At 72.4% G+C, this 57671-nt stretch carries 52 protein-coding genes; 27 read left to right on the forward strand and 25 right to left on the reverse strand.

Translation table 11 applies throughout. The features are described from left to right. Window positions 1-866: 866 nt before the first annotated feature. From AWQ70_RS19430 to AWQ70_RS19460, 7 genes are all read left to right on the forward strand, one after another. Window positions 867-1457, forward strand: a complete 591-nt coding sequence (locus AWQ70_RS19430) for an RNA polymerase sigma factor (protein WP_306303410.1) — start codon at window positions 867-869, stop codon at window positions 1455-1457. 1 nt (window position 1458) lies between these two features. Continuing rightward, window positions 1459-2550: an LCP family protein gene (locus tag AWQ70_RS19435; protein ID WP_067178090.1), complete on the forward strand. Its 1092-nt coding sequence runs from the start codon at window positions 1459-1461 to the stop codon at window positions 2548-2550. 153 nt (window positions 2551-2703) lie between these two features. After that, on the forward strand, window positions 2704-4263 hold the full coding sequence (locus tag AWQ70_RS19440; RefSeq protein ID WP_067178091.1) for an ABC transporter substrate-binding protein: 1560 nt from the start codon (window positions 2704-2706) through the stop codon (window positions 4261-4263). Further along, the gene (locus tag AWQ70_RS19445; RefSeq protein ID WP_245647045.1) at window positions 4245-5243 is read left to right on the forward strand and encodes an ABC transporter permease; all 999 of its coding nucleotides are present in this window, start codon (window positions 4245-4247) and stop codon (window positions 5241-5243) included. Before AWQ70_RS19440 ends, AWQ70_RS19445 begins: the two co-directional genes overlap by 19 nt. Beyond that, window positions 5243-6133 carry an ABC transporter permease gene (locus AWQ70_RS19450; RefSeq protein ID WP_067178092.1) on the forward strand — a complete coding sequence of 297 codons (891 nt, stop codon included), beginning with the start codon at window positions 5243-5245 and terminating at the stop codon, window positions 6131-6133. The genes AWQ70_RS19445 and AWQ70_RS19450 overlap by 1 nt, the downstream gene beginning before the upstream one ends. Then, entirely contained in the window at window positions 6130-7254 is a 1125-nt protein-coding gene (locus tag AWQ70_RS19455; RefSeq protein ID WP_084517426.1) for an ABC transporter ATP-binding protein, read from the forward strand. Before AWQ70_RS19450 ends, AWQ70_RS19455 begins: the two co-directional genes overlap by 4 nt. Next, on the forward strand, window positions 7241-7888 hold the full coding sequence (locus AWQ70_RS19460) for an ABC transporter ATP-binding protein (RefSeq protein ID WP_067178093.1): 648 nt from the start codon (window positions 7241-7243) through the stop codon (window positions 7886-7888). The genes AWQ70_RS19455 and AWQ70_RS19460 overlap by 14 nt, the downstream gene beginning before the upstream one ends. A gap of 64 nt (window positions 7889-7952) precedes the next feature. On the opposite strand, the gene AWQ70_RS19465 is transcribed toward AWQ70_RS19460, so the two are convergent. Continuing rightward, complete coding sequence (locus AWQ70_RS19465; RefSeq protein WP_157530184.1) at window positions 7953-8444, reverse strand: hypothetical protein; 492 nt, start codon at window positions 8442-8444, stop codon at window positions 7953-7955. Between the two features lie 137 nt (window positions 8445-8581). Between AWQ70_RS19465 and AWQ70_RS19470 the strand changes: the two genes are divergently transcribed. From AWQ70_RS19470 to cydB, 3 genes are all read left to right on the forward strand, one after another. Beyond that, window positions 8582-10045: a CysS/YqeB C-terminal domain-containing protein gene (locus AWQ70_RS19470; RefSeq protein ID WP_067178097.1), complete on the forward strand. Its 1464-nt coding sequence runs from the start codon at window positions 8582-8584 to the stop codon at window positions 10043-10045. Between the two features lie 84 nt (window positions 10046-10129). Continuing rightward, the gene (locus tag AWQ70_RS19475; RefSeq protein WP_067178101.1) at window positions 10130-11521 is read left to right on the forward strand and encodes a cytochrome ubiquinol oxidase subunit I; all 1392 of its coding nucleotides are present in this window, start codon (window positions 10130-10132) and stop codon (window positions 11519-11521) included. A 31-nt stretch (window positions 11522-11552) separates the two neighbouring features. Then, the gene (gene cydB / locus AWQ70_RS19480; RefSeq protein ID WP_067178102.1) at window positions 11553-12548 is read left to right on the forward strand and encodes a cytochrome d ubiquinol oxidase subunit II; all 996 of its coding nucleotides are present in this window, start codon (window positions 11553-11555) and stop codon (window positions 12546-12548) included. 82 nt (window positions 12549-12630) lie between these two features. Here cydB and AWQ70_RS19485 read toward each other — a convergent pair whose 3' ends face one another. Next, on the reverse strand, window positions 12631-13113 hold the full coding sequence (locus tag AWQ70_RS19485; RefSeq protein WP_157530185.1) for an inorganic diphosphatase: 483 nt from the start codon (window positions 13111-13113) through the stop codon (window positions 12631-12633). A gap of 140 nt (window positions 13114-13253) precedes the next feature. Here AWQ70_RS19485 and AWQ70_RS19490 point away from each other — a divergent pair, with 140 nt between their 5' ends. Next, window positions 13254-14492, forward strand: a complete 1239-nt coding sequence (locus tag AWQ70_RS19490) for an MFS transporter (protein WP_067178637.1) — start codon at window positions 13254-13256, stop codon at window positions 14490-14492. A gap of 15 nt (window positions 14493-14507) precedes the next feature. Here the strand turns inward: AWQ70_RS19490 and AWQ70_RS19495 are convergent, their stop codons facing one another. Then, window positions 14508-15620 carry a cation diffusion facilitator family transporter gene (locus tag AWQ70_RS19495; RefSeq protein WP_067178103.1) on the reverse strand — a complete coding sequence of 371 codons (1113 nt, stop codon included), beginning with the start codon at window positions 15618-15620 and terminating at the stop codon, window positions 14508-14510. A gap of 82 nt (window positions 15621-15702) precedes the next feature. Between AWQ70_RS19495 and AWQ70_RS19500 the strand changes: the two genes are divergently transcribed. Then, window positions 15703-16026, forward strand: coding sequence for an ArsR/SmtB family transcription factor (locus tag AWQ70_RS19500; protein ID WP_245647046.1), 324 nt, complete (start codon window positions 15703-15705; stop codon window positions 16024-16026). 20 nt (window positions 16027-16046) lie between these two features. Here the strand turns inward: AWQ70_RS19500 and AWQ70_RS19505 are convergent, their stop codons facing one another. Further along, on the reverse strand, window positions 16047-17237 hold the full coding sequence (locus tag AWQ70_RS19505) for an MFS transporter (protein WP_067178638.1): 1191 nt from the start codon (window positions 17235-17237) through the stop codon (window positions 16047-16049). Between the two features lie 98 nt (window positions 17238-17335). Between AWQ70_RS19505 and AWQ70_RS19510 the strand changes: the two genes are divergently transcribed. Together AWQ70_RS19510 and AWQ70_RS19515 are read left to right on the forward strand one after the other, a co-directional pair. Then, window positions 17336-17722, forward strand: coding sequence for an ArsR/SmtB family transcription factor (locus AWQ70_RS19510; RefSeq protein WP_067178106.1), 387 nt, complete (start codon window positions 17336-17338; stop codon window positions 17720-17722). Window positions 17723-17753: 31 nt separating this feature from the next. Beyond that, the gene (locus AWQ70_RS19515; protein WP_067178107.1) at window positions 17754-18371 is read left to right on the forward strand and encodes a GNAT family N-acetyltransferase; all 618 of its coding nucleotides are present in this window, start codon (window positions 17754-17756) and stop codon (window positions 18369-18371) included. Between the two features lie 88 nt (window positions 18372-18459). Here AWQ70_RS19515 and AWQ70_RS19520 read toward each other — a convergent pair whose 3' ends face one another. The 9 genes from AWQ70_RS19520 to AWQ70_RS19560 all read right to left on the reverse strand — a co-directional run bounded on the left by AWQ70_RS19520 (window position 18460) and on the right by AWQ70_RS19560 (window position 27499). Then, window positions 18460-19728, reverse strand: a complete 1269-nt coding sequence (locus AWQ70_RS19520) for an MDR family MFS transporter (RefSeq protein WP_067178109.1) — start codon at window positions 19726-19728, stop codon at window positions 18460-18462. Continuing rightward, a complete protein-coding gene (locus AWQ70_RS19525; protein ID WP_281197064.1) occupies window positions 19725-20849 on the reverse strand; it encodes a PLP-dependent cysteine synthase family protein in 1125 nt (374 codons plus the stop codon). Before AWQ70_RS19525 ends, AWQ70_RS19520 begins: the two co-directional genes overlap by 4 nt. 102 nt (window positions 20850-20951) lie before the next feature. Further along, a complete protein-coding gene (locus AWQ70_RS19530; RefSeq protein WP_067178110.1) occupies window positions 20952-21335 on the reverse strand; it encodes a hypothetical protein in 384 nt (127 codons plus the stop codon). A 130-nt stretch (window positions 21336-21465) separates the two neighbouring features. Next, window positions 21466-22707, reverse strand: coding sequence for an aminotransferase class V-fold PLP-dependent enzyme (locus AWQ70_RS19535; protein ID WP_245647047.1), 1242 nt, complete (start codon window positions 22705-22707; stop codon window positions 21466-21468). 344 nt (window positions 22708-23051) lie between these two features. Next, window positions 23052-23423 (reverse strand): nuclear transport factor 2 family protein, encoded by a 372-nt coding sequence (locus AWQ70_RS19540; RefSeq protein ID WP_067178111.1) that lies wholly within the window; start codon window positions 23421-23423, stop codon window positions 23052-23054. Between the two features lie 136 nt (window positions 23424-23559). Next, a complete protein-coding gene (locus tag AWQ70_RS19545) occupies window positions 23560-25086 on the reverse strand; it encodes a cobyric acid synthase (protein ID WP_067178112.1) in 1527 nt (508 codons plus the stop codon). A gap of 384 nt (window positions 25087-25470) precedes the next feature. Continuing rightward, window positions 25471-26067, reverse strand: coding sequence for a hypothetical protein (locus AWQ70_RS19550; RefSeq protein ID WP_157530187.1), 597 nt, complete (start codon window positions 26065-26067; stop codon window positions 25471-25473). 188 nt (window positions 26068-26255) lie between these two features. Continuing rightward, window positions 26256-26843, reverse strand: a complete 588-nt coding sequence (locus AWQ70_RS19555; RefSeq protein WP_067178116.1) for a dihydrofolate reductase family protein — start codon at window positions 26841-26843, stop codon at window positions 26256-26258. Window positions 26844-26935: 92 nt separating this feature from the next. After that, on the reverse strand, window positions 26936-27499 hold the full coding sequence (locus tag AWQ70_RS19560) for an NADPH-dependent FMN reductase (RefSeq protein ID WP_306303407.1): 564 nt from the start codon (window positions 27497-27499) through the stop codon (window positions 26936-26938). Window positions 27500-27644: 145 nt separating this feature from the next. Here AWQ70_RS19560 and AWQ70_RS19565 point away from each other — a divergent pair, with 145 nt between their 5' ends. The 6 genes from AWQ70_RS19565 (at window position 27645) to AWQ70_RS19590 (ending at window position 36187) form a co-directional block, all read left to right on the forward strand. Then, window positions 27645-30932 (forward strand): AfsR/SARP family transcriptional regulator, encoded by a 3288-nt coding sequence (locus AWQ70_RS19565; RefSeq protein WP_067178120.1) that lies wholly within the window; start codon window positions 27645-27647, stop codon window positions 30930-30932. A gap of 85 nt (window positions 30933-31017) precedes the next feature. Further along, window positions 31018-31632, forward strand: coding sequence for a Pycsar system effector family protein (locus AWQ70_RS19570; RefSeq protein ID WP_157530188.1), 615 nt, complete (start codon window positions 31018-31020; stop codon window positions 31630-31632). 85 nt (window positions 31633-31717) lie between these two features. Next, the gene (locus AWQ70_RS19575; protein WP_245647068.1) at window positions 31718-32401 is read left to right on the forward strand and encodes a Crp/Fnr family transcriptional regulator; all 684 of its coding nucleotides are present in this window, start codon (window positions 31718-31720) and stop codon (window positions 32399-32401) included. A 153-nt stretch (window positions 32402-32554) separates the two neighbouring features. Then, a complete protein-coding gene (locus tag AWQ70_RS19580) occupies window positions 32555-33289 on the forward strand; it encodes a hypothetical protein (RefSeq protein WP_157530189.1) in 735 nt (244 codons plus the stop codon). Window positions 33290-33590: 301 nt separating this feature from the next. Next, on the forward strand, window positions 33591-35444 hold the full coding sequence (locus AWQ70_RS19585) for a hypothetical protein (RefSeq protein ID WP_157530190.1): 1854 nt from the start codon (window positions 33591-33593) through the stop codon (window positions 35442-35444). Continuing rightward, window positions 35396-36187, forward strand: coding sequence for a hypothetical protein (locus AWQ70_RS19590; RefSeq protein ID WP_067178126.1), 792 nt, complete (start codon window positions 35396-35398; stop codon window positions 36185-36187). The genes AWQ70_RS19585 and AWQ70_RS19590 overlap by 49 nt, the downstream gene beginning before the upstream one ends. 148 nt (window positions 36188-36335) lie before the next feature. Here the strand turns inward: AWQ70_RS19590 and AWQ70_RS19595 are convergent, their stop codons facing one another. Continuing rightward, window positions 36336-38567 carry a transglycosylase domain-containing protein gene (locus AWQ70_RS19595; protein WP_306303408.1) on the reverse strand — a complete coding sequence of 744 codons (2232 nt, stop codon included), beginning with the start codon at window positions 38565-38567 and terminating at the stop codon, window positions 36336-36338. Between the two features lie 328 nt (window positions 38568-38895). After that, on the reverse strand, window positions 38896-39789 hold the full coding sequence (locus AWQ70_RS19600; protein WP_067178644.1) for an oxidoreductase: 894 nt from the start codon (window positions 39787-39789) through the stop codon (window positions 38896-38898). An 85-nt stretch (window positions 39790-39874) separates the two neighbouring features. Between AWQ70_RS19600 and AWQ70_RS19605 the strand changes: the two genes are divergently transcribed. Next, window positions 39875-40540: a DNA-binding response regulator gene (locus AWQ70_RS19605; protein ID WP_157530191.1), complete on the forward strand. Its 666-nt coding sequence runs from the start codon at window positions 39875-39877 to the stop codon at window positions 40538-40540. Between the two features lie 107 nt (window positions 40541-40647). Here the strand turns inward: AWQ70_RS19605 and AWQ70_RS19610 are convergent, their stop codons facing one another. Then, entirely contained in the window at window positions 40648-41154 is a 507-nt protein-coding gene (locus AWQ70_RS19610; RefSeq protein ID WP_067178130.1) for a DinB family protein, read from the reverse strand. Between the two features lie 186 nt (window positions 41155-41340). Here AWQ70_RS19610 and AWQ70_RS19615 point away from each other — a divergent pair, with 186 nt between their 5' ends. Together AWQ70_RS19615 and AWQ70_RS19620 are read left to right on the forward strand one after the other, a co-directional pair. Then, a complete protein-coding gene (locus tag AWQ70_RS19615) occupies window positions 41341-43257 on the forward strand; it encodes an RNA ligase family protein (protein WP_067178646.1) in 1917 nt (638 codons plus the stop codon). 4 nt (window positions 43258-43261) lie between these two features. Continuing rightward, complete coding sequence (locus AWQ70_RS19620; RefSeq protein ID WP_067178131.1) at window positions 43262-46498, forward strand: poly(A) polymerase; 3237 nt, start codon at window positions 43262-43264, stop codon at window positions 46496-46498. 44 nt (window positions 46499-46542) lie between these two features. Here AWQ70_RS19620 and AWQ70_RS19625 read toward each other — a convergent pair whose 3' ends face one another. Beyond that, window positions 46543-47556, reverse strand: a complete 1014-nt coding sequence (locus AWQ70_RS19625; RefSeq protein WP_067178132.1) for a questin oxidase family protein — start codon at window positions 47554-47556, stop codon at window positions 46543-46545. Between the two features lie 60 nt (window positions 47557-47616). Here AWQ70_RS19625 and AWQ70_RS19630 point away from each other — a divergent pair, with 60 nt between their 5' ends. Beyond that, entirely contained in the window at window positions 47617-47904 is a 288-nt protein-coding gene (locus AWQ70_RS19630) for an ArsR/SmtB family transcription factor (RefSeq protein ID WP_245647048.1), read from the forward strand. A gap of 61 nt (window positions 47905-47965) precedes the next feature. Here the strand turns inward: AWQ70_RS19630 and AWQ70_RS19635 are convergent, their stop codons facing one another. Next, window positions 47966-48334 (reverse strand): MmcQ/YjbR family DNA-binding protein, encoded by a 369-nt coding sequence (locus AWQ70_RS19635; RefSeq protein ID WP_067178135.1) that lies wholly within the window; start codon window positions 48332-48334, stop codon window positions 47966-47968. A gap of 200 nt (window positions 48335-48534) precedes the next feature. After that, entirely contained in the window at window positions 48535-49044 is a 510-nt protein-coding gene (locus AWQ70_RS19640; RefSeq protein ID WP_218004599.1) for a MarR family winged helix-turn-helix transcriptional regulator, read from the reverse strand. A gap of 51 nt (window positions 49045-49095) precedes the next feature. Here AWQ70_RS19640 and pip point away from each other — a divergent pair, with 51 nt between their 5' ends. Further along, on the forward strand, window positions 49096-50058 hold the full coding sequence (gene pip, locus AWQ70_RS19645; protein WP_067178136.1) for a prolyl aminopeptidase: 963 nt from the start codon (window positions 49096-49098) through the stop codon (window positions 50056-50058). 170 nt (window positions 50059-50228) lie between these two features. On the opposite strand, the gene AWQ70_RS40585 is transcribed toward pip, so the two are convergent. From AWQ70_RS40585 to AWQ70_RS19660, 4 genes are read right to left on the reverse strand one after another with little or no spacing between them, the layout of a single operon-like run. Next, window positions 50229-50564, reverse strand: coding sequence for a hypothetical protein (locus tag AWQ70_RS40585; RefSeq protein WP_218004600.1), 336 nt, complete (start codon window positions 50562-50564; stop codon window positions 50229-50231). Further along, window positions 50486-51988, reverse strand: a complete 1503-nt coding sequence (locus AWQ70_RS19650; RefSeq protein ID WP_218004601.1) for a right-handed parallel beta-helix repeat-containing protein — start codon at window positions 51986-51988, stop codon at window positions 50486-50488. Before AWQ70_RS19650 ends, AWQ70_RS40585 begins: the two co-directional genes overlap by 79 nt. Beyond that, window positions 51979-52164, reverse strand: a complete 186-nt coding sequence (locus AWQ70_RS19655) for a YbdD/YjiX family protein (RefSeq protein WP_067178138.1) — start codon at window positions 52162-52164, stop codon at window positions 51979-51981. The genes AWQ70_RS19650 and AWQ70_RS19655 overlap by 10 nt, the downstream gene beginning before the upstream one ends. After that, window positions 52161-54446: a carbon starvation CstA family protein gene (locus tag AWQ70_RS19660; protein WP_084517433.1), complete on the reverse strand. Its 2286-nt coding sequence runs from the start codon at window positions 54444-54446 to the stop codon at window positions 52161-52163. The genes AWQ70_RS19655 and AWQ70_RS19660 overlap by 4 nt, the downstream gene beginning before the upstream one ends. A 428-nt stretch (window positions 54447-54874) precedes the next feature. Here AWQ70_RS19660 and AWQ70_RS19665 point away from each other — a divergent pair, with 428 nt between their 5' ends. Together AWQ70_RS19665 and AWQ70_RS19670 are read left to right on the forward strand one after the other, a co-directional pair. Next, window positions 54875-55381, forward strand: coding sequence for a sodium:solute symporter family transporter (locus AWQ70_RS19665; protein ID WP_157530193.1), 507 nt, complete (start codon window positions 54875-54877; stop codon window positions 55379-55381). An 18-nt stretch (window positions 55382-55399) separates the two neighbouring features. Next, a complete protein-coding gene (locus AWQ70_RS19670; protein WP_067178141.1) occupies window positions 55400-55657 on the forward strand; it encodes a hypothetical protein in 258 nt (85 codons plus the stop codon). Window positions 55658-55800: 143 nt separating this feature from the next. Here the strand turns inward: AWQ70_RS19670 and AWQ70_RS19675 are convergent, their stop codons facing one another. Then, window positions 55801-56226 carry a hypothetical protein gene (locus AWQ70_RS19675; protein ID WP_067178143.1) on the reverse strand — a complete coding sequence of 142 codons (426 nt, stop codon included), beginning with the start codon at window positions 56224-56226 and terminating at the stop codon, window positions 55801-55803. A 471-nt stretch (window positions 56227-56697) separates the two neighbouring features. After that, the gene (locus AWQ70_RS19680) at window positions 56698-57273 is read right to left on the reverse strand and encodes a CHAP domain-containing protein (RefSeq protein WP_157530194.1); all 576 of its coding nucleotides are present in this window, start codon (window positions 57271-57273) and stop codon (window positions 56698-56700) included. Between the last annotated feature and the right edge of the window lie 398 nt (window positions 57274-57671).

Raw genomic sequence — 57671 nt, forward strand, 5'->3', positions numbered from 1 at the left:
GGATCGGGTGGAGGTGATCGATCAGGGGGACGGGACGGTGTCGATGCGGTTCCACCGTTATTCGAAGCTGTCGTATCCCCGGCAACGGTCCCGGCCGTGGGTGGCCAGACGGTGATCAGTCACCGCCGGTCCGGGCCTACCTGCCTGTGTATGCGGTGGCGGGGTCTGGCAGTGTGCCCGGCCTCCACGGTCCCGGCGTACCTGCCCGTGCGGGGGCGGGGTTGGCCTGGGCGGTGCGTGGGCGCGGTGAGTATGGCAGTGTGCCCGGCCTTCACGGTCCGGGTCTACCTGCCTGTGCATGCGGCGGGGTTGGCCTGGGCGGTGCGTGGGCGGGGTGAGTATGGCAGTGTGTGCCCGGCCTCCACGGTCCGAACCCGCCTGTGTGTGCGGGGGTCGCCCAGGCAGTGCGCCGGACCTCCACGGACTGGCCCTCCACATGCCCACGCTCCGTGCGCCCGCACTTGACGCGTCGGATCTCCGCGCGACGGACCTTCGCGCACCGGGACTCCACGGTCGGACCTCCATGTGTCGGATCCCCATGTACTGGTAGGTCTGCCGGAATTCCACGCCCCGGACCTTCGCGAGTCGGCCCTCTTTGCGCTGGTGGGGCACGTGCCGGACCTCCAGGCGTTGGGACTCGGCGCGTCGGGGACCCGGGCCACGACCCCCGGCCTGCCGGATCTCCGTGCGTTGAACTTCCATGTACTGGTGGGCACGTGCCGGAGTTCCCGCTTCGGACCTCTATGCGCCGGTTCCCTACGGCGGTGGTGCGGGAGCGGTATCGGGTCGCGGCGTGAACTCATAGGCGGGCTCGTGGCGAGACAGGATGTTCCCTGTCCCCCACGAAAGGCCGTCCACGTGTCATGGTGCGCCCGTTGACCGCGATCCCCGCGGACCGGGTCCGCGACTCGGACCTCATCGGCGAATCCCGGACCGATCCAGAAGCGTTCGCCGCTCTTTTCGACCGCTATTCCAGCATGCTGTACAGATATGTCTCCCGACGGCTCGGCCCGGAGGTCGCCGAGGATCTGGTCGGCGAGACGTTCCTGATCGCCTTCGCCCGGCGGGACCGCTACGACGCGGCCTACGCGGACGCCCGGCCGTGGCTCTTCGGCATCGTCACCAAGCTCGTCTCGCGGCACCGGCGTGCCGAGTCCGCCCGATATCGCGCCCTGCTGCGCAGTCCGGCCGAGGAAATGGTCGACTTCCCCGACGATCGTGTGGCGTCGGGGGTCACCGCGAGGTCCGCCCGCCCGGCGCTCGCCCGCGCCCTGGCCGCGCTCCCCGCGCGCGACCGCGACGTGCTGCTGCTGATCGCGTGGGGCGACCTGTCGTACGAGGAGGTCGCGCGGGCCCTGGACATCCCGGTCGGCACCGTGCGCTCCCGTCTGAACCGGGCCAGGAAGAAGGTCCGCGCCGCGCTCGGCGACACAAACCCGATGCACGAGGAGGAGTGACATGGACGATCTGAAGCTGCTCCGCGACTTCGGGCGCGAGCTGGAGCACGAGCCCCCGGCCTCGCTCGCCCGTCAGCGCGGACGCCTGCTCGACCCCTCAGCCCGGAGCCGGACCGCGCGGGCCGGCGGGCCCCGCCGTACGCGCAACTGGGCGATGCTGGCGCTCGCGGCCGGGCTCACCGCGGCCGTCGTGACCGTGCCGACCGTGCTGCTCAGCGGGTCCTTCGACGTGGTGAAGATGCCGGACGGGGGCTCCCGGAGCGCGGGCGGCGGGACCGCGAGCGTGACCGCCGGGCCGCTCAACCTGCTGCTGATCGGCTCCGACACCCGGGAGGGGGCCAACGCGGAGTACGGCCCGCACATGACGACCGACGGCGGGCGGAGCGACAGCATGGTCCTGGTGCACCTGGCCGCCGACCGGAAGAGCGCCCAGGCGGTGAGCATCCCCAGGGACTCGATGGTCCCGATCCCCGAGTGCCGTGGAGCCGACCGCAAGGTGCTCCCCGCCCACACCGGAATGATCAATTCGGCGTACGCCGAGGGCGGGCTCGTCTGCGCCCGCAGGACGATCGAGACGCTGACCGGAGTCCCGGTCGATTACGCGATCGCGATCGACTTCTCCGGGTTCAAGGGCATGATCGACGCCCTCGGAGGCGTGGAGATCACCCTGCCCAAGGCGGTCGACGACCCCAAGGCGAAGCTGCGCCTGCCCGCCGGCCGCCAGATGCTCAACGGCGAGCAGGCCCTGGGATACGCCCGGCTCCGCTACGCGCTGGGCGATGGGTCCGACATCATGCGGATCAAGCGCCAGCAGGTGCTGATGCGCGCCATCATCAAGAAGGCCGCGGACCTGCCCACCACCCTTCGACTCCCGGACTTCCTGAAGGCCGCGCGCGCCTCGATCACGACCGAGCCCGGCCTGAACCTGGAGGAGATGCTCGCCCTCGCCCGCGGCCTGGCGGGGATGAAGCCGAGCGCCACCACGTTCATGACCGTCCCGGTCCGCCCGTACCCGCCCGACCGCAACCGCCTCTCCTGGAAGCAGCCGGAGGCCGGCGAGCTGTTCAAGCGGATCGCGAGCGACAGTAAGTAACCGGAGCGCCCCGCGGGCCGGACGGCCGACGCCACGAGGAGTTCTCCCAGGAGGAACCTCCCGGCCCGCGGGGCGTCACGCCGAGTTGTCGCAATCTCCTCGCAATTACTGTCAGCTTGCAATTACATGGGGCGGCGTTCTACCTTCGGCCCCATGAGAAGTGCCCTGACCCGGCTCGCGCTCGCCGCGACCGTCGGACTGTCCGCCGCCTGCTCGGCCGCCCCCGCCCAGGACCGCCCCGCGAGAACGGACACGTTCGTCGCCGGGCTCGGCTCGGAGCCCGACTCGCTGAACCCCGTCATGGGCTACGCCGCCGACGGCGGTTCGCTGATGTTCGACGGCCTGGTGACCAGGAACGCCGACCTGACCCTGCGCCCCGCCCTCGCCACCGGCGTGCCCGAGGTCAAGGGCAAGACCGTCACCTTCACGCTGCGCACCGGCGTGACCTTCCACGATGGAAATCCGCTGACCAGCGCGGACGTCGCCTACACCTACCGCTCGGTCCTCGACGAGAAGAACAACTCGGGCATCCGCGGCGACTACGCCGCGATCGAGTCCGTCGACGCCCCCGACCCGGCGACCGTGGTGTTCCACCTCAAGTACCCGTACGCGCCGATCCTGCAGCGGGCCACGCTCGGCATCGTGCCGGACGGCAGCCTGGAACGCTCCGGTTTCGAGGCGAAGCCGGTCGGCAGCGGACCGTACCGGTTCGTGTCCCGGACGCCGGGCGACAAGATCGTGATGGAGGCGAACCCGTCCTACTGGGGCGGCGCTCCGGCGATCAAGAAGCTGGTGCTGGCGTTCTCCTCCGACGACAACGTGCGGACCACCCGCATGGCGGCCGGGGAGTTCGACGCGGTCGAGCTGCCGCCCAAGGCAGCCGCGCGGTTCGAGAACACCGACGGCCTGACCGTCCACCGGGTGCCGAGCGCCGACTACCGGGGCGTGATGTTCCCGATGAACGAGCCGGTCACCGGCGACCTCGCCATCCGCAAGGCGGTCAACCTCGCCGTCGACCGGGCGGCCATGGTGAAGACGATCCTCGCCGGGGCCGGCCGTCCCGCGTTCGGGCCGATCCCTCCGGACACGACCTGGCACAACCCCGCCGTCGAGGGCTCCCCCGCCGCCGACCAGGCCCAGGCCGTACGGGTGCTGGAGGAAGCCGGATGGGTCGCGGGCGCCGACGGCGTGCGGGCGAAGAAGGGGACGGCCGCGCGGTTCACGCTGATGTACCCCGCCGGCGACTCGCTGCGCAAGGAGCTCGCCCTCGCGGTGGCCTCCGACGCGAAGAAGGTCGGCCTCGACATCAGGCCGACCGGCCTGGACTGGGACGCCATCGAGCCGCGGATGAGCAAGGACGCCCTGATGATGGGCATGGGCACGCCGTTCGACCCGGACTACACCAACTTCGAGACGTTCCATTCGAGCTTCGCCGGCCAGGGCTTCTTCAACCCGGGCCACTACAAGTCGCCCGAGGTGGACGAGCTCCTGGAGAAGGGCCGCGAGGAGACCGACCCGGCCGCGCGCAAGCAGGCGTACGACGCCGTGCAGCGGCGCATCCGCGAGGACGAGGCCTGGGCGTACCTGGTCTTCCTTGAGCACGTGTACGTCGTGCGCGGCGCGTGGACGGGCATCGCCCCCAGCGTCGAGGCACACGAGCACGCCGCCGGCGGCCTGTTCCGCAACCTCGCCGAGTGGAGGCCGGCGGCGTGATCCGCGCGCTCGCCCGGATGGCCGTATGGCGGCTGGTCTTCGCCGTCCCGTTGTTGCTCGCGGTGACGATGGGGATGTTCGCGCTGGCCAAGGCGTCGCCGTTCGACCCGGTACGGCAGTATCTCGGCGACCGGGCGTTGACGACGAGCCCCGAGGTCACGGAGCGGATCCGGGCCAACTGGGGCCTGGACCGCCCGCTCGCCGAGCAGTACCTCACCTGGCTGGGCAACCTGGTCCGCGGCGACCTCGGCGACTCCCGCAGCCTGCACCGGCCGGTCGCCGAGGTGATCGGCGACCGGCTCGGCTGGACGCTGCTCGCGGTCGGCTGCGCTCTCGTGCTGATGCTGGCCGGGAGCCTGGTCGCGGGCGTGCTCGCGGCCTGGCGGCGCGGATCGTGGCTGGACCGCGTCATCACCGGCACCGCGTACGCGAACGAGGCGGCCCCGGTCTTCTGGACCGGCCTGCTGGTGATCTGGGTGTTCGCGGTGAAGCTGCGCTGGTTGCCCTCGGGCGGGCTCACCGACCCCGCCGCGACCGGCGTCGAGCCGGGCGACCTGCTGCGGCACATGGTCCTGCCGGTGGTCGTGCTGGCGTTCTCCCAGTCCTCCTGGCTGGTGCTGTTCGTGCGCGAGTCGCTGATCGGCACCCTGCGTGAGGACTTCGTCGTCGGGGCGCGGGCGCGCGGGCTGCGCGAGAGCACGGTGATCCTGCGGCACGCGCTGCGCGCGGCGCTGCTGCCGTTCATCACGCTGCTCGGCGCGCGGGTGCCCGAGCTGGTGACCGGCGCGATCCTGGTCGAGTCCGTCTTCTCGTGGCCGGGGGTCGCCTCGACGTCCGTGCAGGCGGCGCTGTCCGCGGACTTCCCGCTGCTCGCTGCGCTCACGCTGCTCGCCACCCTCGCGGTGGTCGTCGGCAGCCTGCTCGCCGACACCGCGTACGTCTTCGCCGACCCGCGGGTGCGGGTCCTGGGGGTGAGCTGATGACCACCGGCACGCGGGCGCGCCCCTGGGCGCGCGGCCGGGACCGGGGACGACGGGACCGGCGACGGGACGGGGCCGGTTCGCGCCGCCTGGCGACGTTGACGCTGGCGGTGCTCGGGCTGGCCGTGCTGCTGGTGCCGCTGGTCGCCCGGCTCGACCAGAGCCAGGTGGACCTGCAGTCGGCTTCGCTCCCGCCGGGGCTCGCGCACCCGTTCGGCACCGACGAGATGGGCCGCGACGTGCTGCTCCGCGTGGTGTACGGCCTGCGCGTGTCGCTGCTGGTCGGCCTGGTGGCGGCGGCGGTGTCGGCGACGGTCGGCACGCTCGTGGGACTGGTCGCCGGAACGCTCGGCGGGATGGCCGACCGGGTCCTGATGCGGGTCGTGGACGGCTTCAACTCGGTGCCGCACCTGCTCTTCGGCATCTTCATCGTGGCGATGTTCTCGCCCGGGGCGACGGCGGTGGTCGTCTCCGTGGGGCTGACCCACTGGATGACCGCCGCGCGGATCGTCCGCTCCGAGGTGCTCACGCTGCGGTCCCGGCCGTTCGTGGACGCGGCGATCTCCGCGGGCTCCGGGCGGGCCAGGATCGTGGCGCGGCACTTCCTGCCCCACCTCGCGCCGCACGTGGCGCTGGCCGCGGTGCTCATGGTCCCGCACGCCGTCTGGCACGAGACCGCGCTGAGCTTCCTCGGGCTGGGCCTGCCGCCCCACCTCGCCTCGCTCGGCAACATGATCAACGACGGGGCGCGGTCGCTGCTCGCGGGCGACTGGTGGCCCTCGCTCTTCCCCGGCCTGTTCATCCTCCTGCCGACGCTGGCGATCTCCTCCCTCGCCCAGCGCTGGCGCGACAGGACCGATCCCCGGCGACGATCGGAGCTCCAGCTATGACCGCCACCTCCCGCCTGCGTGTGGACGGCCTCACGGTCCGCTTCCACCTCCCCGCCGCGACCGTGCACGCGGTCACCGACGCACGGTTCGAGGTGCGGCGGGGCGAGTGCCTGGCCCTGGTCGGCGAGTCCGGCTGCGGCAAGTCCGTGATGGCGCACGCCCTGCTCGGCCTGCTGCCCGGCAACGCCGAGGTCACCGGCTCCGCGTGGCTGGAGACCGGGGACGGCGATCCCGTGGATCTGGTCGCCGCCCCGGAGGAGGTCCTGGCCCGCACCGTGCGCGGACGCCGGATCGGGCTGGTCCCGCAGAGCCCCGCTACCCACCTCACCCCCGTACGGACCGCCAGGTCCCAGTTGGAGGAGGCCCTGCGGGAGCTCGGCAACCCGGCCAGCGCCGACGACCTGGCCGCGCGGGCCGGGCTGCGCCCCGCCGACCTGGACCGCTATCCGCACGAGTTGTCCGGCGGCATGGCGCAGCGGGTGGCCAACGCGCTCGCCCTGGCCGGCGACCCGTGGCTGATCCTCGCCGACGAGCCCACCAGCGGCCTGGACCGGCCGCTCGTGGACGCCACCATGGCCGAGCTGCGCCGCCTCGCGGACGACGGCCGGGCGGTGCTGCTCATCACGCACGACCTGCGCGCCGCCGAGCTGGTCGCCGACCGCGTCGCCGTCATGTACGCGAGCCGCGTCGTGTCGGTCGCCCCGGCCGCCCCGTTCTTCGCCGGGCCGCGCCATCCGTACGCGGCGGGCCTGCTGGACGCGCTGCCGTCCCGCCGGTTCGCGGCCATCCCGGGCCGGCCGCCCGAGCTGACCCGGCTGCCCGGCGGGTGCGCGTTCCTGCCGCGCTGCGACCGTGCCTCCGCCGCCTGCGAGAACGTTCCCGAGCCGGCCGTGCTCCCGGAGCCCCCGGCTGCCGGGGACGCTGCGGCCGGAAACCCTGGAGCCGGGGACCCCGCGGCCGGGGACCCTGCGGCCGGGGACCCTGCGGCCGGCCCGGGGGCCTCTCCCGCGGTTTCGGCGCCCGCCGGCCGATCGCCCGCCTCCCGCCACGACGGGCAGGAGGTGGCCTGCCACCATCCCCTGGACCATCCCCTGGAGCTGGACCGCCATGCTGCGCGCTGACGGCGTGACCGTCGCCTACGACCGCCACCGGGTGCTCGACCGGGTGGCGATAGCCGTACCTCCCGGGGAGGTGACGGGGCTCGCCGGGCCGAGCGGATGCGGCAAGTCGAGCCTGGCCCGGGTCCTCGCCCTGCTGCTGCGGCCCGCCGCCGGGACGGTCAGCGTGGACGGCGAGGAGGTCCGCCGCTGGCGGCACCGCGCCGCGCCCGCCCTGCGTACGAAGGTCGCGCTGGTCTTCCAGCAGCCCCGGCTCGCCGTCGATCCCCGTTTCACCCTGCTCGACATCGTCGCCGAGCCGTTGCGCGTGGCACGGCTGCCGCTCGACCGGGCCGAGCGGCTCGCCGAGGAGATGGGCCTCACCCCGGACCTGCTCACCCGGCGTCCGCACGAGGTGTCCGACGGGCAGCTCCAGCGGGCCTGCGTCGCCCGCGCGCTCGCGCTCAGGCCGCGCTACGTGATCTGCGACGAGATGACCACCATGCTCGACGCCTCGACCCAGGCCCATCTCGTCGCCCGGCTGGAGGAGTACCGCCGGGAGTCGGGCGCCGGGGTGCTCGCGATCAGCCATGACACCGATCTGCTCGACCGGTGGTGCGGGCCGGACGCCACGGTCCACCGGTTCGGGGACGCCTGACGAAGGCCGCCCGCCGCGAGCGCGCGCGGCGGGACGTGTTGTGCCGTACGGGGACCGGGGCGCCTCAGACGAGGTCGCCGGCCTCCCCGGCCAGCGACGGGGAGACCCCCGCGAGAGCCGTGACGATCTCCGGCGTGCGGGCGAGCGCCTCCCGCACGACCGGATCGGTGACGTTCAGGAACGCCAGGTGCCGTACGGCGTGGGCCGCGACCTGGCCGACGGCCGGCGCGGCGGGAGCGGGACGGGCCGGGGCCGCGCCCCGCGCCGGGCGCAGGTCCGCCAGCTCCTCCGCCGGGGCGTGCGGCTCGGGATCGGGGCACACCGCGTACGTCAGGACGACCTGGCCCTCCGGCAGGTAGCGCCAGCTCGTGGAGTGGACGACCGTGCCCGGGTCGTCGGCGTGGACGCCGCAGGCGCGCCGGGCGGCGGCGTCCGGGCTCTCGCCGTCGCGTGGGAGCGTGACGAGCCTGCGATACGACCAGGTCCCCCGGGCCGACGCGCGGAGCGTGAGGATCTCCACGCCCACCGGCGCGAGTGTGGCGGTCCGATCTCCCACGAGCCCTCCCGTCCGCCTCTACTGCGGCTGCTGGGCAAAAGCATCTCATTGGCACCAACGGCATTGCCGTGGTGGGTCTCTTGTGCGTGGCTGGGATCAGGCGGCCCGAGCGGGGCCAGCGCGCGAGGAGGTGGGCGATGCCGGTCCGTCCGGGGCTTCTGGTGCTCATGGGGTCGGGTGAGACAAGCCCGACCATGGTGGAGGTCCATCGGGCGGCGGCCCGCGGGCTCGGCCTGGACCCGTGGGCGGTGCTGCTGGACACCCCGTACGCGTTCCAGGAGAACGCGCCCGACGTGACCGCGCGGGCCCGGAGGTACTTCTCCCGGAGCGTCGGCCTGGAGGTCCAGGTGGAGAGCGCGGGCGTCCATCTCGCGGAGCCCGACTGGGTGTTCTGCGGCCCCGGCAGCCCCACGTACGCGCTGGACCGGTGGACGGCCTCGACGGCCGCCGCCGAGCTGCGCGCCCGGGTGCGGTCGCGGGCCGGCGTGACCGTGCTCGCCTCCGCCGCCGCCTGCACGGCGGGCCTGGCCACCGTTCCGGTGTACGAGATCTACAAGGTGGGCGCCGAGCCGCACTGGCGGGACGGCCTCGACCTGCTCGGGGAGCTGGGCCTGCGCGTGGCCGTCGTCCCGCATTACGACAACACGGAGGGCGGGACGCACGACACCCGCTTCTGCTATCTGGGCGAACGGCGGTTGTCCGGCATGGAGGCCGCGCTCCCGGCCGGGGCCGCGGTGCTCGGGATCGACGAGCACACCGCCGTCGTGTTCGACCTGGGCACGGGCGAGGTGCGGGTGTCGGGCCGGGGCGGGCTGACCGTGCGGCGGCGCGGAGCTCAGACGGTGCTGCCGTCCGGCTCGTCGCTCTCCCTGGACACCCTGCGCGGGCTGGCCGACGGCGTCCTCGGCCTCGCCGAGCCGGCGGCCCGCCCGGGGACCGGCGGCGCGGACGGAGCGGGCCGCGCCCGGGTGCGCCTCCCCGGTTCCGGCCGGGGCGACGGGCCAGAGCGTGTTCCGGGCTTCGGAACGGCCGACGAGCCGGGCTCCGGAACGGCCGACGTGCCGGGCTTCGGAACGGCCGATGTGCCGGCCACGCTCGCGGACGTCACCGGCGACTGCCTGCGGCGGTTCGAGTCGGCGCTCGGCGAAGGGGACGCGGGCCTGGCCGCCGGGGCCCTGCTGGCCCTGGAGGAGGAGATCGTGAAGTGGTCCGCCGACACCGAGGAGGACGAGGGCGGGGTGGACCAGGCGCGGGAGGTCCTGCGCCGCCTGATCACCCGGTTCGGCCGCGTCGCGGACGTGCGCGCGCCGCGCGACCGGCTCGCCCCGCTGGTCACGCCGCTGCTGGAGCTGCGTGCCCGGTTGCGCGAGCGGGGAGGCTACGAGACCGCCGACGCGCTGCGCGCCGCCCTGGCCTCCGGCGGCGTGGCCGTCCGGGACACCCCCGACGGCTCCGAATGGACGGCGGATACCCACCGACCGGACACCGGTCAGGGCGACGCCGGCCGGGCGGAGGCCGCGAGCGGACCCGGCCAGAGGGCGGACGCCGGTCAGGGGGACGCCGGTCAGGGGGACGGGGGCGGCACTTCGACCCGTACGTAGGACCTTCGGATGCGTGACGAAGGTCCCTGCCCGGCAAAGGGCCAGGCACGAGAACGTGTGGGGGGAAATTAGGAGGAAGCCCCCGTGAACGTGCTGGACCTGTCGCGATGGCAGTTCGGGATCACCACCGTCTACCACTTCATCTTCGTTCCCCTGACGATCGGCCTGGCGATCCTGGTCGCGTCCATGCAGACCGCGTGGCACCGCGGCGGCAACGAGACCTACCTGCGGATGACGAAGTTCTTCGGGAAGCTCTTCTTGATCAACTTCGCGATGGGTGTGGTCACCGGCATCGTGCAGGAGTTCCAGTTCGGAATGAACTGGAGTGACTACTCCCGCTTCGTGGGCGACGTGTTCGGTGCGCCGCTGGCGATGGAGGGCCTGCTGGCGTTCTTCCTGGAGTCGACCTTCCTCGGACTGTGGATCTTCGGCTGGAACCGGCTGTCGCCGCGGCTGCACCTCGCCACGATCTGGCTGGCCGCGATCGGCACGACGCTCTCGGCCTACTTCATCCTGGCCGCCAACTCGTGGATGCAGCATCCCGTCGGCTATCGCATCAACCCGGAGACCAACCGGGCCGAGCTGACCGACATCTGGGCCGTGCTCACCAACTCGACGACGCTGGTGACCTTCCCGCACGTGTTGTTCGGCGCGTTCATCACCGCCGCCGGGTTCCTGATCGGGGTCAGCGCCTGGCATCTCGCCCGCGGCCGCGAGGTCCCGCTGTTCCGCAAGGCGATGCGGATCGGGCTCGCCGTCTCGCTGGCGTCGGGCATCGGCGTCGCGGCCACCGGCGACATCCAGGGCCGCATCATGACCGAGCAGCAGCCGATGAAGATGGCCGCCGCCGAGGCCCTGTACAAGACGTCCTCCCCCGCGTCCTTCTCCCTGTTCACCCTCGGGACCCCGGACGGCACCGAGGAGCTGTGGAGCCTGCGCGTGCCGTACGTGTTGTCCTTCATGGCGACCGGCGACCCCAACGGCACCGTCGAGGGCATCGACGACCTGCAGAAGGAGTACGTCGCCAAGTACGGCCCCGGGGACTACCGGCCGTCGGTCCCGGTGACGTACTGGACCTTCCGGCTGATGATCGGGTTCGGCGCGCTGGCGAGCCTGCTCGCCCTGGTCGGCCTCTGGCTGACCAGGAAGGGGCGGACGCCGGGCAGCCGCTGGTTCTACCGCGCCGCGCTCGCCGCGATGGCGCTGCCGTTCCTCGCGAACGCCGCCGGATGGATCTTCACCGAGATGGGCCGCCAGCCCTGGACGGTGTACGGCGTGCTGCGCACGGCCGCGAGCGTCTCCCCCGGCGTGGACGTGACCACGGTCGCGCTGTCCCTGACCGCCTTCACCGTGGTCTACGCGGTGCTGGCCGTGATCACCGCGATGCTCATGGCGCGGCACGTCAAGGCGGGCCCGCCCGACCTGACGGCGGACAAGGAGCCGGCCGACCCCTCCGTCCCCGCCCTGACCTACTGAGCCAGTCGAGCGACCTACCAAGGGATCTGTCATGGAACTCACCACCGTCTGGTTCGTCCTCATCGCGGTGCTGTGGACCGGCTACTTCGTGCTGGAGGGCTTCGACTTCGGCGTTGGCGTCCTGCTGCCGGTGCTCGGCAAGGACGACACCGACCGCCGCATCATGATCAACTCGATCGGCCCGGTCTGGGACGGCAACGAGGTCTGGCTGCTGGTCGCCGGCGGCGCCACCTTCGCCGCCTTCCCCGAGTGGTACGCCACCCTGTTCAGCGGGTTCTACCTGCCGCTGCTGCTCATCCTGCTGGCGCTGATCGTGCGCGGCGTCGCGTTCGAGTTCCGCGCCAAGCACGACTCCGACCGGTGGCGGCGCGGCTGGGACCGGGCCATCTTCTGGGGGTCGCTCGTCCCCGCCTTCCTGTGGGGCGTCGCCTTCGGCAACATCGTCGCCGGGGTGCCGATCGACGAGCGCCACGTCTTCACCGGGAACCTGCTCACCCTGCTCAACCCGTACGCGCTGCTCGGCGGGCTGGTCACGCTCGGCCTGTTCCTGCTGCACGGCGCGGTCTTCCTGTCCCTGAAGACCGGCGGCGACGTGCGGGCCCGCGCCCGCGCCCTGGCCCTGCGGATGTCCCCCGTGGTCGTGGTGGTCGCCGCGGCGTTCCTGCTGATCACCCAGCTCGCGCACGGCAAGCCGCTCGCCTGGGTCACCACCGCGCTCGCCGCCGGGGCCCTGCTCGCCGGGGTCGTCGCGGCGGCCCGCGGCAGGGAGGGATGGGCGTTCACCGGGACGGCGGTCACCATCGTGCTCGCCACGGCCACGCTCTTCTTCGACCTGTGGCCCGATGTGATGCCGTCCAGCACCTCGCCGCTGTACAGCCTGACCGTGACGAACGCCGCCTCCTCGCCGTACACGCTGACGGTGATGACGTGGGTGGCGGCGATCTTCACGCCGGTGGTGCTCGGTTACCAGGCCTGGACGTACTGGGTCTTCCGCAAGCGCCTCACCCGTACTCCCATCGCCCGGTGACCGGGGCGGCCCGCGGAACGCGGGGCCGGGAGACACCGCCTCGGCGGCCCGTCTCCCGGCCCTCGCCGTACGCCGGCCCCGGTCAGGCTCTGACGCCCCGGGCCTGGGCGTCCACGACCACGGCCTCGGCCCGCTCCCGGGACTCCCAGCCCCAGGTGTCCACGCTCTTGCCCGGCTCCAGGTCCTTGTAGACGTCGAAGAAATGGGCGATCTCGTCCAGGATGTGCCCGGGAACGTCGTCCCTGTTCCGGACCCGCTCGTAACGGGAGTCGTCGGCCGGCACGCACAGCACCTTCGCGTCGGGCCCCAACTCGTCGTGCATCCAGAAGACGGCGACCGGGCGCACCCGGATCACGCAGCCGGGGAAGGTCGGCAGGTCCCCGAGGACGAGCGCGTCCAGCGGCTCGCCGTCCTCCGCGATCGTGCCGGGCAGGAAGCCGTAGTCGTAGGGGTAGGCCGTCGCGGTGAACAACATCCGGTCCAGGCGGATCCGCTGCCGGGCGATGTCCATCTCGTACTTGTTGCGTGACCCGCGCGGCGTCTCCACCATCATGTCGAAACGCACCTCATGCCCCCCTCCAGGGGACGGCCACTCTCCCAATCGTACGGCTGACCTGCGCGGACGGTTCGCCGCTCCCGGTCCACGGCCGGAGCCGGAGCGCCGGTTACCCTGAGGGTCGCGGAGACCGGCGGCAGGGGGTGCGCGTGGCGGATCCGATCGAGGGCCCCGGCGCGTCCCCGCCGGAGGAGCCGCCCGGGCCGTGGCTGACCAGGGGCGTGACGAGCGTCGGCGCGACCAGCTTCTTCTCCGACGCCGGACACGAGATCACCACGGCGACCCTCCCGACGTTCCTCACGTCGGTGCTGCACTCGTCGGCGGGCGCGCTGGGGATCATCGAAGGGATCAGCGACGCCCTGAGCGGCCTGATGTCCCTGGTCGGCGGCCCGCTCGCGAACGACGAGCGGACCCGGCGGCGGCTGGCGAGCGGCGGCTACCTGGGGACGGCGCTGGCGACCGGGGCGATCGGCGTGGCCGGGACGGTGTGGCAGGCGGGGGCCCTGCGCGCCGTCGCCTGGCTCTCGCGCGGCCTGCGCGGCCCGGCCAGGGACAGCCTGCTCGCGTCCCTGGCCCCGCCGCACGCGTACGGCCGCGCGTACGGCCTGGAGCGGGCGGGCGACAACCTCGGCGCCGTCGCCGGGCCGCTCCTGGCGGCGGCGCTGGTCACGTGGATCGGCGTCCGCCCCACGATGCTGGTGGCGGCGCTCCCCGGCCTGCTTGCCGCCGTCTGCATCGTGTTCGCGGCGCGCGAGGCGGTGAAGCTGCGCGCGCCCATCCGGCGCCGGGCGCGCTACGACCTCGCCGGCCTGCGCGCGGCGGGGCTGCTGCGGCCCCTGCTGCCGATCGCGCTGTTCGAGCTCGGGAACGTGACCACCACGCTGCTCATCCTGCGCTCCACCGACGCCCTGGTGTCCGGCGGACGCTCGGTGGCGGACGCGACGTCGCTCGCGATCCTCGTCTACGCCGCGCACAACGCGTTCGCGGCGATCGTGGCCGCCGCGGGAGGCCACTGGATCGACCGCGCGAGCCCCCGCGTGGTCTTCGCCACCGGGGCCGCCCTCTACGCCGTCGCGTACGCGGGTTTCGCCCTGCCGTGGCACACGTGGCCGCCGCTGCTGGTGGCGTTCGTCCTGGCCGGGAGCGGCATCGGGCTGGCGGAGACCGCGCAGGCCACGCTGGTCGCCCGTACGCTGCCCGAGCGGCTCAGGGGCAGCGGCTTCGGCCTGCTCGGCGGGGTCCGCCTGATCGGCGACTTCCTGTCGTCGTCCGTGGTGGGCGTCCTCTACTCCGCCGTCTCCCCCTCCGCCGGGTTCGCGTACGCGGCGAGCTGGATGGTCCTCTCGGTCGCCACCTCGCTCATCCTGGCGAGGCCCGCGCCGAGCTGATCCGAAGGACGTGCCTCAGCGGTGGGCGACCAGCACGGCGTGATGCTCTGCCCCGTCGGGGCCGTCCGGGTCGGCGTGGACGGTGGCGGCCCGCAACCGGGGCAGTCCGTGGATGAGCCGGTGCTCGGCCTCGACCGCGACCGCGTGCGCCTCCACCAGGGTCAGGCCGGGGTCGAGCACGATCTCGACCTCGGCGCGCAGCGCGTGACCGATCCAGCGCAGCCGCACCGCGCCCGCCCGCCGTACGCCGGGGACCTCGGCGAGTACACGCTCGGCGTCCTCGACCAGGGCCGGATCGACGGCGTCCATGAGTCGGTGCCAGATCTGCCGTGCCGCGTCCCGGAGCACGAAACAGATCGCGGCCGTGATGAGCAGGCCGACGACCGGGTCGGCGAGCGGCACGCCCATCGCGGCCCCGCCCGCCCCGGCCAGCACGGCCAGCGACGTGTAGCCGTCGGTCCTGGCGTGCAGCCCGTCCGCCACCAGCGCGGCCGAGCCGATCTCCCTGCCGACCCTGATGCGGTAGCGGGCCACCCACTCGTTCCCGGCGAACCCGACCAGCCCGGCGGCGGCCACCCATCCCACGGCCCGGATGTCCTGCGGGTCGGCCAGCCGCCGGATCGCCTCGTAGCCCGCGAGCGCCGCGGAGACGGCGATGACCAGCACGATCAGCACACCCGCCAGGTCCTCGGCCCGGCCGTAGCCGTACGTGAAGCGCCGGGTGGCCGCGCGCCGGCCCAGCCAGAAGGCGATCCCGAGCGGGAGCGCGGTCAGGGCGTCGGCGACGTTGTGCAGGGTGTCCCCCAGCAGCGCCACCGAGCCGGAGAACGCCACGATCACCGCCTGGACGGCGGCGGTGGCGGCCAGCACCGCGAACGAGACGGCCAGCGCCCGCATCCCGCGGCCGCTCGACTCCAGTGCCGCGTCGGTCTTGTCGGCGCTGTCGTGGCTGTGCGGCACGGCGGCCCCGCGGATCCGGGCCGCCCACGCCCCGAGCCCTCCGCCGCGCGCCGCGCCCGGCCCCCCGCGCCCCGGCCCGTGCCCGTGCCCGTGCCTCTGCCCGTGCCCATGACCGTGACCGTGCGGGTGATTGTGCGGGTGGTCCTGACCATGCTGCCGCTCGGACATGCGTGCCTCACTTGCGTGGGATGGCTCTCCCGGCGGAGTATATGTATTCATGTACGCACGCGACAACGAATCAGGTGCGACCATGTCGCAGGAGCAACCCGACCGCGCCCGGGTGGAGGCGGCGGTGAACGCGTTCCGCATGCTCAGCGACGCCACCCGGCTGCGCCTGATGTGGCTGCTCGCCTCCGGGGAGTACGACGTCTCGTCGTTGTCGCGGGCGCTCGCCGTGGCACGTCCCTCGGTCTCCCAGCATCTCGCCAAGCTGCGCATGGCCGGGCTGGTACGCACCCGCAGGGACGGCCGCCGTGTGCTCTACCGCGCGGTCGACGCGCACGTCCGCACGCTCATCGCCGAGGCGCTCTCGCACGCCGATCACGAGGTGTCCGGGACGCCGCGCCACGACTGAGCTGCCGTGGCGTCCGGGGGTCATCGACGCGCGCGCCCGCCGGCGAAGGTGAGGGCCGCGGCCGCCAGCGTCAGAGCGGCGGCCAGGTACGGCAGGCGAGCCGCGCCCCCTTCGAGCGCGAGGGCTCCCAGCCCGCCCGACAACGACACGGCCAGGTAGAGCGCCGACTGGTAGAGCGAGGTGACCATCCCGGCCCCCGGACCGGCGAGGGTGATGACCAGGTGCTGCTGGGGCGTGGTGACGGAGAAGGAGAGGAACCCGACGACCACGATGGTCGCGACGGCCGCGGGCAGCGTGTGGCGGCCCAGGGGGGTGAGGGCGAACGCGGCGGTCAGGACGAGCGTGACTGCCACGATGACGCGGCGGGGGCCGTACCGATCGGCGAGCTGGCCGGCCGTGAGGTTGCCCGCCGTGCCCGACAGGCCGTAGACCAGCAGGAGGACGGCCAGCGCCGAGCCGCCGGAGGCGGCGGGGGCGGCCGGGGCGAAGATCTCGCTGACGTAGGTGTAGGGCATGTAGATGCCGGTGAAGGCCACGACCGTGGTGGCCAGCAGGATGATGATCCGCCGGTCGCGCAGCGGGGCCAGGAACGCGCGCAGGTCGCCCGTCCCGTCACCGTCGCCGTTCGCCTGCGTGGCGGGCAGGCGCAGCGCGATGGCCGGAACGGCGAGGAGGCCGAGCCCGGTGACCAGCCACATCGTGGCGCGCCAGTCGAGCAGGCCGCCGATCACCGTGCCGAGCGGGGCGCCGAGCACCAGCGAGGACGTCACCCCGAGCATCACGATCGCGATGGCACGGCCGCGCTCGCGCTCGCCCGCCAGCGCGGCCGCCGTCGCGTTGGCCGTCGCCGTGAACAGGGCGGCCCCGGCGGCGGCGAGCGCGCGGGAGAGCAGGACCATGCCGTAGCCGGGCGCGAGCGCGGTGATCGCGTTTCCGGCCGCGAACACCGCGAGCGCCGTGACCAGCACCGCCCGCCGCGACCACGAGGCGGTCAGGGCCGCGAGCACAGGGGCGAGGACGGCGTACGCGATCGAGAACACGGTCACGAGCTGTCCTGCCGCCGCCACGCTGACGTGCAGCGACGCGGCGATGGAGGGCAGCAGTCCGGCGATCACGAAGCCGTCGGTGCCGACCGCGAACGCGCCGAAGGCGAGGACGGCGGCGTGCGGCCGCCAGCGGGTGAGAGGTTCCGCGCGCAGAGCTGTGGTCATGACACCTCTTCCGATGAGCATCGATTATTACGACGCTCATCGTAACTCTATTTACGACGAGTATCGTAAGAGGAGGGTCGTCGGAAGGACGGGTGGCGATGGAGACCTGGATGGCGCAGCCGGATCTTGACGAGATCGACGTGGCGACGGTGTTGCAGGCGCTGGCCGATCCGACACGGCTGCGGATCGTCCGGCTGCTCGACCAGGTGGAGGAGTCCACCTGCACGGCGCTCGACCTGCCGGTGAAGGTGTCGACGGTCTCACACCATGTCAACATCCTTCGCCACAGCGGGGTGGTCTCCACCCGGATCGACGGGACGGCCCGGCCGAGCCGCCTGCGCCGGGACGACCTGGAACACCGCTTCCCGGGGCTGTTGTCGTCGATCCTCGCCGCCACCCCGCCCTGCGCGCCCGAGCCCGCCGCCCCGCCTGATCGGGATGATCGAGGGGCCGGGCCCGCGCCGTCGGCTCGGAAAGTCGTTTGATGTGACGGCCCCTCGCCCCGACAATCGCCCGGTGAACAATCACTCACGAACCGACTTCTCCGCCAAGCCCACGCTTGTCGGTGAAAAAGTGACACTGCGCCCGTTCCTCCTGGAGGAGGACGCGCCCGCCCTCCGTGCGCTGCTCCAGGACCCGGAGGTGGGCCGGTTGACCGGCAGCGTTCACGGTCCGGCCGATCCCGAGCCGTGGGACGAGGCGGCAGAGAGACGGATGCGGGAGTGGTACGGCACCCGCCATGAGCAGTCGGACCGGCTGGACCTCGCCGTCGTCGACCGGGCGAGCGGCGCCTGCGTGGGTGAGGCGGTGCTCAACGAGTGGGACGCCGGCAACCACAGTTGCAATTTCCGCATCGCCCTCACCCCCGCCGGCCAGGACCGCGGGCTCGGCACCGAGGCGGTCAGGCTGATGGTCGGACACGGTTTCGAGCGGCTGGGCCTGCACCGGATCTCGCTGAGCGTGTTCGACTTCAATCCCCGCGCCCGCCGCGCCTACGAGAAGGTCGGCTTCGTCGCGGAGGGGGTCCACCGCGACGTCCTGTTCTATGACGGCGCCTGGGTGGACGACGTCGTGATGTCGATCCTCGCGCCGGAGTGGGAACATCACCGCGGCCACCCCGAAACCGTCATCTGATCGTGTGGTGATCCGCCGCCCGGCCACGGCGGCTCCCGGCCGACGGCTGCGGGGCCGCCCGTGGACGGCCCCGCGCCGACACCGTCCGCTACCCCACCGGTTCCTGGCTCAGGCGGTCGGGAGGCACCGCGGGCCGCAGCCGCCCGGCCCGGTCGAGCCCCCGTACGGCGAACGCCGAGGCGAGCCCCGCGGCAAGCAGGAGCAGCCACGGCAGGGCGGGGGCGCCGTGGGCGGCCCCCACGTCCATCGCCCACCCGCTGGCCAGGTTGCCGAGCAGGATGCCGACCCCGGAGAAGGCGTTGTAGAGCCCGTAGTAGGTGCCGGTCAGCTCCGCCCTCCCCAACGACGAGATCATCGCCATCTCGAACGGGAAGATCAGCATCCCGGCGGCGGTGAGCAGGATCGCGGTCGCGATCGCCGGCGCCGCCCCCAGCCCGTACGGCAGGCGTTCGGGCTGGGCGGCGAACTGGCTCGCGAGCAGCACGGGCACGAAGGCGGCGCCCATAACGGCGAGGCCGCGCGCGATGGCCTGCTCCGGCCGCCACCTGCGCGAGGCGAAGGCGGTCAGGCGGACCTGCCCGGCCACCGCGAGCAGCGCGGTGAACGTGTACATCACGGCGATCGCGGCCTGGCCCCCGCCCGCGCGCCCCAGCTCCAGCGGGAGCCCCAGATAGACCTGGTAGGAGAGCGCGTACGACACGAACATCGCGGCCGAGAAGGCCACGAACGGCCGGTTCGCGAGCACTTCCTTCCAGTCCGCCGGCACCGGGCGGCCCGTCCCCTGCGCCGTCCCCCGGCGTGCGGGGAGCCGGCGAGCCTGCAGCAGCGTCAGCACCGCGAAGACGACCGACGCCGCCAGGCAGGCGAGCCGGAAGTCGACCGCGACGAGCAGCACGCCGACCAGCGGCCCGGCCAGGATCCCCGCCTGGTAGAAGACGTTGAACAGGGCGAACGCCTCGACTTTCCGCTCCCCCGCCTCGACCGCGATGTACGCGCGGACCGCCGGGTTGAAGAGCGCCCCGGCGAGGCCGGTCAGCACCGAGGCCGCCACGAGCGCGGGCACGGACGTCGAGACCCCGAACAGCGCGAACCCCACGGTGCGCAGCCCGCACCCCGCCATGATCAGCGGCTTGTAGCCGTACCGGTCGCACAGGGTGCCGCCGATCGGGAACATGCCCTGCTGGCTCAGGTTGCGCAGGCCGAGCAGCAGCCCGGTCAGCCAGACGGCCAGCCCGAGCCGCCCCGACAGATGGTCGGCGAGGTACGGCACGAGCATGTAGAAGCCGAGGTTGATGCCGAACTGGTTCACCATGAGGAGCCGCACGGCGGGGCCGAACGACGTGAACCGCGCTCTCATACGGCGGCCCCGAGCGGGTCCACGACGGTCGCGCACCGCGTCCAGCGGGTGACCTCCCGCTCGGCCGGGTGGGAGATCTCGTCCGGGTGGTCGGCCGGGACGACGCCGAGCAGGCCGTTGGCGGCGCAGTACTCGTCGTCGAACACGGTGTTCCAGTACCGCCACGGCCCGTCGGGGAAGACCGCCACGATGGCGGTGCCCTTCGGGGAGGTCCTGGCCACCCAGTCGGCGACCAGGGCGACCGCGCCCGCGCTCCACCCTCCGGTCGCGTAGTGCCCGGCGGCGAGCGCGCGGCAGGTGTGCACCGCCTCCGCCGGGTTGACCCAGTGGACCTCCGAGAACGCCGCGTAGTCGACGTTCCGCGGATGGATGCTGCTGCCGAGCCCGCGCATCAGGCGCGACCGCGCCGGCTGCCCGAAGATCGTCGAGCCGACCGTGTCCACCCCGACCAGCGAGACGTCGGGGAAGGTACGGCGCAGCGCCCGGAGGATGCCCGCGCTGTGCCCTCCGGTGCCCACCGAGCAGACGAGGACGTCGATCAGCGGCAGCCGCTCCACCAGCTCGGCGGCCAGCGCGCTGTAAGCCCCCACGTTGTCGGGGTTGTCGTACTGGTTCGGGCAGTAGGCGTCGGGCAGCTCGTCCAGCAGCCGCCGTACCCGCTCCTTGCGCGCCTCCTGCCATCCGCCGGTCGGGTGCGGCTCGGTCACGATCTCCAGGCGGGCGCCGTACGCCCGGAGCAGCCGCGCCATGAGCGGCTCCAGGCCGGGGTCGGCGACGAGCGTGACCGGATGCCCGTGGACGATGCCGGCCAGCGCCAGACCGAGCCCGAGCGTGCCGCTGGTCGACTCGACGATCGTGCCGCCCGGGACCAGCTCGCCGCGCCGCCGGGCGCAGCGCACCATGTTGAGCGCCGGGCGGTCCTTGATGCCACCCGGATTGAAGCCTTCCAGCTTCGCCCAGAAGCCCCGTCCCGGAGCCCGCGCGGGGATCCAGACGACCGGGGTGTCGCCGACCCGGACGTGCGACTGCGCATACGGCTGCGCGTACGACTGCGTGTACGGATGCCGCGTCGGCACGCCGCCGTCGAACGCGGGCAGCGTGGAACTGACGAGAGATTTCACTGCTGACCAACCCACCAGAGGTCCGCGGCGCCCCCTCCCGGGGCGCCGGATGATTTCCGCCTGCGCTTCCCCGCGCGACACTCCTCGCGCGGAACGGTGGGCCTATATGCGCAGCACGCAGAGAGCGACCCGGTCGCCCCGGCACGGTACGCGGGGCGACGGCGGAGGCGCGGAGCGGGCCGTGGGGCGCGGGGCGTCCGGCATGACCGCCACCACGGGGGCCGTGGCCAGGAGCGGGTCGTGGCCGTCCGCGGCCCGGGTCCACAGCCCCGCCGTCTCGTCGCAGCACTCCGAGTGGTGCGACGTGTCACCGCACGTGCCGCCGTCCGGGCAGGCCGTACCGGCGGCGACGTGGTGGTGGTGAGTGTGATGCGCCTGGTCGAGGGTGCAGCAGGAGGCGGCGTACACCGAGAAGAGCCCGATCGCCGCCGCGACGACGACGAGCATCCGGCTCAGCCGCGCCCAGACGGGGTCGCGAGACGGCATGGCCGTGGCACCCCGGGAAGTCCTGTCACACATCGCGGGGAGATGTGCCCGGGCCTCTCGGCGCGCCACGCGGGCCGGAAACGGCGCAGCCCGAGAATTTACCCGCCCATCGCCGTCGCGACCGGGCCGCTCAGACAGAGAATCGCCGAGCCACGTCGCGTACGGCGCGGGCGAGGAGATCGACGTCGTCGCCCGAGGTGAACAGCGCCGGGGTGACCCGGACGCAGTCGCCCCTGGCGGGCCCGCCGCGCCGGACGGTGAAGACGCGGTACCGCTCGAACAGATAGTCCGTGATCGCCACGTTGTCGGCCTCCGAGAGCCGCCCGGTGATCCGGAACGCGGTGATCGTGCCGTACATGGGCGGCTCCTCCGGCGTGAGGATCTCCACGTTCGGGATGTCCCGCACCTGGTGGACCCAGCGGTCGCGCAGGTAGCGCAGCCGCGCCTGCTTGACCGGCGCGCCCAGCGCATGGTGGAAGTCCAGCGCGACGGGGATCGACAACACCGGGGCGACGTCCAGGGTGCCGGAGTGGACGCGGGAGCGGATGTCGTCGGCCGGATACGTCTCGTCGTGGAAGGCGAGGTCGACGTCGTCGAGGCGGCCCCGGCGGATGTAGAGGAACCCCGAACCCAGCGGCACGCCCATCCACTTGTGCAGCGAGAACGCGGCGAAGTCGGCTCCGAGGTCGTCGATGGTGAAGTCGAGGTGCCCCCACGAGTGGGCCGCGTCCACGATCACGTCCACACCCCTGTCCCGGGCCATCGCGACGATCTCGCGTACCGGCAGGACGAGGCCGGTCCGGTTGTTCATGTGGCTGAGCAGCAGCAGCCTGACATCCGGGTGGTCCCGCAGGGCCCGCTCGTAGGCGTCCAGCGTCGCCTGGCGGGTCGCCGGCTCCGGCACGATCATGCGCTCCACCTGTACGCCCCGCCGGTCCGGGAGCCAGTTCATCGCGTACTGGGCACTGTGGTAGTCGAGGTCGGCGTACATGACCGAGTCGCCGGGCCGGAGCCGCCGGTAGCCCGCGATCAGGTTCTGCAGCGCCTCGGTGCCGCCCCTCGTGAAGGCGATCTCGTCCCTGGCCGCGCCGAGCACGGCGGCCACGCGTCCCCTGATCTCGTCCGCCCGGGGTTTGTACTCGGTGCGGAGCAGGTGGGAGTTGCGTTCGTTCAGATAGTCCACGTTGCGGTGGTAGTCCCGGCGGACCGGGTCCGGCATGATCCCGTAGTAGCCGTTCTCCAGGTTGACGAAGTCCGTGCTGACGCGGAACTGGCGCGCGACGGTTCGCCAGAAGTCCTCGTCCTGCGCCAGGCGCTCGGGTGTGACGCCGGCCGGCGCCACCGGCCCGCCGGACGGCGGCGGCTCCGCCACCGGCGGCGCGGAGGACCACGCGAAAGGTGGCGTGACGGATCTCGGGTGGGATCGCGCGAGGGGTTGTGCGAGGGGTTGTGCGGAGGCTTCGGTGAGGGGCTGTGTGAGAGGCACGGCCAGCGCGCCGAGCCCGGCCATCATCTGGCGCCTGGACATGACCATCGGATTCCTCCCCCGCGCGGCGGCTGCGACGGAACGCAGAGATCGCGTCCCAGTCTGCGGCGGCCGCGGGCGGGAGCCCGGCATCCCCTTCGGACGAGGCGTGGCGCGCCCCTCACAGGGGTCCGGTCACAGGGATCCGGTCACAGGGATCCGGTCGCAGAGGTCCGGTCACGGGGATCCGGTCACAGGGGGCCGGCGAAGACCACGATCTCGTCGATGTCCCCGGCGGGGGTGACGTGGACGACGTCCGTGCCGGACAGGAGGACACGACCGTCCGCGTCCTCGTAGCACCAGCCGAACCGGGCCCACTCGCCCGGCGCGTCCACGCGCGTGGTCCGCACCATGCGGCAGGGCCCCGACGGGTGGCCCTGCACCACCTCGGTGATGAAGTCCGCCACGGCCTGGCGGCCGACCGCGCGACCCAGCGGCCCCCAGAAGACGACGTCGGCGGCGAGCGCACGGCTCAGCAGCGTGGTCCGCTGGTCGGGGTCGGGGGTCTCGGTCGCGGCGATGAACGCGTCGACGGCCCGGGTGTGAAGAGTGTCTTCCGTCACGCCGCGAGCATAGTTCGGCCCCGCGCCGCCCGGCCGGGAAGCCCCGGGGGTCACGCGCCGGGGGTCACCCGTCGGGGGTCACGCGTCGGGGGTCACGCGAAGGAGAGTCACGCGCCGGGGGTCATGCGCCGGAGAGTCACGCGCCGGGAGGCAGCGTCCGGAGGCCCTCGGGGGCGCCGTCCTCGATCAGCCGGGCCAGCGCCCCGGTGTCCATGTGCCGCTCGACCAGATCGCCGAGGGCGTCCAGCCGGGCCTCACGCAGTGCGGCGAACGACGTGTCCGGCGCGGGGATGAAATCGCGCCCCGCGACCGCCGCCACATCGGCCAGGAAGGCCCGCCGGAACCCGTCGTTCTCCAGCGCGCCGTGCCAGGTCGTCCCCCACACCGCGCCCACGCGGCAACCGTCGAGGAACGGCTCGGCCCGTCCCCCGTTCCCGGCGGACGCCGCCGAGGGCGGGTCCACGGTGACCCTGCCGTGGTGGATCTCGTACGCGGAGACGCGGCAGCCGTACGCCTCTCCCACCGGGCGCGCGAGGGTCTTGTCCGCCGCGAACTCGACGGCCGCGGGCAGCAGGCCGAGGCCCTCCACCAGTCCGGCGCCCGACTCGACGTCGTCACTGATCGTCCGGGCCAGCATCTGGTAGCCGCCGCAGACTCCGAGCACCGGCTTCCCCCTGGCCGCCCGTTCCCGTACGGCCTGCGCCAGCCCGGCGGAGCGCAGCCAGGCGAGGTCGGAGACCGTGGCGCGGGAGCCGGGCAGCACCACGAGGTCCGCGTCCTCCAGCTCGGCGGCCGAGGTCACGAAGCGGACGACCACCCCCGGCTCGCTCGCCAGCGCGTCCACGTCCGTGAAGTTGGAGATCCTGGGCAGCCTGACGACGGCCACGCGGAGGATGCCGCCGGACGTCCCGGAGACAGGCGCCACCGGCGACGGCCGGTTGTCCAGGGCGAGGGAGTCCTCGACGTCCATCCACAGACCGTTCAACCACGGGAGCACGCCGTAGACCTCGCGGCCGGTCAGGTCGCGCAGCGTGTCGAGACCGGGCTGGAGCAGCTCACGGGCTCCCCGGAACTTGTTGACGACGAACCCCGCGACGAGCGCCTGGTCGGCGGCGTCGAGCAGGGCGAGCGTGCCGTACATGGACGCGAAGACGCCGCCCCTGTCGATGTCCCCGACGACGATGACGGGCAGCCGGGCCGCCTGGGCCAGGCCCATGTTGGCGATGTCGCCCCGGCGCAGGTTGATCTCGGCCGGACTGCCCGCCCCCTCGCAGACCACCACGTCGTAGCGGGCGCGCAGCCGGTCGAGCGACTCGACCGCGACCGCGCGCAGCCGGTCCTTGAGCGCGCCGTACTCCATCGCGTCCACGTCGGCCATCGGGCGGCCGAGCACGACGACCTGGCTGCGCCGGTCGCTGCCCGGTTTGAGGAGGATCGGGTTCATGTCGGCGGTCGGCTCCAGGCCGCACGCCGCCGCCTGGACCGCCTGCGCCCGGCCGATCTCGGCGCCGTCCGCGGTGACGAACGAGTTGAGGGACATGTTCTGCGCCTTGAAGGGCGCCACCCGGACGCCCCGCCTGGCCAGCCACCGGCAGATCCCCGCGGTGACGACGCTCTTACCGGCGTCCGAGGTGGTGCCCGCGACCAGCAGAGCGCCCTTCAACCCGTCCTCCTCGTGATCGGAAGGTGCTCACGCTATCGCCCGGCGCGGCGAGCCCGGCGGCCACGGTGGCCGCTGCCGGCCGTCCGGGCGCCGGATGTCCGATGGTCGGCCCTGGCCGCGTGCCTCGCTGGGCGAACGCGCGCGCTGCTGCGATGCTGGTCCCCGGCATCGGCCGCGTCTTCCGGACGCACGCGGCCGTACGACAGGAAACGGGGGACACGATGAGGCGGGGCATTGGAATGGCCGTGGGGAACGTGGCCGGAGTCCAGTGGACCCGCGGCGCCCCTCGCCCCCGGTGAGCCGCCCGGCGGTGGGCGTTCGGGTGCGGGATGTGCGGTCGGGTGCGGGTCGGGAGTGCGGCCGGCACGCGCCGGGCGAGCGGTCTCAGCGCGACGGTGAGCTCCAGGTGGCGTTCTTCAGGACGGTGGACAGGCCCGGCGTGTTCCACTGGTCGACCACCAGGATCCGCTCCTTGGGCAGGTACCACTCACGCTGGCTGAACGTGGACTTCTGCTCCCCGTTGTCGTTACGGACGCAGCGGCCGGTCCAGACGCGGTAGTGGGCCCTGTGCCCCGCCCCGACGGCGCGGTGGCCGACCGCGGCCGCCTTGCCGAGGACCTGGCCGAGCGAGGGGTTGGTCGCGCACGGCGCGACGTCCACCGCCGGATAGAACGGCCCCTGGTTCGGGTTGTACGGCTGGAAGCCCTCGCCGCCGGTCTTGAGGGCCTGCGCCCCCATCACCCAGAAGCTGCGGCACCTGGGTTCGAAGTAGTGGCTCTTCGGCTTGGCGCAGGCGCCGGTCACCACGCGGATCTGGTCGCCGCCGCCGTAAACCCGCCAGGTGCCCGGCAGGGCCAGGGTGAGCCCGGCCCGCAGGCTCAACGTGTTGGCGGCGGTCGAGGAGGAAGGAGGAACGGCAGCGGACGCGGGTGCCTGGAACGCCAGCACGGCGACCCCGGCCACCGCGGCCGAAATGATCATTTTGCGCATCATGGCGGTGATCGTATCGATCCCGGCGAACCACAATGCACCACCGAATCCCGCCTCGGGGCCTCGGCCCTCGCCGGGCCATGAGGGGAATGAGGGGAGCCGTGCCGTTCTCACAGGCCACCGCCCCGCCGCGGTCGCGCCCATGGCGTGCCGGGCGGGGCGTGGCCCCCTCGGTCCGATCAGCCGGAGACAGGCGCCTCCGGGCCGGTGCCCCCGCCCGCGCTCGCCGGCCGGTAGGTGAGGACGGCGACGCCGGAGTCGAACGTCCTGGAGTCCACGAGTTCCAGGGTCGCCTCGGTGCCCTCGCGGAACAGGCGCTCCCCCGAGCCGCGGATGACGGGGTAGACCCAGATCCGGTACTCGTCCAGGAGGCCGTGCTCCATCAGCGCGTCCGTGAGCCGGCCGCACCCCCAGATCAGGATGTCCTTTCCGTCCTGCTCCTTGATTTTGGCGACCTGCGCGGCCAGGTCGTCTCCGGGGATGACGACGGTGGGGTCCCAGGCGCCGGTGTCGACCGGCTGGGAAGCCACCACGTACTTGGTCATGGCGTTGACGTGGTCGGCGTAGGGGTTGCCGCCCATGTTCGGCCAGGCCTGAGCCATGCCCTCGTAGGTGACGCGGCCCAGCATCAGCGCGTCGCACCCGGTGGCCAGGGCGAACGAATAGGCCATGACGTCTTCGTTGTTGTTGTACTGCAGGGCCCACAGGTGGGGGTTGTCGATGAAACCGTCGAGCGTGCTGTAGGTCGAGGCGATGATCTTCCTCATGGTGCTCTCCGTATCGTGGAATCGGGTCGTGAAATCGGGTCGTGGATCGGGTCGTGGATTTGGCTGTGCCCGAGGCGAGGTCCCTCGGGACCTCACGGGCTGTACGGGCGCCTGGCCCGCGCGTCCCGCAGCGCGCCGGCCCACCAGACCAGGCGGTCCAGCGCGGTCGTGGCCGCGGCGTTGCACTCCGCGGTGGCCTTGGGCCAGGTGCCGTCGGCGGCGAACAGGTCCCAGTAGCGAGGCAGTGTGATCACGTCGCGGATGGCCACGGCGTGCACCTCGGTGAAGACCTGGCGGAGCTGGTCGACGGCGTGCAGGCCACCGGAGTCCCTGCCGTACGCGACGAAGGTGACCGGCTTGGCCTGCCACTCCTCGTGGTACCAGTCGATCGCCGTCTTGAGCGGAGCGGGGAAGCTCCGGTTGTACTCGGGGGTGACCACCGCGAAGGCGTCGGCGGCCGTCAGCCGCGGCGACAGCGCCCGCACCCGCGCCGGGACGGGCTCCTCGTGATCGGTGAGGGTCTGCGGCAGGTCCGCCTGGGCCAGGTCGACCAGGTCGACGTCCAGGTCGCCGCGCCTGCGGGCCCTGGCGGCGAACCAGCCGGCCACGGTGGGTCCGAACCGGCCCCTGCGGGTGCTGCCGATGATGATCGCCACCCGTAGCCTCCGCTGGTCCATTCCGGTCCCCCTCTCGTCCGTTCTTCCGACGTGACCAACGATGCCGGAGGCCGTTTACGGCTTCTTTCGCATCGGTTTACGGAGATCCTCCGACGCGGGGAAATGGCGCGTTATCGTGGCGCCCATGCGTTTTGGGGTGCTGGGTCCATTGACGGTGTGGCGGGCCGACGGTGAGACCGTCACCGTTCCCGGGCTCAAGGTCCGCGCCCTGCTGGCCGACCTTCTGGCGCACGAGGGCCGGCCGGTGCCGGCCGACCGGCTGGTCGACGACCTGTGGGGCGACGACCCGCCGAGCAACCCCCTCGGCGCGCTGTCGGCCAAGGTGTCGCAGCTCCGCCGGGTTCTGGAGGACGCCGAGCCGGGCGGCCGCGAGCTGGTCCCCCTCCAGCCCGCGGGTTACCTGCTGAAGGCCGACGCCGATGCCGACGACTTCCGGTCCCTGCTCGCCGAGGCGGGCCGGGCCGACGACCCGAGGAGCAGGGCGGCGCTGCTGTCCGACGCGCTCGCGCTGTGGAGGGGCCCGGCGTTCGCCGACTTCGCGGACGAGCCGTTCGTCCGGGCCGCCGCCGCCCACCTGACGGAACTGCGGCTGACCGCGCACGAGGACCTCGCGGAGGTACGGCTGGCGCTGGGCGAGCACGCCCCGCTGGCCGGGGAGCTCGCTCACCTGGTGGCCGAGCATCCGCTGCGGGAGAGGCTGCGCGCCGTACACATGCGCGCCCTCTACCGTTCCGGACGGCAGAGCGAGGCGCTCGCCGGCTACGAGAGCCTGCGCACGCTGCTGGCCGACGAGCTGGGGCTGGATCCCGGCGCCGACCTGGTCGCGCTCCATCAGGCGATCCTGACGCAGGATCCGGCGCTGGCGGCGGCCGCACCGGGCTCTCCGGCGAGACGGCCGGTGACGAACCTCCCGGCGCCGGTCACCGGCCTGATCGGCAGGGAGGACGCGGTCGCCGAGATCCGCGCGCGGCTGGGCACGGACCGGCTGGTGACGCTCACCGGCCCCGGCGGGGTGGGCAAGACCCGGCTGGCCTTGGAGGCCGCCAGGTGTCTGTTCGAGCACGACACCGACACGTCCCCGGAGTCCCCCGCGCCGGACGCGTTCCCCGACGGCGTGTGGTGGGTCGAACTGGCCGCGCTGGACAGACCGGACGACCAGGACGCGCTGTCCCGGCTGGCCGAGACGATCATGGGGGTGCTGGACGTCCGGGACGGCGCGGCCTCCGAGCAGCCGGCCGAGCCGGTCACCGCGGTGGAGCGGCTGGCCGACGCGCTCCGTCCCCGCCGGTTGCTGCTGGTGCTCGACAACTGCGAGCATGTCGTCGAGCCGGCCTCGGCATTGGCGGAACGGCTGCTGCGCGCGGCTCCGGGGCTGCGGCTCCTCGCGACCGGACAGGAGCCGCTCGGGCTCGCCGGCGAGGTCGTCTGGAGTGTTCCGCCGCTGGAGGTGCCCGGCCACGCCGCCGACGACATCGCGGTGCTGGAGCGGGCCGGATCGGTGCGGTTGTTCGTGGCCCGCGCCTCCGCCTCGGCACGGGGATTCGCCCTGGACGCGTCCAACGCGTCGGCGGTCGCGATGTTGTGCCGTCGGCTGGACGGCATACCGCTGGCGCTGGAACTGGCCGCGACGAGGGTGCGCGCCCTGGGCGTTCACGGCCTGGTGGAGCGCCTGGACGACCGTTTCCGGCTGCTCGCCACCGGACATCGAGGTGCCCCGCCCCGCCAGCAGACCCTGGCCGCCATGATCGGGTGGAGCTGGGACCTGCTGACGGATCCCGAGCGGGTCGTGCTGCGCCGGCTGGCCGTACACGCCGACGGCTGCACCCTGGAAGCCGCCGAGGCCGTCTGCGCCGAGGACGGCCTGGACGTTCTCGACCTGCTCGCACGCCTGGTCGACCGGTCGCTGGTGATGATCGCGGACGGACCCGACGGCCCCCGTTACCGGCTGCTGGAGTCTGTGGCGGCGTACTGCGTCGAGCGGCTTCAGGAGGCGGAGGAGCTCGACCGGATCAGGCGGCGGCACCACCGCTTCCACATCGCTTTCGCCGAGCGGGCCGTACCGCACCTGCACGGACCCGACCAGCGGCGCTGGCTGCGCCGCCTCGACGCGGAGGCGGCCAACCTGCGGGCCGCGCTGAACGCCGCCGTCAGGGACGGGGACGCGGACGACGCGTTGCGCCTCGTCAACGCGATGGCCTGGTACTGGTTCCTGCGCGGCCGGCTGGCCGAGGCCCGGCGTTCCTTCGCGGCGGCGCTGGCCGTCGCCGCCGCGGACGGTGACGTGGCCTCGGCGCGGCAGGCCGAGGCGCTGGCCTGGAGCGTGGGCATCGGGCTGATCCAGGGGGAGGCCGCCGGCCGGGAGGACCGCCGCCGGGAGGCCCTGCTGCGGTACGAGAACGCGGGCGATCCTGGCGGGCTGGCCCGGGCCCGGTGGTTCCTCGCGTACACGGCGATCGACCTGGGCGATCTCGCCGTCGCCGGGGAGCTGCTGGACCTGGCCCTGCCCGTGTTCCGGTCACGCGGCGACCGGTGGGGGACGGCGGCCGCCCTCGCCACCCGGGCCAAGCTCGCGCACGTACGCGGCGACCTCGACGCGTTGCGCCGCGACGGCGAGCTGAGCCTGGCGCTGTTCGAGGAGCTCGGCGACCGCTGGGGCGGGCTGGAGGCCACCGGCTGGCTCGGCGCGCTGGCCGAGATGACCGGCGACCTCGACGGGGCCGAGCTGCTCCACCGGGACGGGCTTCGGCTGGCGGAGGAGCTGGAGCTGTGGACGGAGGTCGGCGGGCGGCTGGCCTGGCTCGGCTGGACCGCGTTGCGGCGCGGCGACTTCGCCGGGGCGGGCGACCTCTGCGCGCGTGCGCTGCGGCTGGCCGACGAGCACTGCCATCAGGCGGGCCAGATCTTCGCGAAGCTGGGGCTGGCGTGCGCCGCGCGTCAGGAGGGCCGGCTCCTCCTCGCCGAGACGCACCTGCGTGATCTGCTCGATCGTGCCCCGCGCAGGGACGCCGGGCAGGCCGTGCCTCCCTATCTGCCTCTCGTGCTGACCGAGCTGGGCTTCGTCGCCGAACAGCGCGCGGACGCGCGGACCGCCTTCGACCTGCACCTGGAGGCATTTCAGCTCGCGGCCGGCTTCGACACCTCGCGGGACCTGACCATCGCCGTCGACGGCATCGCCGGAGCGCTGTCCCTCGCCGGACACCACGAGCGCGCCGCCCGGGTTCTGGGCGCGGCGGCCGCGATCCGGGCCTGCGGCTCCCTGTCCCCCGCCCCCGCCGAGCACATGGACATCGAACGGATCACCCGGCGGGTCCGCGCGGCACTGGGTGAGGAGCGTTTCGCCGTCGAGGCCGGGCACGGCGCGGCGCTCGCCCCCGGCGGCGTGCGGTCCCTGCTGGCCCCACCCGACGCCTGAGCCCGACGAGACGGCTCCGAGATCCGGATAGGAGGTGGACAACAGCGGCGTGCGGCTTGGCGGGAACGGCGCGCGCGGGTAATGCTTGATCGTCGCGACCCCCGACGCGGAGGCCAGAATGCTGCGACGTTTGCTGGGCTCATTCGCTTTTCGGCCGACTCGCCTACCAGGCCGCGCTTCCGGGCCCGACGCCGAGTCGGACGCGGCCCGCGCACACGGAGAACGACTCCTGCAGGAGGCACGTGAGGAACTCGACCGGGCGGACGCCAAAGCGCAGGTGCTGCTCGCCACCGCCGGGATCGGGCTCGGCGCGGTAGGCGCCGGGCTGCTGGCGGGCACCTGGTCGCCCTTCACTCTGAACGACATGGTCGAGTGGTTGTGGTGGCTTGGAGTGGCCGCGACACTCGCCTCGGTTGCGGCGCTAGCGGGCGCTGTCTACCCCCGCCTCAGCCGACCGCGGCGGGACGGCTCCCTGGCGTACTTCGGCGACGTCGTCAAATACGGCACCGCCGCGGAGATCGCGGAGGCGCTCACGCGCTCACGCGAGCCGGGCCTGACGAAGACGGCCGAGCAGCTCCTCCTCGTCAGCGTCATCGTGGGCCGCAAGTACCGGCTCATCCGGTGGGGCTTCTGGCTCTTACTGGGCGGCGTCGCGCTGAGTATCGCCGCGACAATCGCGGACATTCTTCTCAGGATATGACGCGACAAATGATGATATGAAATGCCGCACATTCCTTACGACGCTTGCCGACCGGCCCTGACCGACATATTGATGAGGCGTGAACATGGAGGCAGGGGGGCTGCGCGCGCTGATCCCCCCGGAGGCATGGCGGGCGTTGCTCACGGCGGGCACGCCCAAGGTCTTCCACCCCGGTGAAGCGCTGTTACGGCAGGGCGAACCGGGCACCCACGTGATCGCCATCGTCAGGGGCCAGGTGAAGGTGACACGCGCCGACGCCGACGGCAGGGACGTACTTCTCGCCCTGCGCGGCTCCGGTGAGCTCGTCGGGGAGATCTCCGTATTCGACGACGGCGTACGATCCGCCACAGTGGTAGCGAGAGAAGAATGCGTCACTTATCGCATTCCGGCCGTCCGATTCCTCCGGATCGCGAACGAGTATCGAATACGCGACACCATTATCCGCCTCATTTTGACCCGCTATCGAAACGGCGAGGCCACTCGCGCGGAACTCGTCGGCCTTCCGGCGGGACAACGGGTCTGCCGTGCCCTCCTTTGGTTCGCGAGCATGACCGCCGATCGGGAAGAGAGGGAGTCCGGCCGAGATCTCAGACTGTCGCAGACGGAGCTGGCGCAGGCCATCGGCCTCTCGCGTGCGGCGGTCGCGGCGACGCTGTCCACTCTGCGCACGGAAGGCGTCCTCAGCACATCTCGGCAGCGCATCAGGATCCACGATCTTTCCAGGTTGCGCACGATTCAGGAGACCGCGCCCCCGAGTGGCGACATCTGATCTGCCGTTCTGTCCATTCGTGGACATTGCGCGACCGGACCGGCCTTCATGGTGCTGTCCATGGAAACAGACGCGGAACCAGTGCTCACCGACCACGCCGTCGCGGCTCGCGACCGAAGCACGCCTCTCCCCCCGTATCGGGGGATCTTCGCGGTGGACGCCGTCAGATTCACCGCCAATCCGAGCGCGCGCCTCCCCGGTCTCAGCGAACGGATTCCGGACCTGCTCTGCGAGGCCTTCCACCGAAGCGGCCTCGGGATGATCTGGACGGAGCGAAGATTCCCCCAGTCGACCGGCGACGGCTACGTCTTCGGCGTACGGCCCCAGCATGTTCCCTTCCTCATCCATCCGCTGCTCGACGAGATGCAGCGGGTGCTCGAAGAAGAGGACGGCCGGCTGCGGATTCTGGACCGGAGCCTACGGCTGCGTTTGCGGGCGGCCATCCACATCGGGCCGGTGCCCGATGCCGGGAATCCCGGCCAGGACCGGATAGGGACGCCGACGAACGACACGTTCCGGCTGCTGGACTCGGGATCGATCAAGAAGGTGATGGAGCGTAGCGAGCCGGACGTCACCCTGCTCGGGGCGATCGTGTCTCAGAGGGTCTTCGACGATGTCGTCGCCGCCGGATATACAGGGGTGCATCCGACCCGATTCACCGAGGTGGTCGCCGAAGTTCCCGGGAAGACGTTCCGGCAGCCGGCGTGGCTGTACGTTCCCCGGGACTCACGGGGAGAGGACGTCCGACCGAGTACTCCGTCGCCGCGTCCCCCCGCCGCGCCGCCGAGCGCAACCATGATCGTCCACGGGGACAACATCGGTGGATCCTCCTACAAGGCGGCGGACCACGGCACTGTGAACGTCTTCCCGGGGAGCCGGCATGGCTGAGCCGGAGCATCCGGACGCCACGCCTGGGACGAGTCCCGCCACGTCCGAGGAGCACCCGCAGCCGGAAGCCGAGGGGCGGCCGCAAGCCGGAAGGTCCATCGGCGAACTCCTGGCGGAAGACGCGGCGCAGGCGAAAGCGTCCGTCGACAACCTGGACGCGCTCTATGCGGGCTCGATCACCGGTCGTGACAGGGTCGGCCGGGACTCGCACAATGCGAGCCACGGCGGGACGGTCAACGTCGTCAGCGGTGACCAGTACATCCAGACCGGCCTCAGGAAGGCGGCCTTCCCTCTCGTCCCGGTGGACGCCGACCACGCCGACGAGCTGATGGCCTGCACTGTGAAGACAGCATCACTCGAACTGCTGCTCGACAGGCTCGGGGACGAGCCTGTTCTACTGCTCGGCGGACACCCGCATGGGGGACAGTTCACTACGGCGATCGCCGCCATGCTCCGGTATGTCGGCGATCCTGCCCAGATCTTCTGGTACGTGTCCGGCTCCGACCCCCTCGACCTGCGTCCCGGCGGCGAGCCCTCGGGTGCCGGTTATGTCGTGGATGCCCGGCACATCGAGGAGAACGTCGCTCTCGACCAGGTCATCGGCCATCTCCGTACATGGCGCGGGCAGTGCCGGATCATCGTCTTGGCACCTTCGGCATGGCCTTCACACGATCTCCTGATCGACCATGCCCCTCCACCGCTTGAGGAGGTCTTCGGCGCGCACATGGCGTACCGGCTCCGGCTCCGCGGCGTATCCCACTGCGACGAGCAGGTGGCCAAGGCGCGCGTCCACGAGCATGTCCAGGAAGAGCTTCAAGCGCACCCGCGCCCTCGCGCCGCCGTGTCGCTGGCACACCGGATGGCCACCGTCATCGCCGCGGGAAGGCCTCTCGAGGAGGCTCTCGCCGATATGCCGGAGCGACTCCGCAAGGAGGTGAGAGAGTCGCTGCGCGAGGCCGCCCCGCGTCGGGCTCGGTGCTTCCTGATCTCCTCGGCCGTGTTGCACGGGCTGCCCGCGGTCGTCGTCGTCAAGCGTGCCCTGCTGCTGGCCACGTGCATCGAGCAGGAGCTGGCCCGGCAGAATACGGCGGAGCGGCCGCGCGAAGCCCTCGTATGGGAGGAGTTCAGCACCTGGGCGCAGAAGGCGAAAGTAACAGCCGAACCCGGACGCGGCGGCGAGGGGCGGACCGTCAGACTGATGCGGCGCGGATACGCCGGCATCACGCTGCGGACCGTCTGGGAAGAGCAGCCCACCATTCACGAGCCGCTGCTCGATTGGCTGCGCGACCTCTCCGAAGACGAAGACTGGCGGATACGCATGAAAGCGGCGTACGCCATCGGACTCCTCGCGACATTCGACTTCGCCGTCGTGGACGAGCGCTTCCTGAAGAGATGGAGCGACAGCAAACGCCCCTCCCATCACGATCTCGCGGCATGGACGTTGAACACCGCCGCGGAGGATCCGGACATCACCCCACGCGTACACGAGCGACTGCGGCAATGGGCCAAAGGCAGTCGGGCCTGCCGCTCGATCGTCGCCCGCGCGTACGGCTCCTGGATCGGAGCGATCTGGATCGACGAGGCGCTCGACGCCATGGAGAAAGTCGCGGGCTCGGAGGATCGACAGCTTCAGATGGCCGTCGCGAGATCGATCTCACACATCTGTCAGCCGGAGAACGCCGTGAAGATCATGTCGCGGCTGGAGCGATGGGCGGCGGAGAGCGACGACCGCTCCCGTCGGCGCACCGCCGGCCTCGCGTTCATCTGGCTCGCCGCTCAGAAAGGGCGGCACCGCATCCACGACCTCACCTCCCGGAGCGACGCGCATGACTCCATCGTGGCGCTGTGGTTGCATGCCCTCGCCTTGGGGGTGGCCGACGACGCGCTATCCGACCGTGAGCCCGAGGCCTGGGCGCTGCTGGCCGACTGGGTCTCCGCCTGGGATGAGAATCCGGAGACGCGCCAGGTCCTCCAGCGCGTCTTCAGCGCGGCCGGCCCCGCCGTCTCCCACGTGCTCGCCTTCCACCTCCGGTACTGGAGGCGACTCGGCCTGATCTCCCCCGAACTTGAAGTTCACCTCACCGGCCGCCTGGAAAGGAGCCGAACGTGTCACTCCCCTGGCTCATCAAATACAGCGGGCGGAGCCCCGTCCTGAACGGCGGCACCGACGACCTTTCCCTCTCCTTCACCACGCCCGCCTGCGACGACGCCTACGACTTCGCGGTGAACGTACGACTGACCTGGTCTCCGGCAGGGCGGAGAAGGCAGGGCCGTCCCGAGCCTTCGGAGTGGGAATACGTCGCCGGCCTGGTCCGCGACCTCATCCGGACCGAGGCTCGCTCTCACTCCCCATTCGAGCCCGGGGCCGCCGAGACGGCGGTCAACAGTGCGCTCACCCGGCTCTTCGCGCGGATCGCTCATCAGGGACAGGTGAGGGCGATCTGGTCCGGCCGCGCGGAGTTCGACGCCGTCGAGGAGGTCCGCATGCTCCAGCAGGAACGGAGCAAAGCGCTTTACCAGCTCGAAACCGAGGCCGCCACGGCGCACCAACAGACCGCGTACACCCGGGAGGTGCGTCTGGCGTGGGAGAACTTCCTCGCTGAAGCGACCAAGAGCTGGTACGCGCGTTACGCCGCCCAACTCACCGAGCGCCCCGAGGCCGTCGCCGACGTGCTCGCCGCGATGCTCGACGACCGCGAGAAGACGGCGACGCACTTCCTCCGAAACCTGGACGCGATGGCCTCCGCGCACGAGCGGAGCAACGTCTTCGACATGGTCGTCCGCAGCGACCGGGCATTGAGGCACGTCATGCAGGTGCTGGGTCTGACCGTTCCTCCCCTCGATCCCGACCCTCTGCTCGAACCGCTGGTGGCATCGGCTGCCGGGAGCGAGGGCTGAGACATGCGAAGGGCGGGGAGGGCATCGCCCTCCCCGCCCTTCGCGTCGTCTCACCCGGACCGCGAGATCACGAGGCGCCGTTCACCGTGTCACCCGCTGACGGGGCCCGCGTGTACGGGGTGCCAGCCGGTGTCACTGGTCGGCGGGGTCACTGGTCGCCCGGTGTCACCGTGATGGGGTTGTCCCGGCCGGACCGGTCGCCGCGGTTGCCTCCGATGACCCCGTTGCCACCGCCGCCACCGCCGCCGCAGTACTTGCCACAGCCGCCGAACCGGGACGAGTTGATCGGCTCGAAGGGAGTCGCCTTCACGCCCTTCAACGCGCTCATCATGGTGTCCTTCCAGATCGGGCCCGGGATGGTGGCTCCGAAGACCGCTCCGTAGTACGTGCCGCCGATGGTCACGCCGTTCAGCTTGTGGGCCGTCGAGCCGCGCGGGTCGCCGATGCTCACCGCGCCGGCGAGGTCCGGCGTGAACCCGGCGAACCACGCGGTGGCCTGGTCGTCGGTGGTGCCGGTCTTGCCGGCGGCGGGCCGCCCGATGCCGCCCACTGAGCGCATGGTGCCCTTGGTGAACACCCCCGACAGGATGTCGGCCGTGGCGTCGGCGACCTCGGCGTCCAGCGCCTGGCGGCACTGGGGCTGGTAGTCGGTCACCTTGCCGTTCCGGTCGACGATCTGCGTGATGGCCATCGGCGCGCAGTACTTCCCGCGCGCCGCGATCGCGGCGTACGCGTTGGCGACCGTCACCGGGTCCATCTCGTTGATGCCGAGAGTGAAGGTCTCGTACTCCTGCAGCGGGTTGCCGTCGGAGCGCTTGATGCCCAGCGACTTGGCGGTCTGCACGGTGTCGCACAGGCCGACGCGCTGCTCCAGCGTCATGAAGAAGGTGTTGACCGACCCCCACGTGCCCGTCTGGAGGGTCTTGAAGCCGCCGCCGCCCTCGTCGTTGGTGACGGTGTGCGTCGGGTCGCCGATGTTCTCGCCCTTGCAGTTCTTGAAGGTGGCGTACCCGGGCGCGCGGTATCCGGAGCCGACGTTGAACCCGTCGGTGATCTTCATGCCCTTCTTGAGCGCGGTGATCAGGGTGAAGGTCTTGAAGGTGGAGCCCGCCTGGAAGCCGATGCCGCCGCCGTGCGCGGCGTCGGCCACGACGTTGTACGACATCTCGTGCCTGCGCTCGTTGTTGCCGTACTTGCGGCTCGCCGCCATCGCCTTGATCATGCCGGTGCCGGGCTGGATCAGCGCCTCGGACGCGACGGCGTTGTCCGACGCGTACACGCGCTTCCGGATCGCCCGCTCGGCCGCGGCCTGCATCTTCGGGTCGATCGTCGTCTTGATGGTCAGGCCGCCGCGGTTGAGGAACCGGGTGCGGGCCTTCTCCGTCTTGCCGAAGCGCGGATTGTTGAGGATCTCGTTCCGGACGTACATGCAGAAGTACGGATAGGGGCTGGCGCCGCATCCGCCGGGCAGGGGCGTCCCCTTGTAGCCCAGCTTCTTGGCCTTGGCCGCCTTCGCCTCCTCCGGCGTGATCTTCTTCAGCTCGGCCATCCGGTCGAGCACCACGTTGCGCCGCTGAAGGAGCCGCTGCTGGGACTTCCTGCCCGCCTCGGGGTCGGTGCTGTTCGGCAACTGCACCGCCCCCGCCAGGGTCGCCGCCTGGGCGAGGCTCAGCTCGGACGCGTTGACCCCGAAGAACCGCTTGGCCGCGGCCTGCACGCCGTTGGCGCCCGCGCCGAAGTAGGCGATGTTGAGGTACTTCTCCAGGATCTGGTCCTTGGTGTACTTCTGCTCGACCGCCATGGCGTAGCGCAGCTCGTTCAGCTTGCGGGCGTAGCTCGGGGCGAGCGCCGCGTTCTTGTCCTCCTTGGTGACCGCCGTGTTGAGGAGGACCTGCTTCACGTACTGCTGCGTGATGCTGGAGCCGCCCTGGCTCACCCCGCCGGAGGAGATGTTCTTCGCCAGGGCTCGCGCGGTGCCTTCGAGGTCGATCGCGCCGTGCTCGTAGAACCGGTAGTCCTCGATGGCGACGATCGCGGTCTTCATCACGTCGGCCACCTGGCTGAGCGGGATGACCTCGCGGTACTCCTCGTAGAACTGGGCGATCGGTTTGCCTCTGGCGTCGAGAACGGTGGTCTTCTCGGCCAGCGGAGGCTCCTTGAGGTCCTCCGCCTTGAGGTTCAGCCCGTCCGAGGCGGTGAGGATCGCCGCGCCCGTGCCGCCGACGGCCGGGAACGCGAGAGCGGCGGCCAGCAGCCCCGCGATCCCCGCCGCTCCGACCAGGCGCACGACGCTCGTCCCCACGGACTTGCGGGCCTTGGGCTCGTCCGCGCGCCGACCGCCCCACGCGTCGGCCTGACCGGGCTCGTCGAAGATGTTCACCGGCCCGCCCGGAGGCTAGCGGCGGTCGTACACATAATTCTCCCCCTATCAGAATTAGGACGAAGCCCTAAACCTATAGGCGAGATCGAATCTATGTGCAACTTCACCAAGTTCGTACGGATCGCAGGGGCAATGGCGCCATACGTCCGTTATGCACGACCGCCGGATCGCCGCTGGTCAGAGAGGTGACCGGGGCACATCTGACGCGGTCAGGCCGGGCGCGGGGCAGGATTCCGGGCGCGAGGAAGCGCCATATCCCGGCTTTATGTCGATCATGAAATGCTGTTCCCGCGCCCGTCCTCGTGTACGACCCCGCGCGGCCGGCCGCTCAGTCTCCGAGCACGGCCAGGTCGTCGGCCGTCAGCCGGATCCGTCCCGCCGCCATGTTCTCCTCCAGGTGGTCGAGGGAACCCGTGCCGGGGATGGCGAGCAGCGCGGGCGAGCTCGCCAGCAGCCAGGCGAGCGCGACCTGCGCGGTCGTGGCCCCGTGGCGGGCCGTGACCGTCGCCAACGCCGTCGCGTCGATCGGCCGGTGTCCGCCGCCGAGCGGGAAGAAGGGCACGAAGGCGATCCCGTCCTTCTCACACCGCGCCATGAGTTCGACGTCACCCCGGTCGTGTACGTGGAAGTTGTTCTGCACGGCCACCACAGGGGCGATCGCCCGCGCCTCGGCCAGCTGTGCGGCGTCGACGTTGCTGACGCCCAGATGCCGGATCAGCCCCTCCGCGCGCAGCTCGGCGAGGGCCGCGAACCGGTCGGCGACCGACGCGCCGCCCGGGGCGCCCATGCCGCCCACTCGCAGGTACACGAGGTCGAGCCGGTCGACGCCGAGAGTGCGCAGGTTGTCCTCCACCAGGCCACGCAACCGGGCCGGACCGGCCTCGCCGCTCGGAATGCCGTCGGAGCCGAGCAACGGCCCGACCTTCGTCGCGATCACCAGGTCGTCCGCGTACGGCGCGAGCGCCGCGCGGATCAGCTCGTTGGCCACCACCCCCTCCCGCCGGTAGAACCACGCCGTGTCGATGTGGTTCACACCGAGCTCGACGGCCCGGCGCAGCACCGCGATGCCCGTCTCCGGGTCGCGTACGGGCCCCTGGAAGGTGCCGGCGGGGAGCCGCATGGCGCCGAAACCGAGCCGCCGGACCGGCAGGTCTCCCCCGAGAAGGAACTCGCCGGCACGCGCGGCGGGGGTCACGGAGTCTGAGTTCGTGTCGCTCGTCATGCCGGTCAGCCTCGCGCGGACGAGGAGGCGGGCCAACGCGATGGCAGCAAGCTGCCACACCTCCACAGGCCGACATAATGAACGGGTGACAGCCGATCAGGTCATCACCGTCCGCGGCGACGCGGAACTCGTCGCCCGGGCCGGTCACCTGTTCTCCGGCGTCCGGCGCGAGTTCGTGTGCGCGGCTCGCGATCTCGACACGTGGTCCCAGCCCGAGGCGCGGCAGGCCGTCGGCGACCGGATCCGTGAGAACGGCACGGCGGCCTTCACGGTCCGCAAGCTTCTCACCCCGGCCGCCCTCGCCGACGAGGCCGGGCGGCTGCACCTTCACCAGGTCGCGGCACAGGGCGCCCAGGTGCGGATCAGCTCGGCGCCGCTTCCCCACGAGACGATCATCATCGACCGGCGGGTGATGATCCTCGCCGGGCGCGACGCTCCGGGCCCCCGCGAGTTCACGGTAACCACCTCGCCCGTCCTGGTCGACGGCGTGTACGCGCTGTTCCGGGCCGCCTGGGAGACCGCCACCGACCTTTCCGCCTATCTGCGCGGCGACGCGCCGCACCTCGACGCCGACAGCCGGGCCGTCCTCCGGGCTCTCGGCGCGGGGTACACCGACGAGACCGCGGCTCGGCGTCTCGGCCTCTCGTTGCGCACCTACCGGAGGCGGGTCGCCGAGCTCATGGCCATGCTGGAGGCCGATTCCCGGTTCCAGGCCGGACTGCGCGCGGGCGGCCTCGGCCTCACCGGATAGCGGCCGGCCGCTCAGGGGCCGGCCTTCATGTGGCCCCGTCCGTGCCCGGCTTCCCCTGTTCTCCGCTCCAGGTCAGGCCGTCGGCCCGGGCCCGCGAGGCGGTGCGGTCACTCGCCGGTCGCGCCGTCGATGCGCTCGCGCAGCAGGTCCGCGTGACCGTTGTGCCGGGCGTACTCCTCGATCATGTGGACGAGGATCCACCGATGCGAGCAGTCCTGGCCGTGACGCTGCCGCTTGCCCACCGCGTCGAGCGGCACCCGCGCCGACACCGCGCGGGCCCGCTCGATCTCGGCCTGCCACGTGGCGAACGCCTCCTCGGCCGACGCGCTTTCCAGGTCGTCGAAGTCGGCGTCCCGGTTGACGTCCTTGCCGTACAGCAAGGGGACGTCCTCACCCGCGAGAATCCGTCGGAACCAGACCCGCTCCACATGGGCCATGTGACGGACCAGGCCGAGCAGCGACATGCTCGACGGCGGCGTGGAGCGCTCCCGGAGCTGCTCCTCGGACAGGCCCGCGCACTTGACGGCGAGAGTGCCGCGATGCCAGTCGAGCCAGTTGTTCAGCATGGTCCGCTCGTCGCCGACGAAAGGCGGAGGAACGCGGTTATCGGTCATGCCCGGCACCGTATCCCGGGACCGCGCCACGACGTTTGTCGGCAGTGTCTGTTCGCCGCGCTCCGCTCGGCGGGTCGGGGCGTCGACGTCGGGCCACTCGCGGCCCGGATTATTCGATGGCTTGGGGTGTTCCCGCTCTCGTACAGTCACCGGGGATCACGGGGAGTCGGCGGCGGGAGCGAGATCATGCGAGTGCACTACCCTCGCACCCCGCACCTGCCCTGGTCGCCGGGCGCGACGGCGGACGACGTGCGGGCGGGCGGGCTTTCCGGCCTGGTGGGCCGGGAGGTCGTCGTCACCGAGAAGCTCGACGGCGAGAACACCACGATGTACGCCGACGGAGTGCACGCCCGGTCGCTGGACTCCGCGCACCACCCGTCACGCGCCTGGGTCAAGGCCCTGCACGGCCGGATCGCCCGTTCCATCCCTCCGGGGTGGCGGGTGTGCGGGGAGAACCTCTACGCCAGGCACTCGGTCGAGTACCCGGACCTGGAGAGCTGGTTCTACGCCTTCTCCGTCTGGGACGGCGACCACTGCCTGGCCTGGGACCCGACCGTGCGCTTCGCCCGGCGGCTGGGCGTCCCGGTCCCTCCCGTGTTGTGGCGCGGCGTCTTCGACGAGCGCGCGCTGCGGGCCCTGCGCCTCGACACCGCCCGGTGCGAGGGATACGTGGTGCGGACCGTCGAGGGGTTCCGGCGGCAGGAGTTCGCCCACCGCGTGGCCAAGTGGGTGCGTCCCGCACATGTGCGTACGGGCGAGCACTGGATGCTCGCGCCCGTCGTCGCCAACGGGCTGGGGCCCGCCGCCGCCCTGTGGGAGGTCCGTTCGGGGTCCGTCGCCGACGTGCCGTCGCTCCTCACGGCGCTGGGGATGACCGCCGCCGCCCTGCACGACCCGTTCACGCCGGGGCCCGCCCGGCAGGAGCCCGACGGCCCCGACTCCCCGGGTCCGGAGGCGTTTCCCCCCGCCGATCCGGGCCGCACCTCGCCGCCGGCGACCGCACCGCGATCCCCAGCCGTGTCCTTCGTGCGCTCGGCCGTGCGGGACGCGGCCGTCGTCGAACGCGCCGAGACGGCGGTCGCGGAGGTCACCGCCCGGCTCGACGTGCTCGGCCGTACGGGGGACGCCCGGCTCGCAGGGGTGCTGGCGGCGCTGTTCGGCCGTACGCGGCGCGCGTGGCTGGCGCCCCGGCTGGTGGCCCCGCTCGGCATGGGGCTCGCCCGGCGGGTCGCCGACCTCGTCGGCCTGCACGCCCGCCTGCGCGACCCCTTCCCGGACGAGCGGCGCCGACCCGGTCTGGTACGGCTCGCGGAGGCGGCGGATCTGGGCGTTCTGCACGCGGTCGCCGCCGCCCTCGCCGGGAGCCCGGACGACGGCCACGCCGAGGCGCGGGAGCAGATCGCCTGGTCGGAGCTCCACGCCGAGGACGCCGGACTGCTCGGGGAGGAGCCGTTGCGCCCGCTGGGCGAGGGCCTGCGGGCGGCGCTCGGCGGCTGTGACCCGGACGTGGCGGACCGCTGCTGGGCCGAGGCCCGGGACGCGTACGCGCGGGGCGGCATCGCCACCCCTGAGGAAGCCGTGGCGTCGAGCTGGCGGTGGCGGTCGGGACGGTTTCCCCGGCTGGTCGTCATGGTGGGGCCGTCCGGCAGCGGGAAGAGCACCCTCGCCGGGGAGATCGCGGACGCCGCCGACGCCGGTGCCGTCGTCTCCCTCGACGATCTGCGCGCGGCCCGTGGATCGCGGTCGGACCAGCGGGCGAATCCCGAGATCCTCACCGAGGGGTTGCGCCGGCTCGACACCCTCCTGTCCCATGGAGGCACGATTGTCTGGGACGCCACCTCCCTGAACCGGCGGCAGCGCGGTCTTGTGCACGCGGTCGCCCGCCGCCGCGACGCGCTGACGACGCACGCGGTCATGCTCGTCACCGGGGAGGAGCTCGCCCGGCGCAACGCCGTACGGGCGGACCGGGTGCCACCCGAGGTGCTGGCGGCGCAGACGCGGCGCTTCGATCCGCCCTTCCCGTGGGAGGCGCACCGCACCTGGTACGCCGGGCCGGACGGGCGCGTCCACGACACCGCCGGAACTCTCGGGAGTACGGACTGAGCCGATGCGAACGAGCGAGGAGATCTACCACCGGGTCCGCTGGGATCCGCGCTTCGATCCGGCGCGTTTCGTGCTGGGGATCAACGTGCGCGGCGCCGCGCCCAAGCGGCTGCCGCTGCCCGATTTCGTCCCCGGAGGCGACATCCCCTGGCATCGGATCATGTTCGTCGAGGCGGACGGCGAGACGGTCTGGGACCGCGCGTCGGGTGTGGACCGCCTGGACGAGACCCGGGCCGGCCGGGTGCGCGAGCCGCGCAGGCTGCGTGAGCCGTCCTTCACCGCGTGCGCGCCGTTCGCGTGGGACCCGCTGACCGGGTGGCGCCCGGCGCCCGCCCCGCCGGCCGGAGGAACCCCCCTGGCTGCCGGTCGCGGTACGGCGCTGCGCGTGCTGACGTGGAACACGCTGTGGGACCGCTACGACAGCGGGCGGATCGACACGGCTCGGCGCAGGCCGCTGCTGATTGAGGAGCTGGAACGGGCCGACGCCGACGTCATCGCGCTCCAGGAGGTCGAGGCCGGGCTGCTCGGCCTGCTGCTGCGGGCGCCGTGGGTGCGCTCCGCGTACACGCTGGGCTCGGATCCGAACGGCCGGGACATCGACGACTCCGGCCTGCTCCTGCTCAGCCGCCTGCCGGTGCGGGAGGCGGCCCGGCACGCGCTGGGCCCGCACAAGGCCGTCGCCGCCGTCACGGTGGAGTGCGGCGCGGGGCCGGTCGTCGTGGCGGCCACCCATCTCACCAGTGACCACGCGGAGGACGGCCCGGCCCGGCGCGAGACCGAGCTGGCCCGGCTCGCCGAGGCGCTGCGCGGCGTTGAGGGCGACGTCGTCCTGCTGGGCGACTTCAACGACGGCGGAAACACCCCCGCCGAGGTGCTCGGCCTGCGCGACGCCTGGTCGGAGGTACACGGGCGCGACGACCGGACGCCGACCTTCGATCCGCGCGCGAATCCGCTGGCGGCCGTCTCCTCGCTGTCCGGCCGCGCGTCCCGGCTCGATCGTGTACTGCTGGGCGGCCACGGGCCGCACGCCGTCACGGCCGAGCTGCGGGGCGACTCCCCCGCGACGCCGGACGGCCTGTTCGTGTCCGACCATTACGGCGTCGCCGTGGAACTCCTCGTCGGCGAGGACGGGACCGGACGGCCGGGCACACTCGACGCCGCGCCCACAACGCGTACGGCGGTGGCGTGGATCCCGCCGGAGGATCTCCGGCCCGCGATCCAGGAGATCCGGCGCGAGCACGATCCCAAGGCCGGCAGGTGGCCGCCGCATGTCACGCTGATGTTCGGGTTCGTACCCGAGTCCTCCTTCGAGGAGGCGGCCCCTCTGCTGTCGGCCGCGGCCGCCGCAAGCGCCCCGTTCACCGCGCTGCTCCAGGGGGTGCGTGCGTTCGCCCATCGTGACGGGTCCACGGTGTGGCTGGATCCGGCGGCCGCCGGGCGGGAGCCGTGGGCGGAGTTGCGCGGCGCGCTGGAGCGCGCGTTCCCCCGCTGTCGTGGCCGTGCCCGGGACTTCACGCCGCATCTCACCCTCGGACGGGCGCGAGATCCGGAAGCGCTCGTCACCGGCTGGGAGGCGCGGCTGGGCGCGCGCCGGGCCCGCGTCGGCGAGCTGGTCCTGCTGTCCCGCCGGGGTGACGAGCCCATGCGGCCCCGGGCGACAGTCGCGCTGGGGAGCGGCGAGGTCCGCTGGCTCGGCGAGGAGTCGTACGGGATCGAGGGGCCTGCCGCGCCGGACGACGCGGCGGCGGGACGCGTCCTTGAGCGGCTGCGCGAGGCACTGGCCGGTGGAGTCCCCGACGACCAGGGTGTGCGACGCGTCGTGGAGCGGCTGCGCGAGGCACTGGCCGACGGGGTGGTCCACGTCACCGGGTCGCGGCGGCTGGAGTGCGCGCTGCCCGGCGCGGACCTCGACCTCGTCGCGGCGCTGCCGGGCGCGGTCGATCTCGCGGACGTCCGGGCCCGCGTGGCGGCGGCCCTGCCGGAGACGACGGGGATACGGCGGGTCGTCGGCGCCCGGGTCCCCGGGCTGCGGCTGCGGACCGCCGGCCTGGACGTGGATCTGGTCATCGTCGCCACCGGAGAGCGGGATCCCGCCGAGGCGGTGTCCCGTCGCGCCGAGCTGGGCGAGGCGGCGGCCGTCGCGCTCAGCGCGATCAGCGACGCGGACGCCGTGCTCGCGGCGGTCCGCGGCGACGCCGCGCGCTTTGCCCGGTTCGTCCGGCTGGCCCGTCAGGTGAAGGCGTGGGCGGCGGCGCGCGGGCTCGACTCGGCGCCGTTCGGAGGGCTTCCCGGCCTGGCCTGGGCCGTACTGGCCGCCCGGACGGTGCGGGAGGCGCGGGACGTGCCCGACGACCGGTTGCTCGGCCACTTCTTCGGGACGTGGGCGGCCTGGGACTGGCGGCGGCCGATCCACCTCGGGCCGGAAAGCCACTCCTCCGATTCCGCCTCCGCCGCGAGCCCGTACGGGACCGCGGCCCGGCATCCGGGCGAGGCGCGGGACGAGCCTCCGGGCGGGACGCCGCACCTCCCGGTCGCCGAGACGGCAGACGACCTCCCGAACGAGTCGCCACGGCCCCCGGCCGACACATCGGCGGACGTACTCCCGGGCGAAGCGCCGCAGCTCGCGGCCGACACATCGGCGGACGTACTCCCGGGCGAAGCGCCGCGGCTCGCGGCCGACACATCGCCGGACGTACTCCCGGGCGATACGCCGCAGCTCGCGGCTGAGGCGTCGGCGGACGAGAACGTGGACGCAGCGGTACGGATCATGACGCCGACGGCGCCGGTCCGGCTGTGCAGCGGGCAGGTCGGCCCGGGATGGCGCGACCTGCTGACCCGGGAGCTGTACGACGCCTGGGAGGTCACGGAGGCGGCGGTGGACGCCGGTCGCGACCCCCTGCCGGACCTGCTGTCGCCCCCGCCGCTCCATCGGCGGCACGCCGCGTGGGCGGTCGTGACCGTACGAGCGGTGCGCGGGGAGGATTTCGGCGTGACGCTGGGGCGGGTCCGGGGCCGGATGCGCGCACTGCTCACCGCCCTGGAACGGGCAGGAGTGGGCGACGTCCACGCCTGGCCCCGGCCGTTCGAGCCGGGAGCGGGGCGGGTGTGCTTCGCCATCGGGCTGGGCCGTACGCCGCCGGACGCGGGCGCGCTCGCGAAGGTCGCGGATCCGTGGGCGGCCGGGCTACCCGGGACCGGTGTGCGATGGGCCGAGTGCGGCGCGGTCCCGACGCTGCGCTGAGCGAGCCCGCGCGCGACGAGCGGGGACGACGGATCGGGCGGCCCTCACCGGCTGAGGAGCTCCACCGACCGGGCGGCGGCGTGGAGGAAGACCGGGTCGCCGGTGTGCGCGTGCTGGCGCAGCGCCGCCTCGGTCAGCTTGATGGCGTGGGCGTCGCCGGTCTCGGCGGCCCGCCCGGCCAGTTCGCCCGGCGCGGAGGGGGCGTCGTCCGGCAGCGGCTCGACCGTCCCCCGGTAGGCGAACCCGCTGTACAGGGCGGCGGCCACCTGCCAGAGCGCGTCGTAGGTGGGACGCCACAACTCGACCGGCAGGTGGTGCAGCACCGACGACACGGCCACCGGCGCGGTCACCGCGTGGATGAAGTCGATCGGCGCGTGTCTGCCGTGGGTCAGGAACACCCGGGCGAACACCCGGGTCAGCTCGGTCAGGTCGGCGGCGACGTCCCCGGGCGGCCGCAGCGAGGACACGACTCCGGCGAACTCCGGCAGGTCCCGCAGGTGCGCGAGGTGCGCGACGATGAGGCCGGTCGGCGCCAGCTCCAGGATGGGCAGGACGGCGACGGCCTGTTCGAGCGTCCGCACGCCGCCGGTGAGGGGCCGGCCCGGCAGCTCGACGTATCCGGCCGACCAGTACGCCAGGGCCCGGGCCAGCTCGGCGAGCCTGGGCGGGGTCTCCCGCTCGGCCAGCGCCCTGACGGCCTGCGCGGTGCGGATCACGCCGTGCGTGGCCCCGGCGGCCATGCCGGGGGTGAGCCGAGGCCACCACTCGGCCAGGACCTCGCGCCAGGGAGCCTCGGCCAGGCGCTCGGTGAAGTAGTCGGTCCAGTCGCCGATCCGGTGCCACCGTCCGAGCGCCGCCCGCCAGTCGGCGATGCGCTCGCCGCCGCGGGGACCGTCTTCGAGCCGGGGCAGATAGCCGGAGACCCAGCCGGGGATCGCGTCCGCCGCGCCCAGCCGTACCAGGGCCTCGGCCACCATCGGGCCGTGGTTGGACAGGCCGCCGCGGAACTCGGGGCCGGTGGGCGCGAGCCGTGTGAACGCCTCGTCGAGCTGATCCATATCGCTCCCCCTCTATATAGACTAAAGACTATATAGCTCGGAGACGATATCCTGTCCACCGTGGACATCGAGGTGCTCCGGGCGCTGGCCCATCCGGTTCGGCTCGGGATCGTGCGCAGGCTCGCGATCGAGCCCGACACGTGCGCGTGCGACTTCACCGACGAGTTCGCGGTGAGCCAGCCGACGATCTCCGCGCACCTCAAGGTGCTGCGCGAGGCCGGGCTGGTGCGTACGCGACGCGAGGGCACCACCATCTGCTATTCACTGGTGCCGGAAACCCTGGCCGGGCTCGCGACCGAGCTGCTGCGGCTGGCCGAACCGCAGGTCCCTGCGGTCACGGCCCCCTGACCGCCTCTCCGCGCCGAGATCAGGCGGGGCGGGACCCGCCCGCCGAGCGGCGCCGACCGTCTCATGGCGAGACGCGCGACCGTACGGCGAGACCGTCGAGGTGGGCGGCGGCCACCCTCTTGGGCACGACCATGCGCCACGCGTCGACGACGATCTCCCGCATCTCGTCCTCGTCGATCGCGGCCGTCGTCAGCTCGACCCAGTTGTACCGCTGGTCGGACGGGCGCGGCAGGTGGAACTTCTCCGGCTCGGCCGCGATCAGCGCGGCGCGCTCCTCCTTGGGAAAGGCGAACCCCATCGTCGTCTCGTCCCGCGAGAACGCCAGGTAGACGATCGGGCCCACCCGGAACTTGATCCGGTCCCTGATCAGGTGCTCGGTGGTACGCGGCAGCGTCAGCGCCACCCGGCGCACGTCCTCGACAGTGATCATCGGTGAACCGCCCTTCCTCTGGCCCGCGCTCCCCCATCATCGACGACCGACCGCGGGACCGCCCCGCCGTCGACCGACCCCGTACGGATCAGATGGGGGCCGTGAAGCGACCGTGATCGCGACCGCCGGCTCCCCCGCCAAGCTCGACTTCGTCCGCGCGCCCGCCGCGCCGACGCCGCCCGGCCGTACGGCGACCCGCCCTAAGGGGACGGCGGGCCGGGGCCGATCTCCGGACGCGGGTCCAGGCCGGACTCGGCGATGCGCTCGCGGAACGGCTTGCGCCGCAGCGCCCGTACGGTCTCGGCCAGTAGGTCGGCGAGGGGCATCGGCAGCTCGGCGTCCAGCCCCCGGGTGGCGGCCGTGCTCGCGGCCCACTCCGCCTCGATGACCGGCAGCGTCTCGCGGGCCCGGTCGGTGAGGCGGACGATCCGCCGGCGGGCGTCGGCGCCGGGTGCGAGCGTGACCAGGCCGGAGCGCGCCATCTGCGCCACGGTCTGGCTGGCCGCCGAGTGGGTCACCCCGACCTTCCCGGCCAGCTCGCGGATCGACGCCGGGCCGTCCGCCACCAGCGCCCGGACGTACGGCGAGAAGCGGGGCCGGTAGTCGGGCAGGCCCAGTTCGTCGTACAGCTTGGCCACATCGCCGTCGAGCAGTTCGAGCACGTGGCGCAGCAGCGTCCCGAGGGCGACGCGTTCCGGCATGATCTCCACACGGGATAACGTAACAGCGCTGTCATAATTTTCCCGAGGAAAGGGTGTCGAATGGGCCTCTATCCCGAGATCGAGCCGTACGAGAGCGGCATGCTGGACGTGGGCGACGGCCACCTCGTCCACTGGGAGACCTGCGGCACCCCCGAGGGGAAGCCCGCCGTCGTGCTGCACGGCGGGCCCGGGTCCGGCTGCACCCCGGGGTGGCGGCGCTACTTCGATCCGGAGGCGTACCGGATCGTGCTGTTCGACCAGCGCGGCTGCGGGCGCAGCACACCGCGCGCCGACGCCCCGGACGCCGACCTGTCCACCAACACGACCGCGCATCTTCTGGCCGACATCGAACGGCTGCGCGCGCACCTGACGATCGACCGCTGGCTGGTCTTCGGCGGATCGTGGGGCTCGACGCTCGGGCTGGCGTACGCCGAGGCGCACCCCGAACGCGTCTCGGAGCTGGTCCTGTTCAGCGTCGTGACGACCTCGCGCCGGGAGGTCGAGTGGGTGACCCGTGCCATGGGCCGGGTCTTCCCCGAGGAGTGGGAGAGCTTCCGGGACGGCGTCCCCGAGGCCGACCGCGACGGCGACCTCGCCGCGGCGTACAGCAGGCTGCTGCACGACCCCGACCCCGCCGTACGCGACAAGGCGGCCAGGGACTGGTGCGCCTGGGAGGACACCCACGTCGCCACCGCGAGGGACCACCGGCCCGACCCGCGCTACGAGGACCCGGCGTTCCGGATGCTCTTCGCCCGCCTGGTCACGCACTACTGGTCGAACGCCGCGTGGCTGGAGGAGGGCGCCCTCCTCCGGGACGCGGACCGCCTGGCCGGCATCCCGGGGGTCCTGGTCCACGGCCGGCTCGACATCAGCGGACCGCCCGACATCGCCTGGCGGCTCGCCCGCGCCTGGCCGGACGCGACGCTCGTCCTCGTGGACGACGCGGCGCACGGCGCCCGCCACTCCGGGGTCGCGGACGCCCTCGTCGCCGCGACCGACCGCTTCGCCGCGCCCGCGCCGTGACCGGGGACGACCGCCCGGGCGGTGCTCCCGGCGGGCGGTCTCGGGCCGGACACCCCCGTGGTGACCGGAGACGCGACCGCCCGGCCCGGGCTCGCGACGGGCGGTCGTCGCCGGACATTCCGTACCGGCCCGTCACACGGTGGTCATCGGCTTCCCGTGACGAAGCCGGGTCACGCGCCGCCGGAACGCGACCCGGGCCGCGGGCGGAGGAGCCCGGCCCGGGAGCGGATGGCGGCGGTGGCGGCGTTCAGCTCCCGTTCGTCGCCGATGGTCACGTTGCCCTCGTACGTCACCCCGGCGGGCGGGTCGTCGTGCCCCACCGGGTCGGCGTCCCAGAAGTTCCCCCGGTAGACCACGTTCTCCAGCGGCGGCGCCACCGTCAGGACGCCCGTGTTGTCCGCCCGCGCCACGACGTTGCCCTCCAGGATCACCCACGAGGCGCCGTAGTCGGTGTAGAGCCCGAAGTTGTACGCCGTGCGCGTGTCCTCGATGACGTTGCCCCGCACCAGAGCACCGTCGTCCGCCGAGGTCCCCTGGGCTCCGGCCAGGTAGATCCCGCCCCCGTCGGCGAGCACTCCATGGTGTCCACGGTGAGGTTGCCCAGGACCCGCGCCCCCTCTCCCGTCCCGAGCACGATGCCGCAGTGGGGCACGTCCACGATCTCGTTCCGCGCGATCGTGCACCTCCGCGTGCCCATCACCGAGATGCCCGGGGACCCGCTGTAGTCGAGCCCGACATGACGCACCCAGGTGTCCTCGATCGCGACGTCCCGGCCGCCCGACACGGAGACGCCGCCGCCCGACAGGGTGTCGAGGTCGCAGCCCCTGACCGCGACCCCGGCGCCGCGGGACACGCCGAGCCCGGACGCCCCGAGCCGGGTGAACCTGCAGTTCTCGACCTCCACCCCTGCCACGTCCTCCAACGTCACGCACGCCGGGATCGACGCCGACGCGGTCGGGTACGTCACCGAGGCCCCCTCCCCGATGACGGCCGTCTCGACGCCGCCGCCCTCGTAGTAGCCGCTGCCGTGATAGTGCAGGAAGCCCTCGGGACGGCCGGGCCGCAACCAGGTGGCGTCGGCGAAGACCAGCCCCCGGAACGACATGTTCCGCGTCCCCACGGCTCTGACGAGCGTCTCCAGAACCGGCGCGACCACCTCGGCGCGTTCGGGATCCTCGCCCGGGAGGGGCAGGTAGCGCAGGACGTGCCGCCCGGGACGCGAGCGGTCCAGCACGAACGTGCCCGGTTCCCGGAGGAAGGAGGCGTCGTTCTCGATCCGCGTGGGCAGCCCGAGCCCGCTGTGCGTCTGCCCGTCCCACGTGGAGTTGTACAGCTCGGCGGCCCAGGTGAACGCCGGCTGCGCCATGGTGATGACCGTGCTGTCGCCGTCGGCCGAGACGCCGGCCACCCCGCAGCGGGCCTCGGTCCACGGGTAGACGCCCCGGTAGACGAACTCGACGTCACCCGGGCTCCACCACCCGCGCGGGTCCACGCTGTCCGTGACGTAACCCGTGACGGTTCTGGTCGCGTCGCCGGGCAGGCCCGGGACGCCGGCGCGGAGTGCCCGGCGGCCGTCCACGTAGAGCTGGCGGAAGTCGAGGTCGCCGACGTCGGCGGTCCACACGCCGTCCCGCACGCGCCAGTCCCCGACCCGGCGGCCGCCACTCACCACGGCCTCCTCCTGATCGGAGGTGCCGTAGCCGTACACCTGGTAGACCACCCCGGAGTCGGCCTCGGTGAGCTCCAGCGGCGCGGACAACACGTGGGTGCCCGCCCTGAGATGCACGACGACGTCCCCGGACGCCTCGCGGGCCGCGGACCGGGCGCGTTCGAGCGTGGCGAAGGGACGCTCGGCCGAGCCCGGCCAGGCGTCGTCGCCGGACGGGCCTACCGCAGGCGCCGGCCGGGCTGACGGTCCGCTCAGCAGCACCTCGCGCCGGGAGCCGCGTTCCGCCGGTCGGTGCGCAGCCGTTCGTACTCACGACGGGAGAGCAGCGGCATGTGAGGGTGGGCCCGATGCCGGTCGAGGTACCGCTCGTACTCGCTCGCGCCGGTGATCTCGCGGACGTACCACCGGACGAAGCGCAGCAGGGATCGCGGCGTCACGGCGCCTCCGCCGTGCCGGTCCCCGCCCTGCCGGTCTCCGCCTCGCCACCGTCGAGGTCCCCCGCGCGCGGCCCCTCGGCCGTGCCCGCAGAACCCGACCCGCTCCCGTCCCTGCCCGCCGGGGCCGAGGCCGGGACCGCTCCCGCGTACGCCGGCTCGCGGCGCTCGGCGGCGGAGGCGAACAGCCCGGACGGCACGACGATGGCGGACTCGACGTACGGCGCCTCCGCTGTCGGCAGCGGCTCCCGGGAGCGTACGGCCCGCAGGCACACGACCACGGCGTTGCCGATGACCAGGAGGACGAGCGCCGCGAACATCGCCGCGAGCACGCCGTCCACGGTGGAGTTCACGACGACGGTGTGCATCTGGTCGAGGTTCTTCGCCGGGGCGAGCACCTTGCCCGCCGCGAGCGCGTCCGCGTACCGGTCCCGCTGCGCGAAGAAGCCGATCTTGGGGTCGTCGTCGAAGACCTTCTGCCAGCTCGCGGTCAGCGTCACCGCCGCGTCCCACGCCAGCGGGATGCCGGTGACCCACGCCCACCGGAGCCTGCCCGACTTGATCAGGATCGTGGTGCAGAGGGTCAGCGCGATGGCGGCGAGCAACTGGTTCGCGATGCCGAACAGCGGGAAGAGCTGGTTGATGCCGCCCAGCGGGTCGCTGACGCCGGTGTAGAGGAAGTAGCCCCAGGCGAACACGACCAGCGCGCTGGTGCCCCACAGTCCGGGCTTCCAGCTCACCCGCCCGATCGGCTTCCAGATGTTGCCGAGCGTGTCCTGCAGCATGAACCGGCCGACGCGGGTGCCCGCGTCCACGGTGGTCAGGATGAACAGCGCCTCGAACATGATCGCGAAGTGGTACCAGAACGCCTTGAACCCCGACCCGCCGAAGATCCCCGACAGGATCTCCGAGATCCCGACGGCGAGTGTGGGCGCGCCGCCGGTGCGTGCGATCACCGTCTGCTCCTGGACCGCCGCGGCGGCGGCCCGCAGGTCGTCCGGGGTGATGACGAAGCCCAGCTCGCCCACGGCGGCCGCCGCGCTCTCGGCGGTGGTGCCGAGCAGCCCGGCGGGCGCGTTCATCGCGTAGTAGAGGCCGGGTTCGAGCACGGACGCGGCGATGAGCGCCATGACGGCGACGAACGACTCCATGAGCATCGCGCCGTATCCGATCAGCCGGACCTGCGACTCCTTCTGGATCATCTTGGGAGTGGTGCCGGACGCGATGAGCGCGTGGAAGCCCGACAGCGCCCCGCAGGCGATGGTGATGAACACGAACGGGAAGAGGGAGCCGGCGAAGACGGGCCCGTCGCCGTCGAGCGCGAAGGACGTGACGGCCTCGTTGCGCAGGTGCGGCGCCGCGACGAGCACGCCGACGGCCAGCAGCCCGATGGTCCCGACCTTCATGAACGTCGACAGGTAGTCGCGGGGCGCGAGCAGCAGCCAGACCGGGAGCACCGACGCGAAGAACCCGTACACCACGAGGCAGATGACGAGGGTGCGCGGGCTGAGCGTGAACGCGTCGGCCAGCGGCGAGCCCTCGATCCAGCCGCCGCCCGCGATGGCGAGCAGGAGCAGCGCCACGCCGATCACCGTGGTCTCCATGACCCGGCCGGGACGCAGAACCCGCAGGTAGAAGCCCATGAAGAGCGCGATGGGGATGGTCATCGCGATGGAGAACGTCCCCCAGGGAGAGGCGGCGAGGGCGTTCACCACCACCAGGGCGAGCACCCCGAGCAGGATGATCATGATGGAGAAGACCGCGAGCAGCGCGGCGGCGCCGCCGACCGGGCCCATCTCCTCCCGGACCATCTGGCCGAGGCTCTTGCCGTCGCGGCGCATCGAGAAGAACAGGGTCACCATGTCCTGGACCGCGCCGGCCAGGATGACCCCGGCGATGATCCAGATGGTCCCGGGCAGGTAGCCCATCTGCGCGGCGAGGACCGGTCCGACGAGCGGCCCCGCCCCGGCGATGGCGGCGAAGTGGTGGCCGAGCAGCACCCGGCGGTCGGTCGGGTGGAAGTCGACGCCGTTGTCCAGCCGTTCGGCCGGAGTGGCCCGGCGGTCGTCCACGCCGAGCACGCGGCGGGCGATGAAGCGGGAGTAGAAGCGGTAGGCGATCGCGTACGAGCCGACGGCGGCGGCCACCAGCCAGATCGCCGAGATCCTCTCGCCCCGGGACAGGGCGAGGACACCCCAGGCCACCGCGCCCACCACCGCGACGGCGGCCCATATGAGGATCGATCTGGGCGTCGCCTTCACGCCACCGGAGCTGATTCTGGACATGGATGATCCTCCTGAAATCAGGGCAGGACTGAGCGTCACGGGATTGCCGGAAAGGTCGGCTCGGACTCTCCAGCGAGTCGGTAGCCGTGTTACCCGCGACGCGCGCCGCCCATTACGGCGTTTCGGACGGCGCGTGACGCTTTCACGATGTGCGCGTATTCCCGCCATGCCCGCACCGCACAACGCCGGCACCACAGGAAACGCTCATCGTTTGTTACAGGCGGCCGCCACCGCGCCTGTCGCGATCACCCTTGGCGCCCTGATCACGGTGCCCTTCAGGGGGACGATCACGTCGCAGCGCGTACGCGGTGGCCATGAACACGACACTCCCCGGCACCCGGGCAAGCTGATATCAGAAGAAAAACCGCATTTCGCCCAAATGCGGCGCATCGTGGGGATACCACGGCACCCAGAGGCGCCGCGCGGCCATGGCGCTGCCCGCCCGGACGGCGGTGCTGGCGATGTTCGCCCTACTCGGCGTCGCCGCTTTGGCGGCCGGGGTGCAGGCTCCGCCCGGCAGCGCGCAGGCCGCCGTCCCGCTGCTCGTGAAGGAGCTGACGCCGGCCGCCCTGACCGGCCTCGTCTTCGGCGCGCTCACCGTGGGAGCGCTGGTCCCGGCCGCGGTCATGTCGGTCGCGGTGGCGACCACGTTCGTGCGCGACATCTACGTCGAGTGCTTCCATCCGACGGCCACGCCGAAGCACCAGAGGCGGACCGCGCAGGCCGTCTCGCTCACCGCCAAGATCGGCGCGGTCGTCTTCGTGTTCGGGCTGCGCGACCAGGACGCCATCAATCTGCAACTGCTCGGCGGCGTCTGGATCCTGCAGATCTTCCCCGCCGTCGCGCTCGGTCTGTTCACCCGGCGGCTCCACCGGCGGGCGCTGCTCGCCGGATGGGGCGCGGGCATGGCGGCGGGCACGCTCATGGTCGTGTAAAGCGGCTTCTCGTCGCTGGTGCCCATCGGCCTGGGCGGCCAAGGGGTGCAGGCGTCGAAACGCTCGCCAACGGGGTGCGGCGGGCCCCCGGACGCGTACCGGCGGGTCCGGGGCGAGTGGCGGCGCCGCGAGCGCAGGCGCCGCCTCGTCCTGGCCTGCCTGGTGGTGCTCGTGTTCACCGTCGCCGACGTCGCGGGCCTGTGGGCGCTCAACCAGGCGCGCAACCAGCCGCACATCGTCTTCAACGATCCCACCCCGGTCCCGCGGCACCCGTGACGTCCCGCGTCGCCGAGGCGTTCCGCGCGCCTCCGAAGGTCACACTGCGCCATGACGGGATGACCGCCGACTGACGGGGCGCCGGGACGGGGCCGGACCGGCGCGAGAGCCGCCTCCCCGCCCCGGCGGCATCCGCCCGGGGATCAGGTCCAGTTACGCAGCCGGATCGAGAGCATGCAGTTGTTGGACGTGGCCTCGAGCCGGTAGTAGTGACTGGGATTGAGGCTGTAGACCTTGAAGGTCGTGCTGCTGGTCGACAGGTACTTCGTGCCCCCTGCCGAGCGGGTCCAGTTGTTCGTGACGTCGTACAGGTCCCACCTGACATGGCAGATCGCCGAGCCGCTGGGGTTGAGCTTGACCTCGAGCCACTTCTCCGAGCTGTGCGGCTCCAGCGACCCCGTCGTGCACGAGACCAACGGCGGAGCGTTGTTGCAGGTGCGAGTGCCGTACGGCTCCGCCGAAGCCGGTCCGGTGACCAGCATGGTCGTCCCCAGGAACGCGGCCGCCATGGTGCCGGCCGCCGCGAGCCGTCGGAACGGCTTGGGTGCTTCGGTCCTGCGTGTGGTCACTTCGTCTCCTTGCTCATGGTGAGGGTTCGGCGCTTCTCCGATGCGGGGCCGTGCCTCATCAGGTGTGCCTGACGAGGCAGGCGGCCCTGCTCGGAACGTCCGAGGGGACATCGAGCCGAGTCCCGTTCGTCCCTCAGCCGGGACGAAGCCGGGAGCGCTCGGGTCGAGCTTCCGGCAGGTCCGTATGCGGGGCGTATATGGGGCGTATAGCGATCCCGGCGGGGCCGAGGAGTAAAACCGCAGTGACACCAGGCCGGCGGACGTGGCGCATCCACTCGTCTCAGTCCGCCACCGACTGATCACGATCTCGGCGAATGGGATTCGTCGACTGTTCGCGCCGCTGACCCGGCCCCCGCTAGACGAGCCGCATATCCAGCGTTGTCCACGGTGGCGGCTACGCCACCAGAGCCAAGCGCGGCGATCCCACTGCCAGCGGCGACGCATTGAAGATCGCTGAGTGCGAGTGGAGTACTAGCGGCGGTAGTAGTACGCCGCCGTGTAGCCCATGTTTCCTCTGATGCTGACATTTCGGCAGTTCTTCTGGGTGAAGAGTGACCCGCCCTGGTTGGAGCCGCGGAATTTGACGATCCACCCGGGCGAGTCCCAGGTCACCGACTCGACGATGGCGATGTGTCCGTAGCGCGGATAGTAGGTGTCCTTCCACACGGCTACGTCGCCTTTCCTGGGCGCCATGCCGTACCCGACATACTTGAACCCGTTCTGCTTCAGGATGCCCCCCATGTCGGTGGCGTTCCTCATCTGTCCGGTCAGGCCGTAGTACCGCTGCACGAACGCGACGCACTGGCAATCCGAGGCGGCCGCCGCACTGACGTCCGACTCGTCGACGACGTCGGCGCCGACCCCGGCAGCCGGTCCGATGTCGTCGCCCTCGACCGGGGCGATGGTCCGGGCGCCGTGAGCGCCGGTGCCGGCGGTCGCCGGTTGACCGAGCTGCGCGAACACCAGTCCGAACGCGATCGTCAGCACCGCGGTGCGCGGCAGAAGGCCGGGACGGATTCTCGATGACGAACCGCCGCTGCGGGTCACTGCCATAAGAGTATTTCTCCCTACAAAGCTTGGAATGATCATGACCGGCGAAACGGTATCAGCGATATATATAGTTCTCGCATAGAAAGCACCCTTTTGAGCGCCTGACAGCTTCCGGACAGTCAGCGACATAATCTGACAAAGAATCCGGAAGAGGTAGATACGTGATGAAATGTCGCAGCCAGGTGGGCCGCCTGGAATTCGGCCACCGACCACCGGCACCCGGCGCCGGCGGCGGGCCAGGCGCCCGGCGAACTGCCGCGGTCGGCGACGAGGTCAGGCCGTGGCGCACCCTGGCGGAGGCCATGCCTGTCCGCGCTTTCGGGCGGCCCTTCAGGCGATCCGGACACCGGGCCTCGAACGTCGATTACGCCGGAGCCCCGCCGCATGAGGTTACG

The organism is Microtetraspora niveoalba, assembly GCF_001570405.1.
Classification (GTDB): Bacteria; Actinomycetota; Actinomycetes; order Streptosporangiales; family Streptosporangiaceae; genus Microtetraspora; species Microtetraspora niveoalba.

Excerpts from the sequence above, each read along its gene's own strand:
- AWQ70_RS19530 (WP_067178110.1), bottom strand. The coding sequence starts at position 21,335 with ATGCCGTCTCGCGACCCCGTCTGGGCGCGGCTGAGCCGGATGCTCGTC.
- cydB (WP_067178102.1), top strand. The coding sequence starts at position 11,553 with ATGGAACTCACCACCGTCTGGTTCGTCCTCATCGCGGTGCTGTGGACC.
- AWQ70_RS19565 (WP_067178120.1), top strand. The coding sequence starts at position 27,645 with ATGCGTTTTGGGGTGCTGGGTCCATTGACGGTGTGGCGGGCCGACGGT.
- AWQ70_RS19495 (WP_067178103.1), bottom strand. The coding sequence starts at position 15,620 with ATGTCCGAGCGGCAGCATGGTCAGGACCACCCGCACAATCACCCGCAC.
- AWQ70_RS19615 (WP_067178646.1), top strand. The coding sequence starts at position 41,341 with ATGCGAGTGCACTACCCTCGCACCCCGCACCTGCCCTGGTCGCCGGGC.
- AWQ70_RS19665 (WP_157530193.1), top strand. The coding sequence starts at position 54,875 with ATGGCGCTGCCCGCCCGGACGGCGGTGCTGGCGATGTTCGCCCTACTC.
- AWQ70_RS19635 (WP_067178135.1), bottom strand. The coding sequence starts at position 48,334 with ATGATCACTGTCGAGGACGTGCGCCGGGTGGCGCTGACGCTGCCGCGT.
- AWQ70_RS19450 (WP_067178092.1), top strand. The coding sequence starts at position 5,243 with ATGACCACCGGCACGCGGGCGCGCCCCTGGGCGCGCGGCCGGGACCGG.
- AWQ70_RS19505 (WP_067178638.1), bottom strand. The coding sequence starts at position 17,237 with ATGACCACAGCTCTGCGCGCGGAACCTCTCACCCGCTGGCGGCCGCAC.
- AWQ70_RS19510 (WP_067178106.1), top strand. The coding sequence starts at position 17,336 with ATGGAGACCTGGATGGCGCAGCCGGATCTTGACGAGATCGACGTGGCG.
- AWQ70_RS19660 (WP_084517433.1), bottom strand. The coding sequence starts at position 54,446 with ATGTCCAGAATCAGCTCCGGTGGCGTGAAGGCGACGCCCAGATCGATC.
- AWQ70_RS19550 (WP_157530187.1), bottom strand. The coding sequence starts at position 26,067 with ATGATCATTTCGGCCGCGGTGGCCGGGGTCGCCGTGCTGGCGTTCCAG.
- AWQ70_RS19440 (WP_067178091.1), top strand. The coding sequence starts at position 2,704 with ATGAGAAGTGCCCTGACCCGGCTCGCGCTCGCCGCGACCGTCGGACTG.
- AWQ70_RS19575 (WP_245647068.1), top strand. The coding sequence starts at position 31,718 with ATGGAGGCAGGGGGGCTGCGCGCGCTGATCCCCCCGGAGGCATGGCGG.
- AWQ70_RS19555 (WP_067178116.1), bottom strand. The coding sequence starts at position 26,843 with ATGAGGAAGATCATCGCCTCGACCTACAGCACGCTCGACGGTTTCATC.
- AWQ70_RS19620 (WP_067178131.1), top strand. The coding sequence starts at position 43,262 with ATGCGAACGAGCGAGGAGATCTACCACCGGGTCCGCTGGGATCCGCGC.
- AWQ70_RS19435 (WP_067178090.1), top strand. The coding sequence starts at position 1,459 with ATGGACGATCTGAAGCTGCTCCGCGACTTCGGGCGCGAGCTGGAGCAC.
- AWQ70_RS19500 (WP_245647046.1), top strand. The coding sequence starts at position 15,703 with ATGTCGCAGGAGCAACCCGACCGCGCCCGGGTGGAGGCGGCGGTGAAC.
- AWQ70_RS19600 (WP_067178644.1), bottom strand. The coding sequence starts at position 39,789 with ATGACGAGCGACACGAACTCAGACTCCGTGACCCCCGCCGCGCGTGCC.
- AWQ70_RS19520 (WP_067178109.1), bottom strand. The coding sequence starts at position 19,728 with ATGAGAGCGCGGTTCACGTCGTTCGGCCCCGCCGTGCGGCTCCTCATG.
- AWQ70_RS19460 (WP_067178093.1), top strand. The coding sequence starts at position 7,241 with ATGCTGCGCGCTGACGGCGTGACCGTCGCCTACGACCGCCACCGGGTG.
- pip (WP_067178136.1), top strand. The coding sequence starts at position 49,096 with ATGGGCCTCTATCCCGAGATCGAGCCGTACGAGAGCGGCATGCTGGAC.
- AWQ70_RS19455 (WP_084517426.1), top strand. The coding sequence starts at position 6,130 with ATGACCGCCACCTCCCGCCTGCGTGTGGACGGCCTCACGGTCCGCTTC.
- AWQ70_RS19610 (WP_067178130.1), bottom strand. The coding sequence starts at position 41,154 with ATGACCGATAACCGCGTTCCTCCGCCTTTCGTCGGCGACGAGCGGACC.
- AWQ70_RS19470 (WP_067178097.1), top strand. The coding sequence starts at position 8,582 with ATGCCGGTCCGTCCGGGGCTTCTGGTGCTCATGGGGTCGGGTGAGACA.
- AWQ70_RS19625 (WP_067178132.1), bottom strand. The coding sequence starts at position 47,556 with ATGGATCAGCTCGACGAGGCGTTCACACGGCTCGCGCCCACCGGCCCC.